Origin of the sequence: Aquimonas voraii (genome assembly GCF_900101825.1) — a bacterium.
GTDB classification, from domain to species: Bacteria; Pseudomonadota; Gammaproteobacteria; order Xanthomonadales; family Xanthomonadaceae; genus Aquimonas; species Aquimonas voraii.
Genome location: NZ_FNAG01000002.1, coordinates 568,914 through 626,114, shown reverse-complemented (window position 1 = coordinate 626,114; position 57,201 = coordinate 568,914). Strand labels below are relative to the sequence as shown.

General features: G+C 68.2%; 45 protein-coding genes, 1 tRNA gene and 3 pseudogenes (1 of these 49 cut by a window edge). 11 read left to right on the top strand and 38 right to left on the bottom strand.

The features are described from left to right. A protein-coding gene (locus BLP83_RS07245; RefSeq protein WP_091240650.1) for an esterase/lipase family protein crosses the window boundary here: on the bottom strand, positions 1–861 show its 5' portion. Its footprint begins 294 nt before the window's first position; only the first 861 of its 1,155 coding nucleotides appear in the window; its start codon is at positions 859–861; its stop codon lies beyond the left edge, outside the window. A 149-nt stretch (positions 862–1,010) separates the two neighbouring features. Continuing rightward, positions 1,011–1,409 carry a glutaredoxin gene (locus BLP83_RS07240; protein ID WP_091240648.1) on the bottom strand — a complete coding sequence of 133 codons (399 nt, stop codon included), beginning with the start codon at positions 1,407–1,409 and terminating at the stop codon, positions 1,011–1,013. A 120-nt stretch (positions 1,410–1,529) separates the two neighbouring features. Here BLP83_RS07240 and greB point away from each other — a divergent pair, with 120 nt between their 5' ends. Continuing rightward, positions 1,530–2,039: a transcription elongation factor GreB gene (greB, locus tag BLP83_RS07235; protein WP_091240645.1), complete on the top strand. Its 510-nt coding sequence runs from the start codon at positions 1,530–1,532 to the stop codon at positions 2,037–2,039. 98 nt (positions 2,040–2,137) lie between these two features. On the opposite strand, the pseudogene BLP83_RS19375 reads toward greB, so the two are convergent. The 3 pseudogenes from BLP83_RS19375 to BLP83_RS19365 all read right to left on the bottom strand — a co-directional run. Continuing rightward, positions 2,138–3,583: pseudogene (locus tag BLP83_RS19375) on the bottom strand (putative Ig domain-containing protein); the annotation flags it as partial. 36 nt (positions 3,584–3,619) lie between these two features. Next, positions 3,620–5,737: pseudogene (locus BLP83_RS19370) on the bottom strand (Calx-beta domain-containing protein); the annotation flags it as partial. Between the two features lie 33 nt (positions 5,738–5,770). After that, a pseudogene (locus BLP83_RS19365) lies at positions 5,771–6,619 on the bottom strand (Ig domain-containing protein); the annotation flags it as partial. A gap of 353 nt (positions 6,620–6,972) precedes the next feature. On the opposite strand from BLP83_RS19365, the gene BLP83_RS07225 reads away from it, so the two are divergent. The 4 genes from BLP83_RS07225 to BLP83_RS07210 all read left to right on the top strand — a co-directional run bounded on the left by BLP83_RS07225 (position 6,973) and on the right by BLP83_RS07210 (position 9,309). Continuing rightward, complete coding sequence (locus BLP83_RS07225; RefSeq protein ID WP_091240642.1) at positions 6,973–7,521, top strand: phage tail protein; 549 nt, start codon at positions 6,973–6,975, stop codon at positions 7,519–7,521. A gap of 72 nt (positions 7,522–7,593) precedes the next feature. Beyond that, the gene (locus tag BLP83_RS07220; RefSeq protein WP_091240639.1) at positions 7,594–8,130 is read left to right on the top strand and encodes a phage tail protein; all 537 of its coding nucleotides are present in this window, start codon (positions 7,594–7,596) and stop codon (positions 8,128–8,130) included. Positions 8,131–8,218: 88 nt separating this feature from the next. Beyond that, complete coding sequence (locus tag BLP83_RS07215; RefSeq protein ID WP_091240638.1) at positions 8,219–8,761, top strand: phage tail protein; 543 nt, start codon at positions 8,219–8,221, stop codon at positions 8,759–8,761. 50 nt (positions 8,762–8,811) lie between these two features. Then, entirely contained in the window at positions 8,812–9,309 is a 498-nt protein-coding gene (locus tag BLP83_RS07210) for a GNAT family N-acetyltransferase (RefSeq protein ID WP_091240635.1), read from the top strand. 78 nt (positions 9,310–9,387) lie between these two features. Here BLP83_RS07210 and BLP83_RS07205 read toward each other — a convergent pair whose 3' ends face one another. From BLP83_RS07205 to serC, 19 genes are all read right to left on the bottom strand, one after another. Beyond that, positions 9,388–9,678 (bottom strand): DUF6916 family protein, encoded by a 291-nt coding sequence (locus BLP83_RS07205; protein ID WP_091240633.1) that lies wholly within the window; start codon positions 9,676–9,678, stop codon positions 9,388–9,390. Between the two features lie 22 nt (positions 9,679–9,700). After that, positions 9,701–10,312, bottom strand: a complete 612-nt coding sequence (locus BLP83_RS07200; RefSeq protein ID WP_143006583.1) for a hypothetical protein — start codon at positions 10,310–10,312, stop codon at positions 9,701–9,703. Between the two features lie 127 nt (positions 10,313–10,439). Continuing rightward, positions 10,440–12,689 carry a DUF5916 domain-containing protein gene (locus BLP83_RS07195; protein ID WP_143006582.1) on the bottom strand — a complete coding sequence of 750 codons (2,250 nt, stop codon included), beginning with the start codon at positions 12,687–12,689 and terminating at the stop codon, positions 10,440–10,442. Positions 12,690–12,773: 84 nt separating this feature from the next. Beyond that, the gene (locus tag BLP83_RS07190) at positions 12,774–15,005 is read right to left on the bottom strand and encodes a M12 family metallo-peptidase (RefSeq protein WP_091240626.1); all 2,232 of its coding nucleotides are present in this window, start codon (positions 15,003–15,005) and stop codon (positions 12,774–12,776) included. A gap of 346 nt (positions 15,006–15,351) precedes the next feature. Beyond that, positions 15,352–15,816: a hypothetical protein gene (locus BLP83_RS07185; protein WP_091240623.1), complete on the bottom strand. Its 465-nt coding sequence runs from the start codon at positions 15,814–15,816 to the stop codon at positions 15,352–15,354. A 114-nt stretch (positions 15,817–15,930) separates the two neighbouring features. Next, positions 15,931–16,773, bottom strand: a complete 843-nt coding sequence (locus tag BLP83_RS07180; protein WP_091240621.1) for a DUF3025 domain-containing protein — start codon at positions 16,771–16,773, stop codon at positions 15,931–15,933. A 4-nt stretch (positions 16,774–16,777) separates the two neighbouring features. Further along, positions 16,778–18,124 carry a 30S ribosomal protein S12 methylthiotransferase RimO gene (gene rimO / locus BLP83_RS07175; RefSeq protein ID WP_091240619.1) on the bottom strand — a complete coding sequence of 449 codons (1,347 nt, stop codon included), beginning with the start codon at positions 18,122–18,124 and terminating at the stop codon, positions 16,778–16,780. A 75-nt stretch (positions 18,125–18,199) separates the two neighbouring features. Then, positions 18,200–19,108, bottom strand: coding sequence for a UTP--glucose-1-phosphate uridylyltransferase GalU (galU, locus tag BLP83_RS07170; RefSeq protein WP_091240616.1), 909 nt, complete (start codon positions 19,106–19,108; stop codon positions 18,200–18,202). 26 nt (positions 19,109–19,134) lie between these two features. After that, positions 19,135–21,021, bottom strand: a complete 1,887-nt coding sequence (locus BLP83_RS07165; protein ID WP_091240934.1) for a polysaccharide biosynthesis protein — start codon at positions 21,019–21,021, stop codon at positions 19,135–19,137. Next, the gene (locus BLP83_RS07160; protein WP_091240613.1) at positions 21,021–22,034 is read right to left on the bottom strand and encodes an MraY family glycosyltransferase; all 1,014 of its coding nucleotides are present in this window, start codon (positions 22,032–22,034) and stop codon (positions 21,021–21,023) included. The genes BLP83_RS07165 and BLP83_RS07160 overlap by 1 nt, the downstream gene beginning before the upstream one ends. Continuing rightward, complete coding sequence (lapB, locus tag BLP83_RS07155; protein WP_091240611.1) at positions 22,034–23,206, bottom strand: lipopolysaccharide assembly protein LapB; 1,173 nt, start codon at positions 23,204–23,206, stop codon at positions 22,034–22,036. The genes BLP83_RS07160 and lapB overlap by 1 nt, the downstream gene beginning before the upstream one ends. Continuing rightward, positions 23,203–23,478 (bottom strand): lipopolysaccharide assembly protein LapA domain-containing protein, encoded by a 276-nt coding sequence (locus tag BLP83_RS07150; RefSeq protein WP_091240609.1) that lies wholly within the window; start codon positions 23,476–23,478, stop codon positions 23,203–23,205. The genes lapB and BLP83_RS07150 overlap by 4 nt, the downstream gene beginning before the upstream one ends. Before the next feature lie 137 nt (positions 23,479–23,615). Beyond that, a complete protein-coding gene (locus tag BLP83_RS07145) occupies positions 23,616–23,909 on the bottom strand; it encodes an integration host factor subunit beta (protein WP_091240607.1) in 294 nt (97 codons plus the stop codon). Between the two features lie 196 nt (positions 23,910–24,105). Then, a complete protein-coding gene (gene rpsA, locus BLP83_RS07140) occupies positions 24,106–25,779 on the bottom strand; it encodes a 30S ribosomal protein S1 (protein WP_091240604.1) in 1,674 nt (557 codons plus the stop codon). Between the two features lie 213 nt (positions 25,780–25,992). Further along, entirely contained in the window at positions 25,993–26,658 is a 666-nt protein-coding gene (cmk, locus tag BLP83_RS07135; protein ID WP_425388973.1) for a (d)CMP kinase, read from the bottom strand. A 57-nt stretch (positions 26,659–26,715) separates the two neighbouring features. Further along, entirely contained in the window at positions 26,716–28,020 is a 1,305-nt protein-coding gene (aroA, locus tag BLP83_RS07130; protein WP_091240599.1) for a 3-phosphoshikimate 1-carboxyvinyltransferase, read from the bottom strand. Positions 28,021–28,034: 14 nt separating this feature from the next. Further along, on the bottom strand, positions 28,035–29,237 hold the full coding sequence (gene pheA, locus BLP83_RS07125) for a prephenate dehydratase (protein ID WP_091240597.1): 1,203 nt from the start codon (positions 29,235–29,237) through the stop codon (positions 28,035–28,037). Further along, complete coding sequence (locus BLP83_RS07120) at positions 29,237–30,397, bottom strand: phosphoglycerate dehydrogenase (RefSeq protein WP_091240594.1); 1,161 nt, start codon at positions 30,395–30,397, stop codon at positions 29,237–29,239. Before BLP83_RS07120 ends, pheA begins: the two co-directional genes overlap by 1 nt. A gap of 182 nt (positions 30,398–30,579) precedes the next feature. Continuing rightward, positions 30,580–31,665, bottom strand: a complete 1,086-nt coding sequence (gene serC, locus BLP83_RS07115; protein WP_091240592.1) for a 3-phosphoserine/phosphohydroxythreonine transaminase — start codon at positions 31,663–31,665, stop codon at positions 30,580–30,582. Between the two features lie 241 nt (positions 31,666–31,906). Here serC and BLP83_RS07110 point away from each other — a divergent pair, with 241 nt between their 5' ends. Continuing rightward, the gene (locus BLP83_RS07110) at positions 31,907–32,803 is read left to right on the top strand and encodes a diguanylate cyclase (RefSeq protein WP_176764049.1); all 897 of its coding nucleotides are present in this window, start codon (positions 31,907–31,909) and stop codon (positions 32,801–32,803) included. A 154-nt stretch (positions 32,804–32,957) separates the two neighbouring features. On the opposite strand, the gene ispG is transcribed toward BLP83_RS07110, so the two are convergent. Further along, the gene (gene ispG, locus BLP83_RS07105; protein ID WP_091240587.1) at positions 32,958–34,181 is read right to left on the bottom strand and encodes a flavodoxin-dependent (E)-4-hydroxy-3-methylbut-2-enyl-diphosphate synthase; all 1,224 of its coding nucleotides are present in this window, start codon (positions 34,179–34,181) and stop codon (positions 32,958–32,960) included. Then, the gene (locus BLP83_RS07100) at positions 34,182–35,867 is read right to left on the bottom strand and encodes a hypothetical protein (protein WP_091240584.1); all 1,686 of its coding nucleotides are present in this window, start codon (positions 35,865–35,867) and stop codon (positions 34,182–34,184) included. It lies immediately after the preceding gene. Positions 35,868–36,218: 351 nt separating this feature from the next. Here BLP83_RS07100 and xseA point away from each other — a divergent pair, with 351 nt between their 5' ends. The 4 genes from xseA to BLP83_RS07080 are packed head-to-tail and all read left to right on the top strand — an operon-like array spanning position 36,219 to position 39,713. After that, positions 36,219–37,586: an exodeoxyribonuclease VII large subunit gene (gene xseA, locus BLP83_RS07095; RefSeq protein ID WP_091240581.1), complete on the top strand. Its 1,368-nt coding sequence runs from the start codon at positions 36,219–36,221 to the stop codon at positions 37,584–37,586. After that, positions 37,586–38,194 (top strand): RNA polymerase sigma factor, encoded by a 609-nt coding sequence (locus BLP83_RS07090; RefSeq protein ID WP_091240579.1) that lies wholly within the window; start codon positions 37,586–37,588, stop codon positions 38,192–38,194. The genes xseA and BLP83_RS07090 overlap by 1 nt, the downstream gene beginning before the upstream one ends. 38 nt (positions 38,195–38,232) lie before the next feature. Next, on the top strand, positions 38,233–39,114 hold the full coding sequence (locus tag BLP83_RS07085; protein ID WP_143006581.1) for a hypothetical protein: 882 nt from the start codon (positions 38,233–38,235) through the stop codon (positions 39,112–39,114). After that, on the top strand, positions 39,111–39,713 hold the full coding sequence (locus BLP83_RS07080; RefSeq protein ID WP_245679974.1) for an IMPACT family protein: 603 nt from the start codon (positions 39,111–39,113) through the stop codon (positions 39,711–39,713). Before BLP83_RS07085 ends, BLP83_RS07080 begins: the two co-directional genes overlap by 4 nt. Before the next feature lie 55 nt (positions 39,714–39,768). On the opposite strand, the gene truB is transcribed toward BLP83_RS07080, so the two are convergent. From truB to BLP83_RS07040, 8 genes are all read right to left on the bottom strand, one after another. Then, positions 39,769–40,689, bottom strand: a complete 921-nt coding sequence (truB, locus tag BLP83_RS07075) for a tRNA pseudouridine(55) synthase TruB (protein ID WP_091240575.1) — start codon at positions 40,687–40,689, stop codon at positions 39,769–39,771. 6 nt (positions 40,690–40,695) lie between these two features. Next, complete coding sequence (gene rbfA / locus BLP83_RS07070; RefSeq protein WP_091240572.1) at positions 40,696–41,037, bottom strand: 30S ribosome-binding factor RbfA; 342 nt, start codon at positions 41,035–41,037, stop codon at positions 40,696–40,698. Positions 41,038–41,191: 154 nt separating this feature from the next. Next, on the bottom strand, positions 41,192–43,945 hold the full coding sequence (gene infB / locus BLP83_RS07065) for a translation initiation factor IF-2 (protein WP_091240569.1): 2,754 nt from the start codon (positions 43,943–43,945) through the stop codon (positions 41,192–41,194). A 110-nt stretch (positions 43,946–44,055) separates the two neighbouring features. Next, entirely contained in the window at positions 44,056–45,543 is a 1,488-nt protein-coding gene (gene nusA, locus BLP83_RS07060) for a transcription termination factor NusA (protein ID WP_091240567.1), read from the bottom strand. Between the two features lie 71 nt (positions 45,544–45,614). Further along, positions 45,615–46,184: a ribosome maturation factor RimP gene (gene rimP, locus BLP83_RS07055; RefSeq protein WP_091240564.1), complete on the bottom strand. Its 570-nt coding sequence runs from the start codon at positions 46,182–46,184 to the stop codon at positions 45,615–45,617. Between the two features lie 186 nt (positions 46,185–46,370). Continuing rightward, a tRNA-Met gene (locus tag BLP83_RS07050) sits at positions 46,371–46,447 on the bottom strand. A 401-nt stretch (positions 46,448–46,848) separates the two neighbouring features. Next, complete coding sequence (locus BLP83_RS07045) at positions 46,849–47,259, bottom strand: DUF2784 domain-containing protein (RefSeq protein WP_091240561.1); 411 nt, start codon at positions 47,257–47,259, stop codon at positions 46,849–46,851. A gap of 5 nt (positions 47,260–47,264) precedes the next feature. Further along, the gene (locus tag BLP83_RS07040; protein ID WP_091240930.1) at positions 47,265–48,650 is read right to left on the bottom strand and encodes a formimidoylglutamate deiminase; all 1,386 of its coding nucleotides are present in this window, start codon (positions 48,648–48,650) and stop codon (positions 47,265–47,267) included. Between the two features lie 411 nt (positions 48,651–49,061). Between BLP83_RS07040 and BLP83_RS07035 the strand changes: the two genes are divergently transcribed. Beyond that, entirely contained in the window at positions 49,062–50,504 is a 1,443-nt protein-coding gene (locus BLP83_RS07035; protein WP_245679973.1) for a vWA domain-containing protein, read from the top strand. Positions 50,505–50,579: 75 nt separating this feature from the next. Here BLP83_RS07035 and BLP83_RS07030 read toward each other — a convergent pair whose 3' ends face one another. The 4 genes from BLP83_RS07030 to BLP83_RS07015 form a co-directional block, all read right to left on the bottom strand. Continuing rightward, entirely contained in the window at positions 50,580–51,503 is a 924-nt protein-coding gene (locus BLP83_RS07030; protein WP_091240556.1) for a M14 family metallopeptidase, read from the bottom strand. Positions 51,504–51,597: 94 nt separating this feature from the next. Further along, positions 51,598–52,737: a phospholipase A gene (locus BLP83_RS07025; protein ID WP_091240553.1), complete on the bottom strand. Its 1,140-nt coding sequence runs from the start codon at positions 52,735–52,737 to the stop codon at positions 51,598–51,600. Positions 52,738–53,080: 343 nt separating this feature from the next. Then, the gene (gene katG, locus BLP83_RS07020; RefSeq protein ID WP_091240551.1) at positions 53,081–55,273 is read right to left on the bottom strand and encodes a catalase/peroxidase HPI; all 2,193 of its coding nucleotides are present in this window, start codon (positions 55,271–55,273) and stop codon (positions 53,081–53,083) included. A 335-nt stretch (positions 55,274–55,608) separates the two neighbouring features. Continuing rightward, positions 55,609–57,045 carry a right-handed parallel beta-helix repeat-containing protein gene (locus BLP83_RS07015; protein ID WP_143006580.1) on the bottom strand — a complete coding sequence of 479 codons (1,437 nt, stop codon included), beginning with the start codon at positions 57,043–57,045 and terminating at the stop codon, positions 55,609–55,611. Positions 57,046–57,201 lie beyond the last annotated feature (156 nt).

Here is a 57,201-nt window from a genome sequence, read left to right as displayed (position 1 = left end):
GCCCACTCGACGGAAGTGCTGCGCGTAGGGAATCCGCGCGAGCGTGCTCTGGAAGGCGCGCCCCATGCGCTCAAGCGGCGCCCCCTCGTTGGGCGTTCCCAGCAGCACGAGATCGCGCAGCGCGCGGCGCCACGGCAGGTCGGATTGGCGGGCCTGCAGTTCGGCGCTGCGCGCCACCAGCCCGCCCATGCTGTGACCGATCAGGCTGATACGCACCGGCGGCTGCGGCAGCGTGCGCAGCAGACCCTCCAGCGCCTCCGACAGCAGGCCGCCATTGCGCTCGATCGCAAGACCGCTGTTGTAACGGAAGTAGACCGGCAGCGCGCCCAGGGCCTCGGCCAGCACGGCGCCGTGACCGGCATCGCCGCGCCCGCTCCACTGCAGGTCGTTCATGCACAGGCCATGGACCAGCACCAGCAGATGCGATGGGGCCTGGGCGACCTCCGCTGGCGCCGAACCGATCCGCAGGCTTGGCCGGATCGCCAGCGGGCTCTCCATGAGCTCCAGCTGGTCTCCGCAAACGCCATTCAATGCTGCCAGCCAAGCCAGGCGCCGCGGGTCCGCGGCCTGCATCGCCGCACTCGGATGCGGTCCGCGCTCCGGATAGCGCGCGATCAGCTCCAGACCGCGCCCCAACAGGCCGTGGCCGTGCCTCACGGCCGCATAGACCCGACCGCTCAGACCGCCGCAGCGATCGGGGCTGGCGCCGGCGGACAGGCCCAGGGTTCGCCGCACCGACTGGTGCAGACCCTCGGTGATGTCGATCACCCCTCCGCTGCCACGGTGCAGCAGCAGAGCCAGTGCGCGCAGGTCGGCGGCGGTCCAGAGGGGGCGGGTCGGCTCGTGCTCGCGTTGGGTCATGCATGCTCCTGCCTGTGCGCGAAAGCCGCGGCGAATCACCGCGCGGATACTCGCCAGAGGCTGCGCCCTCGCGCTGGAGCAAAGACTCGGCCCCTGCTCCACCCGCACGCGGATGGCGGTCGCAGCGAGGGGTGTGGGCGCTGCGCTCGTTACACCCGTGGCGCACCCGCGTCCGCCGCCGGCGCGGCCAGCAGACTTGCGAGCTCGCCGTTGGCGATCAGGGCTTCAAGGTCGGTAGCGCCGCCGACGAGCTGGCCGCGCACGAACACCATGGGAAAGGTCGGCCAGCCCGTCCACATCTTCAGGGCATTGCGGCGGCGCCACTGCGAGAGGTAGCCGCCATAGCCCAGATAACGGTGTTCCACCCCGGCGCGTCCGAGCGCGCGGCGCGCGCGCCCGACGAAGGGGTTGCCGGCCATGCCGATGACCAGCACGGGCGAATGCGCCGCTGCCGCCCTGACTTCGTCCAGCAGATCGGCGTGCAGGCGGGCGACGCGTTCGCGGATCGCGGGGTGCAGTTGGGATTCATCGAGAATCGGACGCGGCATGGGGCAGTCACTCGGCGAGGCACATCGCCCGAGTGTGCAGCAGATCGCCGGCCTTCGGAACGCTGACAGCAGCGGCAGACCCCGCGAAAATGGCGGGCCCAGACACCCTCGACCGAGCCCATGTCCCGCTGGCGCCCCCCTGCCCCCGGCTCCACGCCGATCATCACCCGCGAGGGCTTCGAAGCCCTGCGCGCGGAGTTGAACCATCTCTGGCGCGAGAAGCGCCCCGAGGTGGTCAAGGCGCTGGCCGCCGCCGCCGCCGAGGGCGATCGCAGCGAGAACGCCGAATACACCTACCGCAAGAAGCAGCTCGGGGAGATCGACCGGCGTGTCCGCTACCTGAGCAAGCGACTGGAAGCCCTGAAGGTGGCCGAAGGTCGGCCGGCCGATCCGGAAGCGATCTTCTTCGGCGCATGGATCGAGCTTGAACGCGTCGAGGACGGCGAGGTCCTGCGCTACCGAATCGTCGGCCCGGATGAAACCGATGCGGCGCGCGGCTGGATCAGCATCGACTCACCGCTGGCGCGGGCCGCGTTGAAGAAGCGCATCGACGACGAGTTCGAGGCCCCGCTGCCCGGCGGACGCGTGCGCTTCGTCGTGCTGGACGTGCGCTACCAGGCCCCTGACTGAACCCGCACCCCGAGCCGCGTCCACGCACTCGACTCGCGCGCAGCTCGCCCCCCGATGGCAGGGGCGCCGGCCCGCGAAGGCCGGCGCCCGGGATTGCCTCAGTCGCTGCGGCCCGCGCTGCGCAGCGCCAGGGCGCCCATGCCGAGCATCAGCAGGATCAGACCGATCAGGCCACCGAAGCTGTTGGCGGGCACCGTGACGGCCGGGCGGAAGACCCCCACCTGGATCTGTTGCGTGCCGTTGAAGCCATTGGCGTCCGTCACCGACACCGTGAACGTGTAGTTGCCGGCGATGTTCGGAATGCCCGAGAGCAGGCCCGAGGGACTGAGGGTGACGCCCGCCGGCAAGGCCCCGGAGGCCACAGCAAAGGTGTAGGGGAAAGCACCGCCGCTGCCCTGCAGCTGGAGGCTGAAGGGACGGTTGAGGGTCCAGATCGTCGGCACGGTGGTCGAGATGCCGATCGTCGGCACCAGCACTTCCACCGTGTAGGCACGGGTCACCGTGCCCGGCGTGCCACTCGTGCTGTCAGTCACCGAAGCGGTGAAGTTGAAGGTGCCCGCCGCCGTCGGTGTGCCGCTGATCGCGCCGTCCGTCGCCAGCGTCACACCCGGCGGCAGAGCACCTGCCGACAGCGAGAAACTGTAGGGCGCGTTGCCGCCGGTGGCGGTGAGCTGCGCGCTGTAGGGCGCGCTGCCGGTTCCATTGGGCAGAGTCGAGGGCTGCAGGGTGAGCGTGGGCGCACCCACGACGAGCGTGTAGGCCTGGCTGCCCGTCTGGGCGTTGGCGTCGCTGGCGGTCACGGTGAAGTTGAACGTACCCGCCGCCGTCGGCGTGCCGGACAGGACGCCTGCCGACGTCAGGCTGAGGCCCGCGGGCAGCGCCCCGGCCGAGACGGAGAACGTGTACGGCGCGATCGCACCGCTCGCACTCAGGCTCTGGCTGTAGCTGCTGGCCGCAGAGGCTGCCGGCAGGGTGGCCGGATTCAGCGTGATCGTCGGTGCCGCCACGTCCAGGGTATAGGCGCGATTGACCGTGAACGGACTGCCCGTCCCTGTGCTGCCGGTATCGGTAGCGGTCACGGTGAAGTTGAAGCTGCCGGACGCCGTGGGCGTTCCGGAAACCGTCGCTCCCGAAAGGCTGAGGCCCGCCGGCAGCGCACCGGCCGTGATCGCATAGGTGTAGGGGCCGACACCGCCCGCGGCCGCGAACACCTGCGTGAACGCGGTGTTGTAGGCACCGCTGAGGTTGGCACCCACCGGGTCCAGCGTCAGCGTCGGGGTGCCGACGGTGAGCGTGAAGGCCTGACCCACCGAGAACGGCCCGTTGCCGGTGCTGCTGTCGGTCGCGGACACATTGAGGTTGAAGCTGCCCGCCTGGGTCGGCGTGCCGGAGATCGTCACGCTGTTGGCGGTCGTGGCGGTGATCGACAGGCCCGTTGGCAGGTTTGCCACCTGATAGGCCGTCCACGGCTGGGCACCGCCATTGAAGGTGAAGGTCTGGGTGTAGGCCGCGGCGACCGCGGCGGCGAAACCGCCACTCGGCGTGATCGTCACCACCGGATCCTGGACCGTGATGCTCACCGTCGCTGGCGCGGACGTGCCGCCGCTGTTGGTGGCGGTGTAGGTGAAGCTGTCCGCACCGGCATAGCCCGCGGTGGGCTGGTAGGTGATCGTGGTTCCGCTCACGACAGCGGTACCGCGCGTCGGCAGCGTGCCGAGGGCGAGGGACGTTGCCGACCCGCCGCTCAGGGTGAGCGGCACATTCGTCGCAGGCGCGTTGTAGGCCACGGTCAAGGCGGAGTTACCCGCAACCGGCGGCACATCGATCACGCTGATGGAGTAGGCCTGGGTCGCAGTGTACGGACCGGTGCCGGAGCTGCTGTCGGTCGCCGTGACGCTGAAGTTGAACGTGCCCAGTGCGCTCGGTGTTCCGGTGATGGCGCCCGTGCCGGGGTTCAGCGTCAAACCGCCCGGCAATGCGCCTGCCGTGACCGCATACGTATAGGGCGCGGTGCCACCTGAGGCCGCGGTGATCGAGGCCGAGTACGGGGCGCCCAGCGTACCGCCCGCCAGTGTGGCCGCCGGCAGCACGATGGTCGGCGGCGCGATGGTCAGCGTGTAGGCCTGGCTGCCAGCGAAGGGACCCGGGAAGGGGCTGGTGTCGGTGGCGGTGATGGTGAAGCTGAAAGTTCCGCCCGCGGTCGGGGTGCCGCTCAGCACACCACCCGGCGACAGGGTGAGACCGGCAGGCGGCGAACCCGCCGTGACCGCGAAGCTGTAGGGTGCGACGCCGCCGCTGGCCGTGACGGTCTGGCTGTAGGCCGCTGCCACCGTGCCGTTGGGCAGCGTGGCCGGGCTGATCGTCACCGGCACATCGTCGTTGGTGATCGTGCCAACGCCCTGGTTGTCCGCGATGGTGGCGTTCGTCGCGCCGCTGAGGTTCACGAAGAAGGTTTCGTTCGCCTCGGGCACGGTCTCGCCGATCACCGCGACGATCAGAGGCTGCGTGGTCGTGCCCGGGGCGAAGGTCAGTGTGCCGAAGGTATTGACGTAATCCGCGGGTTGGGTCGCGGTGCCGTCGGCGGTGGCGTAGTTGACGGTGACCGCCTGGCCGCTGGCGGCGCTCAGGCTCACGGAGAACAACGCGTTGGTCTGGCCGCCGTCGCCTTCGACCACGGTCACATCGTCGATCGACAAGCTGGGCTGCGGATCGTCGTTGTTGATCGTGCCGAGGCCCTGGCTGACAGCCGCAACCGCATTGACCACATTGGTGACGTTGACGAAGAAGGTTTCGTCAAGCTCGTTGAGCGTGTCGCCGTTGGCCTGCACGACGAAGAGGTAGGTGCTGCTCCCGGCCGGAATGGTCTGGCTGGTCAGGCTTTGCGCAACGTAGTCGACGCCGGCGGTGGCCGTGCCGTCGGCGGTGGCGATGTCGAAGATGACGCCGCCCGGGCCGGCGGGTGCACTCAGGGCTACCGTGAAGGTGAAAGCCGTGAGCCCGGAGTTTCCTTCGCTGAGAGTGACATCGTTGACCGTCAGGCTCGGCAGATCGTCATTGAGGATGGTGCCGGTGGCGGCGTTGGGCACGCCGACGGTATAGCCGGTGCCGGCGGCGAGGGTCAGGGTGACGGTCTCGTCGGCTTCGATGGTGGCATCTGCGGTGGGATTGACCTCCATCGTGATGGCGATGACGCCGGCAGGGATAACCATCGGCGAGGCGATCGTCGCATAGTCGGTGCCATTGGTGGCGGTGCCGCCGATGGTGTAGTTGACGCTGGTCGACGAGAACGCCGACTGGTCCAGGGCGAACCTGTAGACGAGGTTGGACGCGCCATCTTCCGCGACAGCGGCAGGGGACACCGTAATCGTGACGCTGGGCACGTCGTCGTTGAGGATCGTGGCGGTGGCGCTTGACGGTGAGCCCACCGTGTAGCCAGAACCGGCGGCAACCGAGAAGGTGACCGTCTCATCGGGCTCGACCGTGCCATCGACCGTCGGGTCGATGGTGAAGGTGGCCGTCGTGGCGCCTGCCGGAATAGTGACCGTGGCCGGCGCACCGGTGTAGTCCGCCCCCGAGGTCGCAGTCCCGGAGCCGCTGATGTTTACCACCGTCGGCGAGGACAGATTCAAACTGCGGGTCAGGGTGAAGGTCAGGTTGGTCACACCGTCTTCACTGACCGAGGCTGGCGACACCGAGATGCTCACGCTTGGCGGCGGGCTGACGGTGAGGGTGTAGCTCTCGACTTCAAAATAGGGATTCGGCGGACTGGCGGTACTGGCGTCAGTCACCCGCAGGGTGACGGGATAGTTGCCCGGCGCTGCCGCCGTGGTGCCGCTGATCACGCACGCGCTCGACACACTGATGCCGGCCGGGAAGCTGCCGGTTTCCAGTTGGCAGGTGTGCGGCGAGACGCCGCCGGTGATCGCGAGCGTCTGCGAGAACGGTGCGCTCTGGATGGCGGTTCCGCTCGCCGGGCTGATCGCCAGCGTCGGGTTCTGCACCGTGCCGGTGTAGCTGCGATCCACGAACTGCGCAGTCGGCGAGGTCGAGTCGGTGGAGCGCACCGTGAACGCATAACCGCCGCGCTGAGTGGGCGTACCGCTGATCACGCCCCCGCTGGTCAGCGTCAGGCCCACCGGCAAGGCGCCGCTCTGGAGGCTGTAGGTATACGGGGCGAGACCGCCTGAAGAGGTAAGGGTCTGCGAGAAGGGCGTGCCGGCCGTCAGGGTTGGCAGGGCGGCCGGTGAGACCGTGATCGGAGACGTCGGCGGCGAGATGGTGATGTTGACCCGGACGGTCTGGTTGTTTTCATCCTCGAACCAGATCGTATCGCTGCCTCCGCCCGGGGGCGTGCTGCCGTTGTGCGCATAGGTGATGAACTGGACACCGCCACTGTTCGGTCCAACCGTCACGCTGCCGTGAACCGGCAGCGGAGCGAAAGGGCCACTCACGCCCGCGTCGAAAGGACCATCGCAGGCACTGACGTTGACCGAGACCGACGCCCCCCAGGCCACCGTGGCCGTCAACGGCGTAGGGCAGAACGTGGATGTCTGCGCTGAGGCCAGCGTTGACCAGACCATCGCGAACGCAAGCACAAGTACGGCGAGTGCGCCATTGAGGCGGCGACCCGAGTGGCGGTTCGAGGACGTACGCATGATCCAGTTCCCCTGAGAAGCGCCCGTCGAATACGGGCAACCGGGCCGCCGTGGCGTTTGGCCCTGCTAGAACGCGACCGAGGGGCGAGAGACACACACGACAGCCCCCAAAGCGCGGCTCGCGCATTTGAACAGGCTTGCGGGCAGAGCGGAAGCCCCGACGAGGATTGCAACCCGGAATTGCCCGCCGAAGGGCTTGTGGGCCAGTCGGCCGCAGTCCACAGTACAGCGGCGCGACGCTACCGGGCGCCGGGCTCACCACTCACGGGGAGGGTTACATGAGCGAATTCTTCATCGGTCAGATCATGATGGCCGGATTCGGTTTTGCGCCGAAATTCTGGGCTCAGTGCAACGGCCAGCTGCTGCCGATCAATCAGAATCAGGCGCTGTTTTCTCTGCTCGGCACGCAGTACGGTGGAAACGGCACCACCAATTTCGCGCTCCCGGACCTGCGCAGCCGCACTCCGATCGGCTACGCCTCGTCGGTTGACCCGAGCTGGCAGCCGCCGTCCGTGCAGATCGGCGAGAGTTCCGGCGCCGAGAACGTGACCTTGCTCGGCAGCAACCTGCCGGCCCATACGCATTCGGTCAACGCATCGACAACCAATGGCGACAGCCGCCCCCCGTCGAATCGCGTTTTCGCTACCAGCAACAACGCCAACGGGGCGGCAATCCCCATCTACTCCGCCTCCAACGGTCCTTTGGTGGCGCTCAATCCAGCCAGCGTTGCATCTTCGGGCGGCAGCCAGCCGCATCCCAACCTGCAGCCCTACAGCGTCATCAACTTCTGCATCGCCCTGAACGGCATTTTCCCGTCGCGCAACTGACGGCAGCCAGTCAAGGACAACGGACCCGCGCGTCGTGTCGCGCGATCCCTACAAACTCCGGAGCGCATCCACATGTCACAGCCCTATATCGGCGAGATCCGAATGCTCGCCTTCGGCACGCGCGGCGCCCCCACTGGCTGGCAGGCCTGCGACGGCAGCCTGCTGCCGATCGTCCAGTATGACGCCCTGTTCGCCCTGATCGGCACGACCTACGGCGGCGACGGCCAAACCACCTTCGCGGTACCTGACCTGCGCGGCCGCGTGCCGATCCACCAGGGTCAGGGGGGCGGACAGAGCATTTACGTCATCGGCCAGCGCGCTGGCGCCGAGACAGTGACCCTGCTGCCGAGCCAAATGCCGGCGCACACCCACACCCTTGTGGCCACAACGGGCGCTTCCACCGCGGTCACGCCCGGAGCGGACCTGCTGCCAGGCACGGTCGCGGGCGACACCTTCTACGTCAACACCATCACGGGCAATAACGCCGCAGCGATGTCTCCGCAGATGCTGACCGCGGCCGGGAGCAGCCAGCCGCACGAGAACTGCATGCCCACGCTGACCGTGCAGTTCTGCATTTCACTCTTCGGCATCTTCCCGTCGCAGGGATGAGCGCCATCCCGGCACGCATCGACATTCCACAGCGCCACGCAGGCGCGGCCGCCGCCATGGCGCCGCACCTCATCGGAGGAACTCGCTCATGACCACCCCCTTCATCGGTGAAATCCAGCTGTTCGGCTTCAACTTCAACCCCCGAGGCTGGGCGTTCGCCAACGGCGCCACCCTGCCGATTTCGCAGAACACCGCACTGTTCTCGCTGATCGGCACCATCTACGGCGGCAACGGCCAGACCACCTTCCAGCTTCCCAACTTCGCCGGCCGCGCCGGCTGCCAGCAGGGCAACGGCCCAGGCCTGTCGCCACGCTCGCTGGGGCAGGCTTTCGGCGCCAATACCGTCACCCTGACCAGCAATCAGATCCCACAGCACAACCACGGCGTTGTCGCCTTCTCCCAGACGGCCGCTGGCAGCGGTTCGCATCAGCCCGTCGCCAACGGTGGCCTGTCCTTCCTTGCAAACAGCAGCACTTCGAGGACGTACATCGCAACGCCGCTGAACACCCAACTGGCCCCCAACATGGTCAGTCCCAGCCAGGGTGGCGGCCTCGCACACCAGAATCAGCAGCCCTATCTGGGCGTGAACTTCTGCATTGCGCTTCAAGGCCTCTATCCGTCCTTCCCCTAAGTGGATGCTGAAAGCCGGGCCTCTGACGCCTCGGACATCCGGAGGATGACGTGTCCGCAGGACCGCAAGTACGCCCTCAAGTCGCCGAGGACCTCCCGTGGTTGCGCGAACTCTACGCCTCCACACGGGCCCTGGAACTCGAGGGCGTAGCTTGGCCCGAAGCCGCCAAACGCGCGTTTCTGGACCAACAGTTCGAGCTGCAGCGAACCCATTTCGAGTCGTTCTATGCAGCGGCGCGCTTTCTGGCCGTATTGAGCCCCGAAGGCGAGGCGATCGGGCGCTACATCGTTCTCGAGAAGGCGCCAGAGCACTTGATCGTCGACATTGCACTGTTCCCGCAGTGGCGCGGTCGTGGCTTGGGAAGCGCGCTTATACGCCAGAGCCTGGACTTGGCCGACCGCCAGGGCGCGGAAATCGGCCTGCATGTCCTCAAGCACAACTCGGGCGCTCTTCGCCTCTATCTGCGTCTGGGCTTCAAGATCGTTGGCGACGAGGGCGCCCACTGGCGAATGCGTTGCTCGACGGACGCTCCCGAGTCGTCGAAGTGAAGACACGAGCAGCCCCGACAGTGACCCGCTGTCGCCGCGCCCGGTGGCCGGCGCAGGGCGACACCACGCCGCATCGTGTCAGTTGAAGACAGCCTGGTAGACAAATCCGTCGCGGTTCTGAGCGATCGGGGTCATGAAAATGCCCACCTGCCCCACGCGGGGATGCGTCATCTGGTAGATCTGCTGCGGGAACAGCACCGGGGACGTGTTGAGGAACAGGAGCGAGAACGGTTCTCTTGGTGAACCCGGTCGACTTTGGGGCAGCGGCGAGGCTTCGACCAGAACAAACTCAAGGCAGACGTCGCCAAGGCTGGCCTTGAAGGTCTCGTTCACAGCACCCGCGAAGTGCTGCAGGCTCAGTAGATCCACGCGTTTCTCCGGTCAGAGCACATCAGGCCGTCAGGTCAATGCGGAAGGAGAGGACATCGACTGGCACAGGCGATGCCAAGGGCTGCATCGTATCGCCACTGTGAACCCAGCCCGAAGTACGCGCGAGGACGCCGTCCGCCTGCGGTCCGACCAAGAGGTAATGCCCCGGCACCAGCAGGCCGCTTTCCGAACCGGTCAGCGAAAGAGTCTCCTCGTGCACCGCGTCGCCCAGTTGGTAGTCCAACTCAAAGCGTCGCAGGGTGGCACGACCCGCGACAAATCGAGACCCGGCCGATTCGCTGCGCAAGGCTCCGTCTCCGCCCATGCGCCACGCGGTGAAGCGCGCGCTTTGTCCATCTCGAAGCTCGAAGACGGCATGCAATCCGAAACTACGGATCAGACCGCCGCCGGATGCGGGGTGCAGCCGATCCAGCGTGATCTGCAGGGCTTCCTGATCACAGGCCTCCGTGCAGGCCTGCGCCACGGGACGCCACTTCTGGCCAGGCACAGCCTCGGGCACCCAAAGAATCTGCCAGCTTGCCATCGGCGTCTTGGCAATGCCGGAGGCCGACACCGGAAGCATTGATACTCCCGCCAGCAAGCCGGCAGAACTGAGAAAGCGGCGACGCTCCATGCTGGACCCCTGTAATGAATACGCAACCCGCATGCTTGCAGGCCAGTCGGATGGGACTCCACCCGCCCCGGCGGAGCATAGCCTGAGAAGCCGGCGAAGGTGCAGCAGGGCCGCGTCGCTCGGCCCCTCAAAAGCCCCAGCGCAGCTTGGCGAGTAACTGGTTGGCGGTTTCGTTGGCGCGGCTGCGATCGAACAGCCGGCTCATTCCGAACGCCTCCTCATCCTCACCGAAGTACTCCCCGCCGCGACTCAACACAAGATAGAACTCGCGCTGCGGGGCGAACTCGTAGCGGTAGCGGATCTGTGCCGCCAGCGTGCCGAGGCTGAAGTCCGAAGGCGCGGCGGCGTCGGACAGCGCGCCCGCCTGCACCGCATAGCCCGCCAGCGCCTGCGCGCGCAGGCCGACGTACTGGGCGCGCAGGCGGACTTCGTGGCCCGCCGCAGGAAACCACTCCAGCGTCCAGTCGAACTCGGCCTGGCGGCGCGCATAGCGCCCCAGACGATTGCCACTGTCCCAGATCAGCCAGTCGCTGCTGTCGCCGAGGTACACGCCCAAGGCCGTACTGAAGCGCTCGCCAAGGAACCAGGTCGGCGTGAACTCAAGGAAGCGCGCCCAGCCCGAGAGCCCCTCCTGCTCGACGCCGAGATCGGTCTCGAAGCGCCACGCGCACATCCGCGGGCTCGCAAAATAAAGACCCGCGAGATGCTGCGCCGGCAAGCGCACGTCGCCATTGCCGCGCAGTACGCGGTCATCGGTGTAGGACGTGCGGAGCAGTGTGTAGGCCGTCAGCTCGGCGGCATTGCGGAAGGCCCAGCTGTGCCCCAGCTCCCAGCCGCCGTAGATGCGCTCGCCGGCGCCGTTGCGCTGCCACAGCAGCTCGGTCTCCCAGGACGAGTCGCGCACGCGGGAGTCGGCAGCCCAGGCGCGCCGGTACCAGGTGTACTCGGCGCGCAGCAGGCTCATGTCCGCGCGCTGCAGGAAGCCGAGATCATTCACCTGAAGGTCGCGACCATAGCGGGCCAGCTCGTATTCCTGGCGGAAGCTCGGACTCACCGCATGATCCATGCGCAGCCACAGCAGTCGGCCGTCGGGATCGCCCTGCCCTGCGTCGTCGATCCGGCTCTCGCCGACGGCGCCGCGCAGCTGCAGGCCTTCAAGCGGGCGCCATAGCGCATCGACCACGGCGACGCGCGCCTCGCGGTCCAGCGTGGGCCTGAGGGTCTCGGTGACGGTGGCGCCGTATTCGCCGCTGGCGGTACGCCAGCGGCCGCGCAGCACGCGGAAATCGCGGCCGCGCGCATCGACCGGATCGGCCTCGGTGGCCAGCAGGGTGCCGATGTCGAAGGCGCCGAAGGCACCGGTGTATTTGATCGCGCCGTCGACGTCGCTGATGCCGTCTGGGCCGGCATCCGGGCGACCGCCGATGCGGCGGGTGTTGACCAGCAGGGCGTTGTTGCCCAAGGGCACGTCGAACAGCGCCTGATTCTCGGTGAAGAAGGGCCGCTTCTCGCTGAAGAAAACCTCCAGCGCGCTGAAGTCGACCACCAGCGCGTCGCTCTCGACCTGGCCGAAGTCAGGCGCCAGCGTGGCGTTCAGGCGATGCGCGCCACGTGCGAGGTAGACGTCGGCACCGGCGCGGGTGTCGGTGCTGCGCAGCAGGCGGTCGTTCGCCACCGCGACGTAGGGCACCACGTCGAGGCGCAGGTCGCTGCGCGCTGCGATCTCGAACTTCGCCATGTCGGCGACGAAGGTGGGGTTCTCGAAATCGTAGTGCGGATGCGAGAAGCGCAGGCCGCGCTGCTCGACGACCCGCGAGAGGTAGACGCCGATGGTGGTGCGGCCGTCCTCGACGCGGCCGAGCGGGGCGATGCCCCAGGGCAGGCGCACCTCCACGCTCCAGCCGTCGGCGTCTTCGGCGACGGCCTGCTCCCAGACGCCGTCCCAGTCGTACTTGTAGCCATTCTGGCCGGTGATGATGGCGTCCTGGATGCCGCCGCTGATGCTGACGGTGAACTCGTAGGCGGTACTGCCCTCGCCTTCAAAGTCGATCATCAGATTGACGCGGTCGGCGCGCGCCTGCGCGTCGCGACGCGTCGGATGGCGGGTGCGCGCGAACTCCGGCGGCTGCTCGGCGTGGATGCCGAAGTACAGCCCATCCTCGCGCGAGAGCACGCGGACCTCGGTGCGCACCGGCGGCTGCTCGCGGGTCAGCGGCTGGACGGTGCGGAAGTCATCGATGCGCAGGGCCTGCGCCCACTCGGGCTCGTCCAGACGCCCGTCGAGCTGGATGCCTTCCGCTGCGTTGGCGGCCAGCGCCGGCAGCGCAACACCCAAGCCCAACAGAACAGCGAGAGAAGCAGAAGGAACGAAGCGCATACGACCGGCCGCCAGAGGGCGCGCAAGCATAGGTGAAGGGCGGGTCGTGACGATCCGCCGAAGGTCACCCAGCTGCGTCAGCGTTCAGGGTTCGAAGCCGTTGGCGAACAGCTCACCCTCGCGCCCGCTCACCGACACGTTGATGGAGCGTGTTGCGCTGAGCGCGCCGCCCGAGCCGGTGTTGCCAAGGTCATTGATGCCCAGGCTCAGACTGACCGAGGCCGGCCCGGTGGGCGAGGCGGTGAAGCGCACCGGCGTCGCCGCCACGAAGCTGTTGATGGCGGACAGGGTGCCCGACAGGGTGAGACTGCCGCTGCCCGAGCCGCTGACAATGACACCACCACCACTGCTGGCAGTGAAACTGCCGGAGCCCGCGCTGTAGCTCGCCTGCACGGCGATGCCGCCGCCGGGCGAGTCGACATCGGCATAGCTCACACCGCTGATGGCCGAGGACACGCCGGCCTGTACGGACAGCGAGGCTAGGGCGTTGAGGGTGGGCGCGTCGTTGACCGCAGCCATGGCCAGCGTCACCGAACGCGTGGCCGGCGCTGCGACAGCGTCAGTCACAGAAAGGCCCAGCGTCAGGTTGCCGTTGGCATTCGCGACCGGCGCATAGCTTAGGCGGCCGTCGGCCAAGAATGTGTTCAGCGCGGAAGGGCTGCCCGTCAGCACGCGCGCGCTGGCGGTACCGCTCACGCTGACCCCAGCGACCGCGGTCGCATTCAGCGCGCCCGAAGGCACCGAGAAGGTGGCGGCCAGGCTGGCGCTGTCGGGGTCGGCAAGGCTGATGCCGGTCAGGGTCAGGCTCGTGTCCTCGACGCCGTTGATGCTGGCAGGCGCATTGATCGTCGGCGCCTGGTTGCTGCCGATGGGAACCACGCAGGCCGCAGGCTGGCTGGCCAGGCGCCCATTGAGCTGGGTGACGTGGGTCGGATGCAGCTCGGTCGACACGCCGCAGTTCAAGCCATTGAGATGGCAGTAGGACATCAACGTGCCCTGCGGCGCCAGCGGCGACTCCGCGCCGGTCGGACAGGACTGCGGGCCGGCGTAGCAGCCGCCGCCGGATTCACCGTTGAAGCAGCGGTCGATGGTGCCGGTCGCGGCCTGGGCGCCGGTCGTGGCGTTGGCACAGTGGGTGTGGCGGGCGCCCAGGTTATGGCCGAGCTCGTGGGCCACCACATACGCATCGTCCGCCGCATCGAACATCGGGCTGTTGAACACCCGCGTCAGACTGTAGTGCCCGAACACATTGCCTCCCGCGACGCCCTTCGCATCGCAGTAACTGCCGCTGGACACCAGCCAGGCAATGCCGGAAGAACTGAAGCCGCTGCTGGCCTTGCCCGAAAGCTTGAGTGCGAAGGCACGCGGCACACTGGCCTGGTTGTCGCGCCACCAGGCGCTGAATTCGTTGAGCGCCGCTCCGGTGGCCGAGCTGTCGGTGTTGGCGTAGGGATCCGGCGCGCTGGAGGGGCGCAGGATCACCGTGCCCTGCAGCAGGCGCAGCTGCAGGCCGTATTGGGCCGGGTCGTCCTCGTAGATCGCGTTCATCGCCGCGACCAGGGCTGCCACGTAGGCCGTGGCGTTGCTGGTGTTGTTGCTGAACTTCCTCTCCAGCAGCTCGTTGTCGGTATCGATGGCCAAGGTCACCTGGCGCGTCGCCACCTTGGGCGCAAACGAGGTCTGCGCGAGGCTGCGCGCGGCGGGCCCCGCCGCGACGCCGAACAGCGAGGAGGCTTCGCGGGCGTGCAGCGGCTGCGGGTCTGGCGCCCGGCTCTTGCCGACGGCAGCACCCGGCGCGCTCAGGTCGCCCATGCAGGCGGCCTCCCGCAGCGAGCCGTCCGGCAGGGGTTGCTCCATGTCGCTGGCCTCCAGCGCGAGGCCCTCCCCGTCCTGCTTGCCCTTCAGCGCATACATGCGCCCCTCCAGCAGCAGCAGGCCTTCGGCCTGTGCGCTCTTGGGGTCGAGGCTAAGCGACATGCGCCGACCGGCGCTCGGCTCGGCGATGAAGTGCAGGCGCGGATCGCGCGGCAGCTCGCGGTAGCCATCGGCGGTCGCCTCCAGCACCCGCGCATCGGGCGCATAGACCTCGATGCGGCGGAGGCGCAGCTCCAAGGCTTTGGGCGCGTCGCCCGCGCGCAGTGCCGCGGACGATCGCCACTGCAGCAGCACTCGACGCTCCTCGCCCAGCTTGGCTTCGGTGAGGGCCTCGAATTCGGCGGCACCCAGCTGGGCTTGGCCGGGCTCCGCCGCCTGCGCGCAGTTCAGGACACTCGATGCGAGCAGAAGACCCAGCAGGCTGAGAGCGCGGAAAGCCATGGCACACGTCCGATCGAAGAGCCGCAGGCGCGGCGGAGCTTCGAAAAGTCTAGCCGCCCTTCGTCCCGCAACCTGTGACCGCCGGCAGGTGATGCTGCAACCGTGCTGAACCGGTTCAGTCGAAGCGCGGCTCGCGTCACTGCGGGGGCGATTGGTGGAACGCGGTCTCAGAGCGTGTGCAAAAACCCAGACGCCGTAGCGAGGGCGCCTCCGGGTGTTCGTGGTAAAGCGCGGTGCGCGACTTCAAGGGCGTTTGGCGGGTCAAATGACCGCGGAATTCGCGCAGCGCGCTGCCGCCACGGGCGTCCAGAGGCGGCCGCATTAGGCGGATGGTTCTCACATGCTCTCAGGCCACCGAATCGCTGCGCGGCGGCAGGAAGGCGGGATCGATGCGCAGGCCGGGCCGCTCGTCGTCCCAGAGCATGTTGGCCACCCGCCAGCGCTGGCCGTCGTTGTAGAGCTGGATGCTGTTGATCCCGCGCTTGATGAAGTCGGTGTGCTCGGCATCACGCCAGGCTTCGTAGGTGCTGAACACCTGGGCGATGTTGCCGAAACGTTGCACCACGCGGTGGATCTCGACCTCGAAGAAGGGCGCATCGCCGATCTTCTGCTCGAAGTTGGCCGGATAGTCGGCGACGTCCATCACCAGGGCCCAGGGCGTGCCGGCCTCATCCACACCCGTGCGTACCATGCGCGCGAAGGGCATGAACAGCTCGGCCTGCTGCGACCAGTCGCGGCGATGCCCGGCCGGCCCCGAAACCTGGTGATACAGGGCCTGCATCAGTGCGCCAATGGCGGCTTCGTGGTCCATGCTCAGGGCTCTGCGCCAGTCAGGTCTAACCAGTATGGGTCTGGACCGGGGCAGCTCCGCATGCGTCGAAGGTATCGAGGCTGCCGCGACGTCGCATCTTTCGACGGCAAACGCCTAAGCTGCAGGATCAAGTTCCAGCGCCGGCGGATACACCCTGCCCTCGCGCAGCGGCCGGAAGCACTCGCCCTCGCGCAGGAATTCGGCTTCGCCGCTGCGCGGATGCCAGCCGGGCAGCAGCGCCGTGGGCAAGGGACGCAGCTCCTGCGGATCGGTCAGGAGTTCGCCTGACGCAATGCCCTCGGCGACGCTGCGCACGAGCGTGCTGGTCGAGACTTCGGGCGGCGCCAGCACGGCGATGGCCTTGCCGACCAGCAGCGGCTGCGGGTACAGCGCGTGCTCCAGCAGCGCATGGCCGAACACGTGAGCCTCGAGTGCCTCGGGGTCGAGCTGGACGCGGGCACCGAGCGCGCCCCAGTCGTGGGCATCCCACAGCGTCAGCGTGTGCGCATCCGACACCCGCACCAGCACGCCGGCCTCGTCGAAGTGGGTCAGCGCACACTGGCCGCGGGTGCGCTCGCTGGCACCGACCAGGGCGACATCGGCAGCCTGGCGCGCATTGAGCGCCGACTTCAGCTGAGGAAAGCGCATCCAGACCAGCGCATTTAGCAGGTCATGCCAGTTGTCGGCGCGGGTGGGGATCTCGCCGCGCTCGTAGATGCGGGTCTCGTAGTGAAGTCCTTCGGCCAACAGCTCAGGCGTCTGCTCGACGAAGCGCAGGCCGCGCATCGTGGACGCGTGCTTCAAGCCGCAGGCGCGCGCATTGAGCGTCCCCATGTCGGGCCAGTGCTCGACGGTGAGCAGGTCCAGCTCGAAGCGATAGGGCGCGAAGGCCGGATGCTCGAAGACCGAGCGGTCGACGGCTTCGCGCGCGGGCGCCTCGAAGCGACGCTTGGCCATGGCGTCAGTCGTCGAACTCGTCCTCGCCCGGGCCGATCAGGCCGAACAGGTCGTGCTCGTCGCTGCCGAGGATGCGCACGTTGACGATGTCGCCGGGCTTGACCCCCATGGCCTCGCCGTCCTGGATCTGCACCAGTCCATCGATTTCCGGCGCATCGAAACGCGAGCGGCCGATCGCAAGCTCGCCTTCGAGGTGGTCGATGATCACCGGCTGCAGCGTGCCGACCTTGGCCGCCAGCTTGGCCTCGCTGATCTCGGCCTGCAGCTCCATGAAGCGCTGCAGGCGCTCCTGCTTCACTTCCTCCGGCACCGCGCCCGGCAGGTCGTTGGCAGCCGCACCCTCGACCGGCGAATAGGCGAAGGCGCCGACGCGATCGAGCTGGGCCTCTTCGAGGAAGTCCAGGAGCTCCTCGAAATCGTCCTCGGTCTCGCCAGGGAAGCCGACGATGAAGGTGCTGCGGATGGCCAGCTCGGGGCAGGTCTCGCGCCAGCGCTGGATGCGCTCAAGCGTCTTGTCGACCGCACCCGGACGGCGCATGGCCTTCAGAATCTTCGGGCTGGCGTGCTGGAAGGGGATGTCCAGATACGGCAGCAACTTGCCCTCGGCCATCAGCGGAATCACGTCGTCGACGTGCGGGTAGGGATACACATAGTGCAGGCGCGTCCAGATGCCGAGCTCGGACAGGCCTTCGCAGAGCGCCTTCATCCGGGTCTGGTAGGTCTTGCCGCGCCATTCGCGCTCGGCGTATTTCAGATCGACGCCGTAGGCCGAGGTGTCCTGCGAGATCACCAGCAGCTCGCGAACGCCACCTCTTGCCAGCTTTTCGGCCTCGCGCAGCACGTCATCGACCGGGCGACTGACCAGGTCGCCGCGCATGCTGGGGATGATGCAGAAGCTGCAGCGGTGGTTGCAGCCTTCGGAAATCTTGAGATACGCGAAGTGCTTGGGCGTGAGCTTCAGCCCGTAGTCCGGCAGCAGGTCGATGTAGGGGTTGTGCTGCGGAGCGACAACTTCGTGCACCGCGTTCATCACGCTGGCGTAGTCCTGCGGGCCGCTGATCGCCAGCACTTCAGGGTGCGCCTCGCGGATGGTCTCGGGGCGCTTGCCCAGGCAGCCGGTGACAATCACCCGTCCGTTCTGGCTGATCGCCTCGCCGATCGCGTCGAGCGACTCGTCGACCGCCGAGTCGATGAAGCCGCAGGTGTTGACCACCACCACATCGGCCTCGTCATAGGTCGGCACGATCTCGTAGCCCTCGACCTTGAGCTGGGTGAGGATGCGCTCTGAGTCGACCAGCGCCTTGGGGCAGCCGAGGCTGACGAAACCGACTTTGGGGGCGGAGCTGGACATGGCGGCTGCGGGTCTGGCGAGCGAGGGGCGCGGATTATACGCCCCGGCTCTGAACGCCTGCCCGCGGGCGTCGCCTTACTCGAGCGGCGCCTCGCTGTGCGAAAGCTCTTCGAGGGTCTGCCTCATGAAGCTCTGCGCGGCTGAGCTCAGCTTCTCGTGGTCGAGTGCGAAACGGATCGTGGCCTGGATGAGGCCGATATGGCTGCCGCAGTCGAAGCGCGTACCCTCGAAGTGGTAGGCCAATGTCTTGTGCTGGGCGACGCGCGCGGCGATGGCATCGGTCAGCTGGATCTCTCCACCGGCGCCGGGGCGGGTGGCGCGCAGGGCATCGAAGATACCGGGCCCCAGGATGTAGCGCCCGACCACCCCCAAGGTACTGGGTGCAGCCTCGGGCTTGGGCTTCTCGATCATGGCGTGAATGCGGCCCGACCGGCCCTCGAACCCTTCCGTCGCGACGATGCCATAGCTCGAAGTCTGCGCGCGCGGCACGTCCTGTACTGCGATCACGCTGGCCTGTTCGCGCTCGGCCAGGTCGGCCATCTGCTTCAGCGCACCGGGTCCGCTGGCGTTCCAGATCAGGTCGTCGGGCAGGAGCACGGCGAAGGGCTCGTTGCCAATCACCGGTTCGGCGCACAGCACCGCGTGGCCAAGGCCCAGCGCCTCCGCTTGAGTCACGAAGATGGCGCGCACGTGCGGCGGCAACACGCCACGCACGACATCCAGCAGCTCCTGCTTGCCGGCGCGCTCGAGCTTCTGTTCCAGCTCGTAGGCCTTGTCGAAGTAGTCGGCGACCGCGTGCTTGTAGCGGTTGGTGATGAAGACCAAGGTGTCGCAGCCGGCTTCAATGGCCTCGTCGACCGCGTACTGGATCAGCGGTTTGTCGACGATCGGCAGCATTTCCTTGGGCACTGTCTTGGTGGCGGGCAGGAAGCGGGTGCCGAGTCCGGCGACCGGGAATACAGCCTTGCGGATGCGTTGGGACATGGTCTTCCGTGAGTGGATGTTGAGCGTCAGGACACGCGGTGCAGCGACACCACGGCAGGCGCGTCCTCGCTGCGACGGAACTCGGGCACCAGCTGCTGCAGGATCTCCAGCATCTGCGCCGAGTCGTACTGCTGGCTGGCCTGGCGCAGGCGCAGCAGCTGCTGTTGAATCGACTGCGCGGCCAGCTCGCGCGGCTGCGCCAACATGATCTTCGGATGCCGCGTGGGCTGGTAGTCCTCCTGCGGGTGGAACAGCTCTTCGAAGAGCTTCTCACCTGCGCGCAGGCCGGTGAACTCGATGCGGATGTCCTCGCCCGGGCGCTTGCCGGCGAGCCGGATCATCTGTTCGGCGAGGTACTGGATCTTCACCGGCTGGCCCATGTCCAGCGCGAAGATTTCGCCGCCCTCGCCCAGCGTGGCCGCCTGCAGGATCAACTGGCAGGCCTCGGGAATGGTCATGAAGTAGCGGGTGATTTCCGGGTGGGTGACAGTCACCGGCCCGCCGCGGCGGATCTGCTCGCGGAACAGCGGCACCACGCTGCCGGCGGAATCCAGCACGTTGCCAAAGCGCACGGTGACGAAGCGGGTGCCGCCCTGACCCTGCAAGGTCTGGCACAGCAGTTCGGCCAGCCGCTTGCTCGCGCCCATCACATTGGCTGGATTCACTGCCTTGTCCGAACTGATCAGCACGAAGCTGCCAACGCCGTGGCGCAGCGCGGCCTGGGCGAGCACCTGGGTCGACAGCACGTTGTTGCGCACAGCCTCGCGCACCATGCCCTCGAGCAGGGGCACATGCTTGTAGGCGGCGGCGTGGAAGACCAACTGCGGCCGGTTCTCGGACAGGGCGAACTCGGCCACCGCCGGATCGCCGCAGTCACCCAACACGGGCACCACCAGCAGTTCGGGGAATTCGGCGCGCAGCTCCTGCTCGATGCGGTAGAGGTTGTACTCCGACTGTTCCAGCACGATCAGCGATGACACCCCGAGCCGCGCGACCTGACGGCACAGCTCCGAGCCGATCGAGCCACCGCCACCGCTGACCAGCACGCGCCGTCCCGAGAGCCCGGTGCGGATCGCGGTCCAGTCGAGCGCCACCGGATCGCGGCCGAGCAGGTCCTCGATCGCGACCTCCTTCAGCTGGTTGAAGCTGGAGCGCCCCTCGATGACATCCTGCAGGCGCGGCACGGTTCGGAACGGCAGGCCGCTGTCCTCACAGCGCTCGACGGCCCGCTGCATCTGCTGGTTGCTCGCCGAGGGCATGGCGATCAACAGCATTTCGGCGGCGACCTCGCGGGCGATCTGGGCGAGCTGGTCGAGGTCACCCAGCACCGGCACGCCGTGCACCTTGGCTCCGCGCAGGGCGCGGTTGTCGTCGATCAGGCCGACCGGGCGGAAACGCCCTTCGCGGCGCAGATCGCGCACCAGCGCCTCACCCGCGCTGCCGGCACCGATCACGAGCACGCGCAGCGGCTGCAGACGCGGTGCGCCGCCGTAGCGGCTGTCCTTCCAGAAGCGGTAGAGCCAGCGCGGCGCACCGAGGCAGACCAGCAGGGTCAGTGGATACAGCGCCAGCACCGTGCGCGGCACGTTCTCCAAGCGGGTGAGCAGGAACAGGGCGCTGAACACGGCGAGCGCGCCGAACAGGCAGGCGCGGGCAATGTTCCACAGATCAGGCAGGCTGGCGAATCGCCACAGCCCGCGGTAGAGGCCGGTCCACCAGAGCACGGCGCCTTGCGCCAACAGGACCACCGGCAGTTCGGGCGGAAACAGCGTGAACGGGGGAGCGTTCGGGGCAAGGCTGAAGCGCAAGGCATTCGAGATCAGCCAGGCCGCCCAGACCATCAGCAGGTCATGCAGCACAACCGCGAGCCGCGGATGCACCCGACCGATCAAACCCGCCACCCGGCTGACCATCAGCGCCGCCTCCGACGCAGACGCGCCCTGCCCCACAGCCACAGCGCCGCCGCCAGGGCATAAGTGCCGATCAGGATCGGCAAACGCAGCGCTGGTCGTTCAAGGGCAAGGATCATGGCGGGCAGGATGACCAGGAGACTGAAGGCCGCATAGGCCAGGCTGACGCGCACGTGACTGGCGCCGCGTCGGACCCACCACTGGTAGAGATGTTCCCGGTGCGCAGCATACCAGCGGCGTCCGAGCAGGATCCGCTTGACCAGGGTGAGCCCGGCATCCACCAGTACCGGTGCCACCGGCAACAGCAGCAGCCAAGGCGCGCGCACGCTGGGCAGCAGCATCAGTGCAAAGGCCCCCAGCGCGAACCCCAGCGCGCCGCTGCCGACATCGCCCATGAACATCCGCGCCCGCGGCAGGTTGTAGGGCAGAAAGCCCAACAACGCCGCAGACAGCGTGAGCATGAGCAGTGCAGCCCCCGACAGGCCGGCCGCCTGCCCCAGGCCCGCATAGAGCCCGGCGGCGATCAGCGCCTGCAGCGAGGCGAGGCCGTTGATTCCGTCGATGAAGTTCCAGAAGTTCACCAACATGACCAGCCAGAACAGGCTGAGCCCGAACTGCAGCAGCGTGGCGATGTCGGTCGGCGGCCCCTGCAGCAGCCACAGGAACTGCGCGGACGCCAGCACATGCACGAGCAGCCGAAGCCGCGCTGACAGTGGCCGATGGTCATCCCACCAGCCGATCGCACCGATCGCCAGCAGGCCCAGGCTGAAAGACAGCGCCATGCGCAAGTCGGGCAGCAGCATGGGCGCCAGCAGCGCCACCACCAGCACGAAGCTGATGCCGCCGCCGCGCGGCGTGACCTGCTGGTGCGATCGACGCCGCCCGGGCGCATCCAACAGACCGCGGCGCTGCGCATAGGCCAGGGCCAGGCGGCAGAGCCCGGCCGCGGCCAGAGCCACCGCCAGCATCAGCGCCGCCATCGCCGGCGATCCGAAGGCGAAGAACTGGACCAGCATCAGTCGCCGGTGGGGCCGTGGATCGGACGCACGCTGCTCCAGTTCTTGCAGCTCGGGCACTGCCAGTGGTGCTGGCGCGCACCGAAGCCGCAGCGGTTGCAGCGATAGGTGAGAACACTTGATGCCAAATGCCCGGTGGTCTGCTCCAGCACGCGCAGGATCGGCATCGCTTCTTCCGGCGGGCGCGCGGTGCCGAGTTCGATCAGGGCCACCTGCCCCTTCACCGAAGGCCGCTGGCGCAGGGCCTCGCTGAGGTATTCGACCGCCGCGCAATCGCCTTCGTCCTCGCGGATGAGACGCGCCAGCGCGAGCACGGGCGCTACGCCGGCATAGCGCTCGCTCATCTCGGCGAGGAAGGCTCGGGCCCGCGCGCGTTCGCCCTGACGTTCGTACACGCCGAGCAGCGGTTTCAGCACTTCCGGCAGCACATCGGGATCGTGGCGGGCGACGCGCTCGAACGCGCGCAGGGCGAGCGCATCGCGGCCTTCGGCCAGTTCGATCTGGCCTTCGATAAGACCTGCACGGACGAAGTTGGCCTCGGCCGCATGGGCCTCGGCGAGATGGGCGCGTGCCTCCGCGATTCGCCCCTGCCGGCGGGCGCGGTCGGCCAGCTCGCAGTGGAAATGCGCGACCAGCCGGCCAGTGGGCTCGCCGGTGGCAGCCTCCAGGCGCTGGGCATGCTCGATCGCCTTCTCCCAGTCGCGCTCGGCCTGGTAGATCACCAGCAGGTGGCGCAATGCCTGCGGCGCCTGCTCGCCGGGCCGGACCAGATCGGCGAACAGCGTCTCCGCCCGATCGAGCAGACCGGCTCGCATGTAGTCCTCACCCAGCTCCAGAACGGCCTGCACGCGCTGCTCGTCGGTCAGTGTGGTCCGCTCAATCAGGTTCTGGTGGATGCGGATGGCGCGGTCAACCTCGCCGCGACGGCGGAACAGGTTGCCCAGGGCGAAATGCGTCTCCACCGTATCGCTGTCGACTTCGGCGATCTGCAGGAAGACCTCGATCGCCTTGTCGGGCTGCTCGTTGAGCAGGTAGTTGAGGCCACGGAAGTAGCGCGTCGACAGCCGGCTGACGCGGTTTCCACCGGCGCGCTCGGCGGCACGACGTCCGGCGAACCAGCCCCAGGCCATGGCCACCGGAAGCAGCAGGAACAGCAGCAGGAACTCGCTCACGCGCCGGCAGCTCGCGGGCTGGATTCGGCGGCCGCGCGCGCTTCGCCCTCTGCACGTTTCAAACGTCGCTTGAGCGGCAGGATCACCAGCGCGGTCAGCACGCTACCGGCGGCAAAGGCGCCGCAGAACGCGGCCAGCAGCAGAGCCGACCCGAGACGCAGGTTCAGCTCAATGCCATAGAGGTCAATGGCGACCGCTGCCGGATTGAGGGCACCGAATGCGAATCCAAGGCCGAGCAGGCCCAGGGCGAGCAGGATGAGCAGGATGCGCATGCGGCCTCCGGAGAATGCGATTCACGCGGGCGCAGTCGCCACGCGGCCGGAGATTGTAGACGAGGCGCAAGCAGTGCCAGGGCAGATCCGCGAGCGCATCGGCGGATAATGCGGCATCAAGCGCGCAGACGCCCGCCTCAGAGATTGGCGTTGCCGTCGTTCACCCGCTCGCGCAGCTCCTTGCCAGGCTTGAAGTGCGGGACGTACTTGCCGGGCAGAGACACAGAGTCGCCGGTCTTCGGGTTGCGGCCCACGCGCGGCGGGCGGAAGTGCAGGCTGAAGCTGCCGAACCCGCGGATCTCGATGCGCTCGCCGGTCGCCAGCGCGGTGCTCATCTGTTCCAGCAGCGTCTTGACCGCGAGGTCGACGTCGTCGGCCTTCAGGTGCGACTGCTTGCGAGCGAGGGCTTCGATGAGTTCGGACTTGGTCATGGAACCGCTCAGGTCGGGAAGGCCGCAGTGACAGCGGCTATCCGAAGGTGGCGACAGCGCCACGAGGACAAGGCCAAGCGGCCACAGGTCGCGGCCGCCGGGCGGAAATCGGAAGGAGGAGACCGTCGGGACGGACGCGCCCTTCGACAACGCGCCCCGGCCACGCTTGCGCATGGCCGGGGCGCGCGATCAGGCGTCAGTCGCCCTTGTTGCCCAGCTGCTCGCGCAGCAGCGCGCCCAGCTTGGTGGTGCCGCCAGCAGCATTCTGGTACTCGTCCAGCACGTCCTGCAGGTCAGCCTCTTCCTTGGCGCGGATCGACAGCTGCAGCGTACGGCCCTTGCGGTCCATGCCGATGAACTTGGCTTCGACCTTGTCGCCGACGCGCAGGTGCTGGGTGGCGTCCTCGATGCGCTCCTTGGCGATGTCCGAGGCGCGCAGGTAGCCCTCGATGCCGTCGGCCAGCTCGATGGTCGCGCCGCGCGCGTCCACTTCCTTGACCGTGCCGGTCAGGATGCTGCCCTTCGGGTTCGCGGCCATGAACTGGCCGAACGGATCCTGCTCCAGCTGCTTGATGCCCAGCGAGATGCGCTCCCGCTCCGGATCGACCGCCAGCACCACGGCCTCGACGTTCTCGCCCTTCTTGAAGTTGCGGACGATGTCTTCGCCAGTGGCGTTCCAGCTGATGTCGGACAGGTGCACCAGGCCGTCGATGCCGCCGTCAAGCCCGATGAAGATGCCGAAATCGGTGATCGACTTGATCTGACCCTCGACCTTGTCGCCTTTCTTGTGCATCGCCGCGAAGGCTTCCCACGGGTTCGAGGTGCACTGCTTGATGCCGAGCGAGATGCGGCGACGCTCTTCATCGACGTCCAGCACCATGACTTCGGTCTCGTCACCGACCTGCACCACCTTGGACGGATTGACGTTCTTGTTGGTCCAGTCCATCTCGGAGACGTGCACCAGGCCTTCGACGCCCGGCTCGATCTCGACGAAGCAGCCGTAGTCGGTGACGTTGCTGACCTTGCCGAAGATGCGCGAGCCGTTCGGGTAACGGCGGGCGATGTTCTCCCACGGATCTTCGCCCAGCTGCTTCAGGCCAAGGCTGACGCGGTTGCGCTCGCGGTCGAACTTCAGCACGCGGACGTCCAGCTCGTCGCCAACGTTGACGACTTCGGACGGGTGACGCACGCGCTTCCACGCCATGTCGGTGATGTGCAGCAGGCCGTCGATGCCGCCGAGGTCCACGAACGCGCCGTAGTCGGTGAGGTTCTTGACCACACCCTTGACCACCGCGTTCTCCTGCAGACGCTCCAGCAGCTGCTCACGCTCGGCGCTGTACTCGCTCTCGACCACCGCGCGGCGGGAGACGACGACGTTGTTGCGCTTGCGGTCGAGCTTGATGATCTTGAACTCGATGTCCTTGCCTTCCAGGTACACCGGGTCGCGCACGGGGCGCACGTCGACCAGCGAGCCCGGCAGGAACGCGCGGACGTCCTTGATGTCGACGGTGAAACCGCCCTTGACCTTGCCGCTGATCCGGCCGGTGATGGTGGCGTTGGCTTCGAGGGCTTCCTCGAGCTCGTCCCACACCAGGGAGCGCTTGGCCTTCTCGCGGGAGAGGACGGTCTCGCCGAAGCCGTTCTCGAGCGAATCGAGTGCGACTTTGACTTCGTCGCCGACGGCAACTTCGAGCTCGCCCTGCTCGTTCTTGAACTGCTCGATCGGGACGATGCCTTCGGACTTCAGGCCTGCGTTGACGACGACCACGTCGGAGCGGATCTCGACGATGGTGCCGACGACGATGGCGCCCGGCTTGAGCTTGGAGAGCTTCTCGCTCTGCTCGAACAGTTCAGCAAAACTTTCGGTCATGGGGGTGAATTTCCAGGTTGGACACACGGCCTGACGCGCCAAAACTTGCGCCGGCCACCGGCTGTGCGACGACCTCGGGGTCGGCCCGACGTGTCGGGGCGGCCTTCGGACATCTGTGGGTTGACCCGTGCCTTCATGGCTCGGGGGTTCGGGTTTCCGCCGTGGGGAAGGTCGAGCGTTCGGGCGCGAAGCAAGCCCGCGATGCGGCGCCAATCAGCGCAGCACGGCGAGCACGCGTTCGATCACGGTGTCGACGGGAACGCCGGTGGAATCGATGAGGACCGCATCGGCTGCGGGCTTCAGGGGCGCCACGGTGCGTTCGGCGTCACGCGCGTCGCGCGCGACAATCTCCTCCAGCAGACCGTCGAGTGTAACCGCGAGCCCCTTATCCTTCAACTGCTTATAGCGACGGCCGGCGCGCTCGGCGGCGCTGGCGGTCAGAAAGACCTTGTAGGGGGCATCGGGAAAGATCACCGTGCCCATGTCGCGGCCATCGGCCACCAGGCCCGGCGACTGGCGGAATGCACGCTGCTTGTCGAACAGGGCCGCGCGCACCGGAGGCAGTGCCGCGATCGCCGATGCTGCGGCACCGGCAGTCTCGGTGCGCAGCTCGTCGGTGGCATCGACGCCATCGACGAAGACCCGCGGCTCGCCGCCGTCGCGCTCCTCGAAGCGCACCTGGGTCTCGCGCGCCAGCCGCTCCAGCGCATCGGCATCGCTGAGATCGAGGTCGTGCCAACCGGCCGCAAGACCGACAGCTCGGTACAACGCGCCGGAATCCAGGAAATGCCAACCCAGCTGCTTTGCCACCGCCCTGGCGACTGTTCCCTTGCCGGAGCCCGAAGGGCCATCAATGGTCAGGACGGGCGGCAGGAGCATGGGGTTCGTGGTCATCCGCACAGTTTAGCGGGTGGGGCGTTGCCGGCCTAGCTGCAATCAGCGCGCCGCTTCGACCAACTCGAAGCCACAGCCTCGCGCCAAGTCCACGAAGCCCGGGAACGAGGTCGCGACGTTGGCGCAGTCCTCGATGCGCACTTCGCCCGTACTGAGCTGCCCGGCGATGGCGAAGCTCATGGCGATGCGATGGTCGCCGCGGGCGTGGACCGTGCCGCCCAGCAGTTCGCCGCCTTCGATGATCGCGCCGTCCGGACGCTCCTCGATGCGCGCGCCCAGCGCCAGCAGGCCCTCGGCCATGCTGCGGATGCGGTCGGATTCCTTGACCCGCAACTCGGCCGCACCGCTGACCGTGGTCACGCCTTCCGCGCAGGCGGCGGCGATGAACAGGGCCGGAAACTCGTCGATCATGTCAGGCACGATGTGTTCGGGAATCACCGCACCCTGCAGACGGGCATGGCGCACGCGCAAGTCGGCCACCGGCTCGCCGCCGTGCTCGCTTCGGGTCTCCAGCGTGATGTCAGCCCCCATCAGGCGCAGCGCCTCCAGCAGGCCTGTGCGACGCGGATTGATGCCGACCTGCTCGATCAGGAGATCCGAGCCGGGGATCAGGCTGGCCGCAACCAGAAAGAACGCCGCAGAGGAGAAGTCAGCCGGCACCTGCACCTCGGCCGCGCGCAAGCGCTGGCCGCCGCCAAGGCGGGCGCGTCCCGGCTCGAAGGCGATGTCGATGCCAAAAGCGCTCAGCATGCGCTCGGTGTAGTCGCGGGTCGGATGCGGCTCGATGGTCTCGGTCTCGCCATGCGCATAAAGGCCGGCCAGCAGCAAAGCCGACTTCACCTGTGCGCTGGCCACCGGCAGCTCGTAGCGGATGCCCTGCAGTGGCTTGCCGCCGTGGATGCGAAGCGGCGGGCGACCCTCCGCAGCGGTGTCGATCACCGCCCCCATCTGCCGCAGCGGCAGCACCACGCGGTTCATCGGCCGCCGGCTCAGGGATTCGTCGCCGACCAGTTCGCTGTCGAAGCCCTGGCCCGCCAGCAGACCGGCGAGCAGGCGCATGCCGGTGCCGGCATTGCCGCAGTCGATGGCGGCAGCCGGGGCGGACAGCCCGTGCAAGCCCACGCCATGCACAATGCGCACGCTCGCTTCAGGCGACTCGATGCGCACACCCATCTGCGCGAAAGCGCGGGCGGTGGCACGGGTGTCCTCTCCTTCCAGAAAGCCGCTGACCTGGCTGACGCCTTCCGCCAGTGAAGCCAGCATCACCGCGCGATGGCTGACCGACTTGTCGCCGGGCACGCGGATGCGTCCAATCAGCCCGCGTGGCGCACGCGACGCACGGTACACACCCCCTGCCCCACTCACAGCACGGCCACCGGGTAGCTGCCGAGGATGCGCACCTGCGAGGCGAACTCGCCCAGTTCCGACAGCGCGGCTCGCACGGGTTCGTCGTCGACGTGACCCGCGATGTCGATGAAGAAGGCGTACTGCCATTTGCCCTCGTGCGAGGGCCGCGACTCGATGCGGTTCATGCTGACGCCGTGCTCGGCCAGCGGCCGCAGCACGTTGTAGAGCGCACCGGGCTGGTCGCGCACGAACACCAGCAGCGAGGTGCGATCGTGACCCGAGGGCGGGAACAGCTCGCGGCCGATGACCAGGAAGCGCGTGGTGTTGTCGGGCCGATCCTCGATGGGGCCGGCGACGACCTTCAGCCCATACACATGCGCCGCCGATTCGCCCGCAATCGCCGCCGCGTCATCGGCGGTACGCGCGCGCCGTGCGGCTTCGGCATTGCTGACGACCGGCAACTTCTCGACCTTGGGCAGGTACTGGCGAAGCCAGGTCTTGCACTGGCCCAGCGACTGCGGATGCGAATAGATGCGTTCGATATCCTCGATTCGTCCCGAACGGTTCAGCAGGTACTGGTGCACCCGCAGCTCCACCTCGCCGCAGATCTTGAGCTTGGAGGTCAGGAACATGTCCAGCGTCGACTGGATGGTGCCCTGGCCGGAGTTCTCGACGGGCACCACGCCGAAATCGGCGTTCTTGGCCTCGACCTCCTGAAACACCTCTTCGATGCTGGAGAGCGGCATACCGTGGGCCGAGTGGCCGAAATGCTTGTGCACGGCCTGCTGGCTGAAGGTGCCCTCAGGGCCGAGGAAGCCGATCCGCAGCGGCTCCTGCTGGGCGAGGCAGGCCGACATGATCTCGCGGAACAGGCGCACCAGGGTTTCGTCATGCAGCGGCCCGTCGTTGCGGTCGACCACCTTGCGCAGCACCTGCGCCTCACGCTCGGGCCGGTAGTAGTCAACCGCGGCCTTCAGCGGGCCCTTGGCGCGGCCGACCTGCTGCGCCCACTGCGCGCGCTCGGCGATCAGGTTCTGGATGCTCTGGTCGATGCTGTCGATGCGCTCGCGTGCCTGCGCCAGCGCGGGCGGCAGTGCGGTCGACTCGGGGAGTTCGACCTTGGCCGCACGCATTGTGGCCGGCTTCGGCGCAGCCTTGGGCTTCTTCGGCGCGGCAGGCGGCTTGCCTCCCTGCCCCGCCTGCCTGCGCGTGGCCATCAGACCACCCGCACCGACAGGATGCCGTCGACTTGGGCGATCTTCGCCACCACCGAGGCATCCACCGGCGAATCGACGTCGAGCAGGGTGTAGGCCAGCTCGCCGCGCGAGGCGTTGTGCATCTGCGCGATGTTGAAGCCCGCCTCGCCCAGCAGGTGCGAGAGCTGGCCGATCATGTTCGGCCGGTTGCGATTGGCGATGCACAGTCGCGCCTTGCCCTCGCGCGCCATGCGCGTGTTGGGGAAGTTGACGGAGTTCTGCACATTGCCGTTTTCGAGATAGTCGCGGATCTGGTCGGCGACCATCACTGCGCAGTTCTCCTCCGCCTCGGCGGTCGAGGCCCCCAGATGCGGCAGCGCGATCACCCGCGCGTTGCCGACCAGGTCGACGCTGGGGAAATCGCTGACGTAACGGCCGATCACGCCGCTCTCCAGGCCCTGACGCAGGGCCTGCGGATCGACGATGCCCTCGCGGGCGAAATTCAGCAGCACCACGCCGCGGCGGGCGGATTCCAGCGCCGAAGCGCCGAAGATGCCGCGGGTCGCGTCATTCAGCGGCACGTGGAAGCTGATGAAATCCGAGGCCGCGAACAGCTCGTTCAGGCTGCCGGCCTTGACCACATCGGAGGACAGCTGCCAGGCGCCATCGATGGTCATGTGCGGGTCGAAACCGACCACGCGCATGCCGAGCGCGCGCGCGGCGTTCGCCACCTTCACGCCAATCGCGCCGAGGCCGATCACCCCCAGGGTCTTGCCGGCCAGCTCGAAGCCGGCGAAGCGCTTCTTCTCGGCCTCGATGGCATGGTGCGGGTCGGCGTGCTCGCGCAGCTTGGCGACGAAGCCCAGCGCTTCGCTGAGGTTGCGCGCGGCCAGCAGCATGCCGGCGATGACCAGCTCTTTCACCGCATTGGCATTGGCGCCCGGGGCGTTGAACACCGGCACGCCGCGCTCGCTCATGGCGGCGACGGGGATGTTGTTGGTGCCGGCGCCGGCACGGCCAATGGCCTTGACCGAGGCCGGGATCTCGAGCTTGTGCATGTCGGCCGAGCGCACCAGCACCGCGTCGGGCTGGGCCATGTCGGTGGCGACTTCGTAGCGGTCGGCCGGCAGACGGTCGAGGCCGATACGGCTGATGTTGTTGAGGGTCTGGATCTTGAACATGGGCGGGGACGGCCTGGCAGGAGAAAGACGGGGAGTCTCGACCCGCGCAGCGTGGTCCACGCTGCGCGCGGCCGGCAAAGGAGAATTCGGAACGAGGCGCCGCGCGGCAGTCATCAAGGACCAGCGCGCGGCCTCGGGTTCCAGCGTCCGCGCGGTCATACCCGCGCGCCGCTTCGACGACCTCAGCCGTGGCGCTTGGCGAAGTCGGCCATGAAGTCGACCAGGGCCTGTACGCCCTCGATCGGCATCGCGTTGTAGATCGAGGCGCGCATGCCGCCGACCGCGCGATGGCCCTTCAGCGCCAGCAGGCCAGCCGCCTCGGACTCCTTCAGGAAGGGCTTGTCGAGGGCCTCGTCGTGCAGGGTGAAAGGCACGTTCATCCACGAGCGCGCAGACACTTCGACCGGATTGCGGTAGTAGCCATTCGAGCCGTCGATGGCGCGATAGAGCAGCTCGGCCTTGGCGCGGTTGCGCTCGGCCATGGCGGAGAGGCCGCCCTGCTGTTTCAGCCACTTGAAGACGAGGCCAGCGAGATACCAGGAGAAGGTCGGCGGGGTGTTGAGCATGCTGCCGTCCTTGGCCTGGGCGGCATAGCTCAGTACCTTGGCGATGTTCGAAGGCGGCGACGGAATCAGGTCCTCGCGCACGATCAGCACGACCAGGCCCGAGGGTCCGATGTTCTTCTGCGCACCGGCATAGACGATGCCGTGGCGGGCAATGTCGATCGGCCGCGACAGAATGGTCGAGCTGAAGTCGCCCACCAGCGGCACGCCGCCGGTGTCCGGCGTCTCGTGGAACTCGACGCCATGGATGGTCTCGTTCGGGGTGTAGTGCACGTAGGCCGCGTCGTCGCCGAGCTGCCATTCGCTGCGCGCCGGGATCGATGTGAAGTTGCCGGCTTCGGAGCTCACCGCCACGCGCGTCTTGACGTAGGGCTTGCCCTCGGACACCGCCTTCTGGCCCCAGGCGCCGGTGACGATGTAGTCGGCCGCGCGCTCGGGCGAGGCGATGTTCATCGGGATCTGGGCGAAGTGCTGGGTGGCGCCGCCCTGCAGGAACAGCACTTTGTAGCTGGCCGGCACCGCCAGCAGCTCGCGCAGGTCGCGCTCAGCCTCTTCCGCCGCCGCCACGAAGGCCGCGCCGCGGTGGCTGACCTCCATGACCGAGGCGCGCTCGCCGCCCCACTCCAGCAGTTCCTGCTGCGCCTGGCGCAGCACGGGTTCGGGCAGCGCGGCGGGGCCGGCGCTGAAGTTGTAGGTACGCGACATGCTCGGGGGCTCCGCTAGGTGGGAAGAAACCGTGAATTCGCCCGAGGCTAGCATGCTGCCCTGCAGCAAGAAAGAGCGTGGCGAGGCGATGTGCGAACTCGTCAGGGCGCGGCGCTGCAATGCCCGGAATGCCCTGGAGCGACGCCCTGCGAAACAGCACCTGCGAAGCCCACGAGCGACATTCTCGATACGGTCTGCCAGTGCTACGCTGCAGCGGATTTTCGTCCGCGACGAGCCGCCCATGGCAGCGTCCTTCGACAACCCGACCACCCAACGCACGGTGCTGAGCCCGGGGCCGGCCGCGCCCTCGCAGCCGCGCGCCGCCTGCCTTGTGGTGATCCACGGCGAGGGGCTCGGCAAACGGATCGACGTCGAATTGGATCCGGTCCTGGTGGGACGCGCGCCCGAGGCACGCCTGCATATTCCGCACCCCAGCGTTTCGCGCCGCCACTGCGAAGTCTGGCGCGAGGGCGACAGCTATCGCCTGCGAGACCTCGGCGCAACCAACCAGACCCGCGTCAACGACCAGCCCTGCACGGAGGCGCTGCTGGCCGATGGCGACCACATCACGGTCGGCGAGATCCTGCTCAAGTTCATCAGCCACGCCAGCTTGGAGGCCCGCTACCACGAAGAGGTCTACCAGCTGGCCACGCATGATCCGCTCACCGATCTCTACAACCGCAGGCACTTCGCCGAACAGGTCGACATCGAAATCGCCCGCGCTCTGCGCCACGGCCGACCCTTGACCCTGTGCATCATCGACGTCGACCTGTTCAAGCCGGTCAACGACCGCTACGGCCACATCGCCGGCGATGGCGTGCTGAAGCAGATGGCCTCGATCCTGCGCAACCAGGTGCGGCGCGAAGACATGGCGGCGCGGATCGGCGGCGAAGAGTTCGCCGTGCTGCTGCCGGAAACCGCCGTGGCGGGTGCCGAGGAGTTCGCCGAGGAATTCCGCGGCGCCGTCGCCGGCACCGTGTTCCATCCCGGCGGCGAAGCCCAACACATCACGGTGAGCATCGGCATCGCCGAGCTTCGCCCGGACCGCGGCGACCGCTCGCGCCTGATGCGCGCGGCCGACGCCGCGCTCTATCGAGCGAAGGATGAAGGGCGCAACCGGGTGTGTGTGGAGCCCTGACGGGCGGGGATTCGGGATTCGGGATTCGTCAGAGCCGGCAAGGCTCAGCCCAACGCAAGACCCATCCTCGACAAGACCGGGGCAAGGTGCCGCCTGAAGCGCACCGAATGCGCTTGTTCGAATCCCCAATCTCGAATCCCCAATCCCCGCGACGCTACTTGTAGCGTCGCTCCACGTAGTCCTCGATGATCCCGATGAACTCGGCGACGATGTTGTCGCCTCTGAGCGTGGTCGCCTTCTCGCCGTCGATGAACACCGGGGCCACCGGGGCTTCGCCGGTGCCGGGCAGGGAGATGCCGATATTGGCGTGCCTGCTCTCGCCGGGGCCGTTGACCACGCAGCCCATCACCGCCAGCGTGAGGTTCTCGACACCGGGGTGCCTGAGCTTCCATTCGGGCATGCGCCCGCGCACGTGCTCCTGCACGTCCCTGGCAAGTTCCTGGAAGAACTCGCTGGTGGTGCGACCGCAGCCCGGGCAGGCCGTGACCAACGGAGTGAAGGCACGCAGGCCGAGCGTCTGCAGCATCTCCTGCGCGACCACGACCTCGGTGGTGCGCGACTGCCCCGGCTCCGGCGTCAGCGACACGCGGATGGTGTCGCCGATGCCTTCCTGCATCAGGATGGCGAGCGCCGCGGTGGAGGCGACGATGCCCTTCGAGCCCATGCCGGCCTCGGTCAGGCCGAGATGCAGCGGGAACCGCGAACGACGAGCCAGGTCGCGGTACACCGCGATCAGGTCCTGCACGCCAGAGACCTTGCAGGACAGAATGATCTTCTCGGGCGCAAGACCGATCTCGACCGCACGATCGGCCGAATCCAGCGCCGAGCGGATGAGCGCCTCGCGCAGCACGCGCGCGGCGTCCCAGGGCTCGGCGCGCTCGGCGTTCTCGTCCATCAGCCGGGCGGCGAGGTCCTGGTCGAGCGAGCCCCAGTTGGCACCGATCCGCACCGGCTTGCCGTAGCGGATCGCGAACTCGATGAGCTGGGCGAACTGGGTATCGCGCTTGCGGCCGAAGCCGACGTTGCCCGGGTTGATCCGGTACTTGGCCAGGGCCTCGGCGCAGGCCGGCTCATCGGCAAGCAGCTTGTGGCCGTTGTAGTGGAAGTCGCCGATCAGGGGCACCTCGATGCCCATCATCGCCAGCTTGTCCCGGATGCGCGGCACCGCGGCCGCGGCTTCCGGCGTATTGACAGTAATCCGCACCAGCTCCGAACCGGCCCGCCACAGTTCACCGACCTGCTTCACCGTCGCCGCCACGTCGGCGGTATCGGTATTGGTCATCGACTGCACCACGATCGGCGCGCCGCCGCCCACATCGACACCGCCGACGCGGGCACGGAGCGTCTGGCGACGCTCGATCACTTGCAGTTCCGACATTCAGATCACCGGGCTTTCAGGGGCGGAAGTACGCTCGGCGCGGAGCAGGACGTAGTCACCCGCCTTTTCCACCGCCGCAAGCCCGTGAAAGGATACCGCCTCGGTGCCCGGGGTTGACTCCAGGCCGTCCTGATCCAGTGGCAGGCCGGCCACTTCGATGCGACCGGCGTGGGCATCGATCAGGGCCGGCGCCAGCAGATGCTGGCATTCGCTGTCCGGCTCGCGCAGCCAGCGCACGGCGATGCCGCGCTGCGGCGGCTTGGGCGTGCCGAGCAGGTCGAGGGTTCGCAGCCCGACCGCAAAGGCGCGCCGGGCCAGCAGTTCGACGCCTGCATCCACCGAACCGTCGCCGTGGTAGCGCATCCAGCGCACCACGCCGACCATCCACAGCGGATCGTCCTCCTCGTGGGCGATGGTCAGGCCCAGCAGCTCGCCGACGCGGATGCGGATGCCGGCTTCACGCGCCCACATGAGGCGATAGCCGCCGAGGCTCTGGTCCAGCACCTGCGCACGTACCCGACTGGCCTTGACCGTCTCCTGGGTGGCGTGCGCCCAGCTCGCGTGCGGCGCCGCGCCGACCCGATGGCCGGTGACCTGGTGCATGAAGGCGTCGAAGTCCTGCTCGCCGGCGAGGAAATAGTGCAGGCCGGACAGGCCAATGACCGTGTCCAGCGCGTGGGTGGCGCCGAGCCGGCGCGCACGCCGTGCGGCCGCCGTGCCCCAGCCGGCACGCAGACGCCGCAGCAGCTCGGCTGGCGCATCCAGCGTGCGGCGCTGGCGCTTCAGCTTGAGCTGCACCTGTTCAACGCCCCCTCTCTGCAGCGGGGCTTCGAGCAGACTGCGCAGCGGCGTGAGGTCAAGCCACAGCACCTGCGCCGCACCGGCCTCGCGCTCCTCGGGGATGTAACCCGGGCCGCGGTCAGTGGCGATCGGCAGGGCGAAATCGCCCTCGCCGCTCTGGGTCTCCTTCAGCTCCAGCTCGCCGACCAACTCCCGGCAGATCGGCCACAGTTCGGCCTGCTCGCGCTGGCTGAAGCGGAAGGGATTGGACAGCGCCAGCAGCACCGACTGCAGGTAGACCTGCTCGACGCTGCAGGCACCTGCCTCGGAGGCCTCGGCCACCGCCTTGCCGGCGAGGCCCGCCGCGCGCGCGAATCGATACACCGAGTGCAGGCCGAACCAAGCGCCCGGCAGCGGCATGCGGTAGAGGAAGTAGCACAGCGACAGCAGCCGCGCATGGTGCACGGCGGCACGCAGCAGGATCTGCGACACCGCACCGCGCCGCAGGAAGGACACTGCACCCGCCGGCGCCAGCGCCTCCTGTGCCGCGGCGCGGTAGCCATTGGCCAACTCCCGATGCAGATTCAGGCAGGCCTCGGCCACCTGCGAAGCCTGGGGCGACAGGGGAAAGGAACTGGTCTGCAGCTGGCGGTCGAGGAACTCGAGGGCTTCCAGCACCGCCGGCCGCAGGAGATCCAGGATCGAAGCGCGCTGGTTGCCCTGCAAGGCACGTTGGCGCAGCTGGGCAAAAGCGTCCGCCAGCCGTGCCAAGGTGACCTGCGGGTTGGCGCGCGGCAGCTCTTCCACCCAGCGCGCGACGGCTTTGGGGTCCGACGGGAAGCTGCCGCCCGCGGCGCTCGAACGCTCGGGTAGCTGCTCGCCCAACTGCTGGTACGGCTCTGACATGCGTGCACGGATCCTGGTGTGCCGTTTGGGTGTCCACAAGCGCCACGGCCTTGTCTCCGGACCTCGGTCCGTAGCCGCCGTCGAGCACGGGGGCGCAGTCTAGCAGCGCGTCCGAAGGCCAAGGCCGCGGCCTCCGACCAAGGCCGAACAAGCCCGCGACCGACAACGACGCCCGCGATCCCCGCGCACGGCCCGACAGCGAAGCGGCGCGCTTGTCGCGTCCTTTATGCAAGGTCGGGGCCGCCGCCGAACGGCCGGGGCGTCGAAACGCCGACGCTCGACCAAGCGGCTCCGGACGGGGCAAGGGCATGCGGTGAGCGCGCGCTGCGGTTAGCATGCGGGGCCCTGCGAATGGGCTCGCCGCGCTTGAACCTCAACCCGTCCCTCGCCGCCTCACCGCCCTGCCTCACGCCCAGCAGTCTGAATGCGCTTGCGCGCGATCTGCTCGAAGGCGCGTTCCCGTTGGTCTGGGTCGAAGGCGAGCTTTCCGGCGTTTCTCGGCCGGCCTCGGGGCACGTCTACTTCACACTCAAGGACGCCCGCGCCCAGGTGCGAGGCGCGCTGTTCAAGCAGCGCAGTCTGCGGCTCGCCTTCACCCCGCAGGATGGCCAGCAGGTGCTGGTGCGCGGCCGGCTGTCGCTGTACGAACCGCGCGGCGACTACCAGCTGATCGCCGAGCACATCGAGCCCGCTGGCGAGGGCGCCCTGCGCCGGGCCTTCGAGGCCCTGCGCGCGCGGCTCGAGGCCGAGGGTCTGTTCGCGGACGCGCGCAAGCGCCCACTTCCGCTGCCGCCGCGACGCCTGGGCGTGGTGACCTCGCCCAGCGGTGCGGCGATACGCGATGTGCTGAGCGTGCTGGCGCGGCGCTTTCCACTGATCGAGGTCGAGGTGCTGCCAGTGCCGGTGCAGGGCAAGGAGGCACCGGCGCAGATCCGCGCCATGCTCCTGCGCGCGGATGCCAGCCAGCGCTACGACGCCCTGCTGCTGACCCGCGGCGGCGGCTCGCTGGAAGACCTGTTCGCCTTCAACGACGAGGCGCTGGGCCGTTGCATCGCCTCGCTGCGCACGCCGCTGGTGTCGGCGGTGGGGCATGAGATCGACTTCAGCATCAGCGACTTCGTGGCCGACCTGCGGGCACCCACGCCCTCGGCCGCCGCCGAACTGCTGGTGCCCGACCAGGCCGAACTGCGCGCCCGCCTCGCCCAGCTGCGCCGCCGGGTGCAGCTCAGCCAGGCCCAGCACGCGCGGCGCTTCGGGCAGCGCCTCGACCAGCTTGAACTTCGCCTGCGCGCGCAGGCGCCGGCCCTGCGCCTGCAGCGCCTGCGCGAACGCCTGCTCGCCGCCTCCGCGCGGCTGCCAGACTCGGAAGCGCGCGCCCGGGCGCGGCTCGGCCTCAGCCTGCAGCGCCTCGGCCAGCGCCTTGAACGGCAGAACCCCGCCCTGCGCCTGCGTCGCGAGCGCGAGCGCGCGCGCGCGCTGCTGTCGCGCCTGCGAGGCGCGCTCGACCGTCGGCTGCAGGCCCAGCATCTGCGGGCCGGCCTGCTTGCGCGCACCCTGTCGGCGGTGAGCCCGCTGGCAACCCTGGGCCGCGGCTACGCGATCCTGCAGGACGCCGACAGCGGCCGGGTGATCGCGCGCCGCGCCGATGCCCTGCCCGGCCAGGCCGTGATCGCCCGGCTCGCCGACGGCGAGTTGCGTCTGCGCTGCGATCCGGCCTGATGCGGTTCCTGGACCCCGAAACCGCCGCTGGCTTCGAGGCCCGCTCTGCCTGCGAGCCCGACGATGGCGTGCTCATGCAGCGCTTCACAGGCGGTGACATGGCCGCCTTCGAGCAGCTGTACGCGCGCCACCGCGGCGGGCTGATGCGCTTTCTGCAGCGTGGCCTGGGCCGACGCGAAACCGCCGAGGAGTGCTTCCAAGAGGTCTGGAGCCGGGTGATCGCGGCGCGCGATCGATTCCAGCCAGAGGCACGCTTCGCCACCTGGCTTTACCAGATCGCCCACAACCTGCTGATCGACCAGTACCGCCGGCAGCGTCCTGAGGTGAATGTCGAGGTGCTGCCCGAAGAGTCCGAGGCCCGCGACAACCCCTTTGGCGACTCCGGCGCGTTGACGCCGGAGGAGCAGCTCAGTGCCTTCGAGCAGACGCGCCGGCTGCAGTTGGCCTTGGCCGAGCTTCCCGACGAGCAGCGCATTGCCCTGCAGCTGCGTCTGGAGCAGGAGTTGAGCCTCGAAGAGATCGGCGCCATCACCGGCGCCGGCCGCGAAACCGTGAAGTCCCGGCTGCGCTATGCGCTGGACAAACTGAAGGACCGGCTGCGCCGATGAGCACGCCCCTCCCACCCTCCAGGCCGCCCACCCACGGGATGTCCACTGACACCCCTCAGAGCGCCGCGCCCGTGCACACGCCGCTCGACGCCGAAGAAGCGGCAGCCGCGACCGCGCTGGGGGCCCTGCCCGCGCACGCGCCCTCGCCCGCGCTGGACGCCCGGGTGCTGGCGATGGCGCGGGCAGCGCTGGCCGAGGCGGCACCACGACCGAGCCCGCAGATCCCCGCACGGGCACGCCGCCGTCCGCGCGCGCTGTGGTGGCTGGGCACTGCCGCCGGCGCCGTGATGGCGGCGGGCATCGGCTGGCAGCTCGGCGGCTTCTCCGATCGCGCCGCTCCCGTGCGCGGGAATACGGCGGAACCGGCCGGGCGTGCGCCGGGCTCGGCACCGGCGGACACAACGTCGGAATTCGAAGTGCTGATGATTCCGCGCCGTGGCGCCACTGGCGAGCAAGGCGACCCGGAAACGACAGCGCGCAGGCAGCGCTCCGAGCCGGTCGCCGCGGATCGCTTGCGGCCTGCCATCTCTCAGCCCTCCTCGCGTGTCACGGTGGATGAGACCGCGCCGCCCGCCGCCGCCCCTGCCGAGCCGCCCAGCGAGGCGGTGCGCGCCGCCCCGGCGCCAGCGCCGCAGGCGCCCGCAGCCGAAGCCGCAGCGCCGGATTTCTCCCTGAAGCACCCGCCGCAGGAATCACTGGACCAGATCAGCGTCACCGGCACGCGGATCGAGGGTGTGGACTTCCCGCCGGTAGTCCAGGATTTCCGGCTTCCGCCGGACGCCTGGATCGAGCGCATCCGCGCCCGCCGCGACAGCGGCGACGTCGATTCGGCGCGGCGCAGCCTGATCGAGTTCGTGCGCGCCAATCCGCAGCGCGTGCTGCCGCGCGATCTGCGCAGCCTGATGAACGAGGCACCGTGAACCGCTGGACCCTGGCTGCACCCGCCAGGCTGGAGCAGGAGATCAAGCGCAGTCGTTTCCTGTGCCAGGCCGCGCCCATTGACAGCGCCGAGGCCGCCCTCGGATTCCTGCGCGCGGTGTCGGACCCTGCCGCAACCCACAACTGCTGGGCCTTCCGCCTCGGTGAGCTGTATCGATCCTCCGACGACGGCGAGCCGGCGGGAACTGCCGGACGCCCGATCCTTGCCGCCATCGACGGCCAGGGTCTCGACGGCGTGATCGCCGTGGTGACGCGCTGGTACGGCGGCATCAAGCTCGGTGCCGGCGGTCTGGTACGCGCCTATGGAGGCTGCGCGGCCGAGTGCCTGCGCATGGCCCCGCGCGTCGCGGTCGTCGAAAGGCAGGATCTGCGCCTGCGCTGCGGCTTCACCGACCTTGGCGATGTCCACGGTCTGCTGGGCCTGCATGGCGTGGAGAAGCTCGACGAGCAGTTCGATGCGGACGGCGTGGTCCTGGGCCTGCGCATCGCCAGTGACCGGGTCGAGGATTTCGCCCACGCATTGCGTGAAGCCAGCCGTGGCCGCCTGCAGCTCACGAGAGGCAAGGCGGACGAGAGCTGAGGTGCACCGCGCCAGGGTCGGCCGGTGACGGATTGCCCCGCGCGCGGGCTTTGGCTCAGTCGGGCTCGCGCGGCAGGAACACCCGCAGCGAGGCCAGCAGGCCGCCCTCGATACGCTCCACCAAGGCAACCGCCTGCCCGTCCGGGCCGTAGGCGGCATGCGCGCCGGCAGGCAGGGCCGCGAAGCCGGCCGGCCGCTGGCCGCGACGCACCTGCGCCGACTGCTCGGCGTCGAGATCCACCCGCGGGAAGTCGGCAAGCCCGGCCTCCAGCGGCAGCAGCCAAGCAGGCGCAGGCTGCATGGCCTCGGCCTCGATGCGTTCGAGGCTGACCATCTGCGGCCTTCGGAAGGGCTCGACCCAGAGGCGGCGCAACTCGGTGACGTGGGCACCGCAGCCGAGCGCCTCGCCGAGATCGCGCACCAGCGAGCGCACATAGGTCCCCGAGCCGCACTCGACATGCAGGCGCAGGCGCTGCCCTTCGATGGCGATCAGATCGAAGCGGTCGACCTGCACGGGCCGGGGTTCCAGCTCCAGCGACTCGCCGCGGCGCGCGCGCAGGTACATCGGCTCGCCGCCGCGCTTCAGCGCCGAGTAGATCGGTGGCACCTGCAGGATGGCGCCGCGCAGCGCGTGCAGCGCCGACTCGATGCGTTCGGCATCCAAGGTCGGCACTGCGCGTTCGCGCAGCGGCTGACCGTCGGCATCGTCGGTGTCGGTGGTGAGGCCGAGCGCAGCGACGGTCTCGTAGGCCTTGCGCGCCCCGAGCAACTGCCCGGCGATCTTGGTCGCCTCGCCAAAGCAGAGCGGCAAGAGGCCGGTGGCGAGTGGATCGAGCGCACCGGTGTGGCCGCCCTTGTCAGCGCGCAGCAGGTGACGCGCGCGCTGCAGGGCCTGGTTGGACGACATCCCTGCCGGCTTGTCGAGCAGGACAATGCCGTCCAGCCGACGCCAGACGGTGCGCGCCTGACGCGACATCGAGATCTACTCCGGCCCGCGCAGCAGGGCGTCGATGCGCTCGCCGCGATCGACCGAATCGTCGTAATGGAAGTGCAGCTCCGGCACGGAGCGCATGCGCACGCGCTTACCCAGCTCCATGCGCATGTCCTTGGCGAGCTCTTTCAGGGCCTTCAGCGCTTCCTTGGCCCGCTCGGGCTGGAGGGCGGTGAAGAAGACCTTGGCGTGCGCCATGTCGCGGGTGACTTCCACGTCGGACACGCTGACCGAGGGCAGGCCGTGCTCGCGCACGGCCTCATGCACCAGCTGGCCGATATCGCGGCGAAGCTGGGCGGAGACGCGGTCTGTGCGGTGGAAGCTGCGTTTCATTGAGAGCCGGGATTGGGGATTCGGGATTGGGGATTCGAAAGAGCGCAGCAGGACTGACACTCCAACCGACGCAAATCGTCAATGCGGAGCGGAGACGGCACACTCGCGATTGGGGCGGGAACGAATCCCGACTCCCCAATCGCGAATCCCGGCTTCAAAGCGTGCGCTGGACTTCAATGCGCTCGTAGCACTCGATCTGGTCGCCCGGCTTGACGTCGTTGTACTGCTTGACCGCGATGCCGCACTCGGTGCCCATGCGGACTTCGTCGACGATGTCCTTGAAGCGGCGCAGCGACTCCAGCTCGCCCTGGAAGATGACGGTCTGGTTGCGCAGTACGCGGATCGGCTTGTTGCGGCGGACCACACCCTCGATGACGATCGAACCGGCGACAGCACCGAACTTCGAGCTGCGGAAGACCTCGCGGACCTCGGCGACGCCGATGATCTCCTCACGGACTTCCTTGCCCAGGAGGCCCGAGGCCACCTGCTTCACCTGGTCGATCACGTCATAGATGATCGAGAAGTAGCGCAGGTCGAGGCCGTTGGCCTCGATCACGCGGCGGGCGGCGGCATCCGCACGCACGTTAAAGCCGATCACCACGGCCTTGGAGGCGGCCGCCAGGGTGGCGTCGGATTCGTTGATGCCGCCTACGCCGGAGGCGATCACGTTGATGCGGATCAGTTCGTTGGAGAGGCTGGTCAGCGAATCGCGCAGGGCCTCGACCGACCCCTGCACATCGGCCTTCACGACCAGGTTCAAGGTCTGCTGGCCTTCGCCCTGACCCATCTGGGCCATGATGTCTTCCATCCGGTTGCCGGCCTGCTTGACCAGACGCGACTCGCGCTTCTTGGCCTCGCGCTGCTGGGCCACGTCCTTGGCCAGGCGCTCGTCCTCGACCACCACGAAGTCGTCGCCGGCATCCGGTACGCCGGACAGGCCCAGCATGACCACCGGAATCGAAGGCGTGGCCGACTCGACCTGGCGTCCTGCTTCGTCGAACAGCGCGCGGACGCGGCCGTACTGGGTGCCACAGACCACGAAGTCGCCCTTCTTGAGCGTGCCGGTCTGCACCAGTACGGTCGCGACGGGACCACGCCCCTTGTCCAGCGCGGACTCGATCACCGAGCCCGTGGCGCGCCCGTCGACGACGGCGCGCAGCTCCATGACTTCGGCCTGGATCGAGATCGCGTCGAGCAATGCATCGATGCCCATGCCGGTCTTGGCCGACACCGGGACGAACTGGGTGTCGCCACCCCACTCTTCCGGGATGACCTCATGGTTGGCCAAGCCTTGCTTGACGTTGTCGGGGTTGGCGTCCGACTTGTCCATCTTGTTGATGGCGACAATGATCGGAACCCCAGCAGCCTTGGCGTGCTTGATTGCCTCGACGGTCTGCGGCATGACGCCGTCGTCGGCGGCGACCACCAGCACGACGATGTCGGTGAGCTTGGCGCCGCGCGCACGCATCTGCGTGAAGGCCGCATGGCCAGGAGTATCGAGGAAGCTGATCACGCCCTTGGGCGTTTCGACGTGGTAGGCGCCGATGTGCTGGGTGATGCCGCCTGCCTCGCCCGAAGCGACTCGGGTGCGACGGATGTGGTCCAGCAGCGAGGTCTTGCCGTGGTCGACGTGACCCATGATGGTAACCACCGGCGGGCGCGGCTCGCCCTCGCCGGTCTGCTCGGCATGGGCGATCAGCGCGTCCTCGACATCGTTCTCGTTGGCACGCACCGCGGTGTGGCCCAGCTCTTCGACCACCAGCACGGCGGTGTCGTGATCGATGGTCTGGTTGATGGTCGCCATCACACCCATCTTGAACAGCGCCTTGACCACCTCTGCACCCTTCAGCGCCAACTTCTGCGCCAGATCGGCGACAACGATGCTGTCACCGATCGCGACTTCGCGGGTCATCGGCGCCAGCGGGCGCGAGAAGCCGTGCGCACCGCCGCCAGAGCGCGAGGCTTCCTGGCGACGCTGGCCGGGCTTCTTGCGGGCGCCACGACGCGCCATGCCGGCATCGGAAAGATGCAGCTCGCCGCGCCCGAAGCGCGAACCGGCATCATCTTCACCGCCCGGACGCGCAGGTGCACCGCGCGCCGGACGCGCGCGCCGATCATCGCGGCCGCGGGCCGGACCCGGCGGCGGCGGCGGAGCAGAGCCTGGGCCGGACGGCCGCATGCCGGGGCGCGGGGGCGCCCCCGCCGGACGCGGCGCACCGGGGCCGGACGGAGCGCCTGAACGCATGGGAGGACGCGACGAAGGGCTGTCGCTGCGCGGCGCCGGACGCGAGGTCGGCGCGCTGGACGCCGGTGCGCGCACGGGCGGCTGCGGGGCGGTAGGCGCCGCCGACGGCGCCGCAGCAGCCGGCATCGGGGCCGCGGCCGGAGCAGGCTCGGGTGCGCTGGCTTCCGCGGGGGCAGGCGCTTCCTGCTGGCGACGTCGAGCCTCTTCTTCCTCGCGCTGGCGGGCCTCTTCGGCCGCCTTGCGCTGCTCGGCCTCGCGACGAGCCGCCTCTTCGGCTTCCTGGCGGGCCTGCGATTCGGCCAGCAGGCGCTGCGCCTCTTCGCGATCGGGATCGTCGGTGGCCGAGATCTCACTGCGCTTCACGTAAGTGCGCTTCTGCCGCACCTCGACGTTCACGGTCGTCTTCTGCTTGCCGGCAGCGACCGTGATCTCTTCGACCTTGCGGCGCTTGAGCGTGATCTGGCGCGGGGCCGCAGCCTCTTCAGGCGCATCGGTCTTGCCGTGCGTGCGGCGCAGGAAGCCGAGCAGCTTCATCTTCTCCGCGCTGGTCACCACCTGGTCGGGCCCGCTGAAGTTCATGCCGGCCTCGGCGAGCTGCTCAAGGAGCTTCTCGACCGGGGTGCCCGTCAACTTGGCGAGGGTGCGTACCGTAACTTCCGACATGTGGCTTCCTAAAGATTCATGGGCCCGGCCGCGCCGCACACGGGCGTCAAGCCGGCAATTCTACCGCGGAGAGGGCGCCCGCGCCCGAGGCGCGCGCGCGGCCTGCGCGCTCATTCGAACCAGTGCTTGCGTGCTTCCATGATCAGCTTGGCCGCACGCTCGGCGTCCAGGCCCTCGATATCGCTGATCTCATCGACCGCCATCTCAGCGAGGTCATCGCGCGTCGAGATGCCGCGCGCGGCCAGCGCGTAGGCGATCGCGTCGTCGATACCCTCAAGCGACAGCAGGTCCTCCGCCGGCTTGTGCTCCTCCAGCTGCTCCTCGGCAGCGAGCGCCTCGGTCAGCAGGGCGTCGCGGGCGCGGGCGCGCAGCTCCTCGACGATGTCCTCGTCGAAGCCTTCCACCGCCAGCAGCTCGGCGGCGGGAACGTAGGCGATTTCCTCGATCGTGCTGAAGCCCTCGCTGACCAGGATGCCGGCGATTTCCTCGTCGACCTCCATGCGGTCCATGAACAGCTTGCGTGCGCTGGCCTGCTCGGCCTCGCTCTTCGCTGCCACCTGGTCCTGGGTCATCACGTTGAGCTGCCAGCCGGTCAGCTTCGACGCAAGCCTCACGTTCTGGCCACCCTTGCCGATGGCCTGGGCCAGCTTGTCCTCGGCCACGGCGATGTCCATGGAGTGGCGCTCCTCGTCGACGATGATCGACTGCACCTCGGCCGGCGCCATCGCATTGATGACGAACTGGGCCGGATTCTCGCTCCACAGGACGATGTCGATGCGCTCACCGTTCAGCTCGTTGCTGACGGCCTGCACGCGCGAGCCGCGCATGCCGATGCAAGCGCCGATGGGATCAGTACGGGTGTCATGGGCGATCACGGCGATCTTGGCGCGATCGCCCGGGTCACGGGCGGCGCCCTTGATCTCGACCAGGCCCTGGCCGACTTCGGGCACTTCCAGCTTGAACAGCGACATCATGAACTCGGGCGCGGCGCGGCTGACGAACAGCTGCGGACCACGCGCCTCGGAGCGCACGTCGTACAGGTAGCCGCGCACGCGGTCGCCCGGGCGCAGGGTGTCGCGCGGGATCGACTTGTCCTTGGGGATGAAGGCTTCGGCGTTGCCGCCCAGGTCGATGTAAATGTTGCCGCGCTCGACGCGCTTGACGATGCCGGTGATGAGTTCGCCCACGCGATGCTTGAAGGCGTCCACGACCTGGGCACGCTCGGCCTCGCGCACCCGCTGCACGATCACCTGCTTCGCCGCCTGCGCGGAGATGCGGCCGAAATCGACGTTCTCGACCTGCTCCTCGATGAACTCGCCCACCTGAGCGTCGGGCTTGATGTCGACGGCATCCATAAGGCGGATCTGGTGGTGCGGGGATTCCATCACCACGTCATCGGCGACCACCTCCCACACGCGGAAGGTTTCGTAGCTGCCGTTGGCCCGGTTGATGGAAACGCGCATCTGCACGTCCTCCTCCGGGTACTGCTTCTTGGCGGCGGAGGCCAGCGCAGCTTCGAGTGCCTCGAAGATCACGCCGCGTTCGACGCCCTTCTCGTTGGCAACAGCTTCGGCAACCAGCAGCAGTTCTTTGCTCATCGTCGTGTCTCCGGCAGGCGGATCAGCGCCTGGGGGTCAGGAAAGCTTGGGGTCGGTAAACGTACAGCGGCTCAGCGTCCGCGGCCCGGTCGGCGCGGCGCCGGCTTGGCATCAGGATCTTCATAGATGGAGGCCTCGACCTGCTCGCCATCCACTTCAACGGGCTCGCCCTGGCCGAGCGCGGAGAAATCGGGAACGAGGCGGGCCTTGGCGATGTTGTCGTGGGCAAGCCGATAAGTCTTGCCGTCCTGCTCGACCAGCACCTCATCACCCTCCACGCCGCGGATGAAGGCGCTGAAGCGGCGGCGCCCCTCGTGGGGAAGATGCAGGGCGATCTTGGCCTGCTGGCCCAGAAATCGCTCGAAGTGGGCGGGCTTGAACAGCGGCCGGTCGAATCCGGGGGACGAGACTTCCAGGACATAGTTGCCCTGGATCGGATCGTTGACGTCGAGCAGGGCGCTCACCTCGCGACTGACCGCGGTGCAATCGTCCAAAGTGACGTGGCGGCCTTCGGCGTCGATGTAGATGCGCAGGACGCTGCGGTGGCTGCTGGGCGCGTACTCGATACCCAGCAGCTCCAGGCCGAGGTCAAGGACCACCGGCGAGCACAGCGCTTCGAGCTCTTGGATTTTCTGGGACATGGACCGACCTCCGGATCTCGCGCGCTCGCAGCCAGGCGGAGCGCAGCCAGGGCACAGGGCCCTGTCCAAGACACCGGAGCCTCGCCGGACAACCTCACCGACGCTGCGGGCCCGAAAATGAAAGAGCCTCACGGGGAGGCTCTTTGCAATGCCGCTGAAAGAATCGATCCTTCACGGCGTCACTGATGGTAGCGGGGGCAGGATTTGAACCTGCGACCTTCGGGTTATGAGCCCGACGAGCTGCCAGACTGCTCCACCCCGCATCAGTCAGACGCCCAGTATAAGGAGCGTTTGCGTGCAGCGCAACAGGCGAGACGCAAGGAAGTTCCAGATCGCTGATTTGACGAGCTTTTCTTCGAGAATCCTTACTCAAAACGCTGCGCATCCGGTCGACGACGCGCCCAACTCGCCACCAAACACGGGGCTGCCTTCCGCCCCTCGTACGAGCTCATGGCCCATCCATGGCCGAGGACCTTTCGACTACTGACCGTCGGGCTCTTCGTTGACGAGGGGAACCCACCCCCGGCGGGGGCCGAAGCGGCCGACTATCGGCAACCCAGTGAGATGGCAATGGCGGCCTGACTCACACCAACGAGTCTTCGGGATTTCCGGGGCGTTTCACTTCGAGGCATCCATCGGGCGACTCGAAGCCTTGCGGCAGCCCTCAGACGGAACGGCCGGCGGAAGCCCCGGGGCGTCGCGGCGGCCACTGCCCCCAGGCCGCCACCACGCAGAGCCCGAAGACGGTGTAGGCCAGCACGAAAGCCCAGGGTGGGGCTTCGACGTAGAGCAGCCGGCTGAGCCAGTACTCGATGAATCCACCGTTGTAGCTCGCCTCGCCGGCCCGTTCGCGCAGCCAGAGCTCCAGCGTGGTGAGTGGGCACAGCTTGCCCAGCCAGCTCTGCACCACCACCACGCCGATGGTGAGGAGATGGACGAGGCGGAACCACCAGGCATTGACGTAGCACCAGCCGCGCAGGTTACCGAGCACGATCAGGCCGAGGCCCAGCACCACGAAGGCCACCACACAGAGGTGCAGGAATAGCACCGCGTCGGCGGCCAGGGCCCAGGCCATCGGGATCAAGAGAGCAGCAAGGTCTTGAGCGTGGCCGCAAAGCGCGCCTCGATCGCCTCGCCCTGCAGATGGCGCCCGGCGGACACGCGCTGCAGCCCCCCCACCCAGACGCCGTCGATGGCCGGCCGGTTGCTGGCGAACAGCCAGCGATCGATGACATCCGCCGCCGTCGCCGCGTGCAGGGCGGGATGGCTGCCCTGCAGGGTGACGAGGTCGGCGTCGGCGCCGGTTGCAAATACGCCCCCGGGCACCGCGCTGCCCTGCCCTGCGGAGTCCGCCCCCGCGCGCAGCGCCGCAGCCAACAGGCTTTCACCAACCGAGCGGGTCCCAGCATCCACCGCCAGGGTGCGATGCCGGTGCAGCAGGCGCTGGCCGTACTCCAGCCAGCGCAGTTCTTCGACCAAGCTGACGCTCGCGTGCGAGTCACTGCCGACGCCGAAACGACCGCCCCCAGACATGAAGTCGAGCAGCGGGAACAAACCGTCACCGAGGTTGGCCTCGGTGGTGGTGCAAATCGCGACCGTCGCGCCGCTGTGCGCGATGGCGCGCGTCTCCTCGGCGCTGAGGTGGGTGGCGTGCACAAGCGTCCAGCGGGCATCGACCTCGGCGTTCGCGTACAGCCATTCGACCGGCCGCGCGCCGCGCAGGGCGACGCACTCCTCGACCTCGCCGGTCTGCTCGGCGATGTGGATGTGGATGCGACTGTCGCCCGGCAGTGCGGCCAGCACTTCGCGCATCGCATCCGGCGGAACGGCGCGCAGGCTGTGCAGGGCACATCCGATCCGCAGGCGCTCGTTTTCTTCCGCGCGCAGGGTGTCCAGCAGGCGCATGTAGGCATCGATCGAATGGCCGAAGCGACGCTGGCGCTCGCTGAGCGCACGACCATCGAAGCCGCCCGTCATGTACAGCACCGGCAGGAGGGTGAGCCCGATGCCGGTCTCACGCGCAGCCTCGATCAGGGCCCGCGACATCGCCGCCGGATCCGCGTAGGGGCGGCCGTCCGGCGCATGGTGCAGATAGTGGAACTCGCAGACCCGCGTGTAGCCCGCTTCGAGCATCTCGGCATAGAGCTGGGCGGCGACGTCGCGAAGGCTGTCCGGGTCAAAGCGCGCAGCCAGCTGGTACATGGTCTCGCGCCAGGTCCAGAAGCTGTCCTGCGGGTTCAAGCGCCGCTCGGCGAGGCCGGCCATCGCGCGCTGGAAGGCATGCGAATGCAGGTTGGCCACGCCAGGCACGGCCCAGGGCAGGCTGGAGTCCTCGACGGACGGCTGCAGACGGGCGATCCGTCCCCGCGCATCCGTCACCACGGACAGGGCGGACACCTGCGGACCGGCGGGAGCGGGCAGCCAGAGACGGCAGGGAGGTAGTGAAGCAGGGCTTGGGCTGGACATCTGCGGATTGTGGCGGAAGCCGCGCGTTCCGCGCAGGCTGGGGCGCTCCCGCGGCCCGATCGGAGCGCCCAACCCCATTCGCGCCATCGCTGCGTACACGCTTGCGCACCCCAGCCGAGGCCACCTGCCATGCACACCCCCTCCAATCGCTCCACCCACGCCCTTCACCGCCGCCCCGCGTGGGCATTCGCGCTCGCCCTCGGCCTCATCCTGCTGGCCGCCTGCCAGGGGCCGGCACAGAAGGTGGCGCAGTCGCCCGAGCCAACGAAATCCGAGGCCGCGGATCCCAGCACTGCGGCGGCTCCCCGCGGAAGCTCCAACCTTGACCAGATCACGGTCACAGGGACGCGCGTCAGCCAGTTGGAAAGCCAAAGGCCGGTCGTCCTTTCAGCACCGCCGCCCCCCTCGCCGATGTCAGCCCCCGCAGCGAATCGGGAAAACTATGCCGAGATCGAGCGCAACGGCATTCTGCGCGTCGCCGAGCAGCCGGTCTCGACCTTCTCCATCGACGTCGACACCGGCGCCTACAGCAACCTCCGCCGCATGCTCCACGCCGGCCAACGGCCGCCCTCCGATGCCGTGCGCATCGAGGAACTCATCAACTACTTCAGCTACGACTACCCGGCGCCACGCCCTGGCGAGGCGCCCTTCGCCTTCGCCACCGAGCTCGCGCCCTCGCCCTTCCACGACAAACGCCTGCTGCTGCAGGTGGCGCTGCAGGCGCAGGCGGTCGATGCCCGCGCGCTGCCGCCGGCGAACCTGGTGTTCCTGATTGACACCTCGGGCTCGATGTACGACGACGCCAAGCTGCCCCTTCTGAAGCGCGGCTTCGCCCTGCTGGTGAACCAGCTGCGCGATGAGGATTCGGTCGCCATCGTGGCTTACGCCGGCAGCGCCGGCCTGGTGCTGCCGCCGACGTCGGGCGCGCGGCGCGGCGAGATCCTGGCCGCGCTGGAGCGGCTCGAAGCCGGTGGCTCGACCAATGGCGGCGCCGGCATCGCCCTGGCCTATGCCGTGGCGAAGCAAGCGCGCGTCGAGGGCGGCATCAACCGGGTGATCCTCGCCAGCGACGGCGACTTCAACGTCGGCACGGTCGACCACAACGCGCTGGAGACCCTCGTCGCGGACCAGCGGAAGTCCGGCGTGGCGCTCAGCGTGCTGGGCTTCGGCACCGGCAACTACAACGAGCAGACCGCCGAGCGCCTGGCCGATATCGGCAACGGCAACTACGCCTACATCGACAGCCTGCTGGAAGCCCGCAAGGTGCTGGTGGCGCAGATGGGCGGCACCCTGCACACGCTGGCGAGCGACGTGAAGATCCAGGTCGAGTTCAATCCCGCCGTGGTCGCCGAGTACCGCCTGCTGGGCTACGAGAACCGCCTGCTGGCGCGCGAGGACTTCGACAACGACCGCGTAGATGCAGGCGAGATCGGCGCCGGCCACAGCGTCACCGCCCTGTACGAGATCGCCCTGGTCGGCTCCGGCGGCGAGGCCAGCGCGCCGCTGCGCTACGCGCCCGCGAACGCCCTCGCTGACGCCCGCAGCGACGAGATCGCCCTGCTGCGTCTGCGCTACAAGCGCCCGGGCGAAGACGCCAGCCAGCTGATCGAACAGCCAATCGCCCGCGGTAACTTGCGCGAGCAGCCCAGCGCCAACCTCGGCTTCGCCGCCGCGGTCGCCGGCTATGGTGAACTGCTGCGCGGCGGTGAACACGCCGGCGCGATGAGCTGGGATCGCGTCGAGCAGCTGGCGGTGGCCTCGCGTGGCGAGGACCGTGACGGTCTGCGCGGTGAGTTCCTGCAGTTGATCGGGCTGGCGCGCAGCTTGACCTGCGCCGAAGTGCCCGCGCGCTGAGAGCAGGTGAAAGAACCATTCGCCTCCTGCGGCTCGGCCCAGTCCAGCCGAGCCGCAGGAGGCCAGTCGAACAAGCTATCCGCGCTGAGACAGCGCGAACTCGATCGCCGCGCACACGGCAGCCGCTTGCGCAGCATTGCACTGCTCGGGCGTCGCCCGCGGGCTGTCGGGATAGACCTCGGTGGTGGTCGTGAAGACCGCATCGGTCATGCCCGCGCACAGGCCGAGCGCCTTGAACGGATACAGGATCACGCCCGGCGCCACCACGTCCGAGCCGATGATCCGGCCGGCGGCATCGGCCGGCGCGATGTGGGTCACCCGCGCCACGGCCTCGATCACCGCCGATTGGAACGCAAGCTGCGGGTTCTGCGTATCGCCGACGAGGTAGAACCCATCGGGGATCTCGCCGGGCTCGAAGGGCTTGCCGTCGCGCGCCGCCAGCGCCGGGCGGAACTCGCTCTCGTCGGTGTCGGTCGTCTCATGCAGGTCGATGTGCAGGAGGATCTCACCCGGCAGTGCCTGCACGAGGCGCATCAGCGCGGACGCCTCTTCGGCGGCACCGTCTGCGCGAAAGCTGCGGTTGGGGTCGATCGCCTGCGCATTCCAGCGATGGATGCGCTCATAGGCCCAGGGGCTGACGCAGGGCGCCACCAGCAGGTTGATGCGCCCCCCATAGCGCTGCGCATCGCGCTCAAGGAAGCGCAGGGCGCCATGCACGCCGCTGGTCTCGTAGCCGTGCACGCCCCCGGTGACCAGCGCGACCGGAAGCGCGGGGTTCCAGTCGCGGCTGCGCAGGGCGTACAGCTGGAAGTGCTCGCCGCTGTAGTCGAGCGCACCGTACTCGATCACCTCGAAACGCTCGCGCAGGCTGTCGATGAGGCCGACCACGTCCTCGGCATAGCTGCGCTGGCGGCGCTGCCGCGCCAGCCATTCGGCGCGTTCGGCTGCTCCCCAGGGCTGTCCGGGCGTTCCGATCGGATAGAAGGCGTCCGTGCGCATGCTTCGGGTCTCGCTGCAGTGTGGGTGCCGGAATGCTAGCAACCGCCGAAGCCGAGGCTCTGTGCCACGAGCCATGGGCGGGGCGGCAGCGCGCTCAGAACCACTCGAACAGCGAGATACCCACCCCGACCTGGGTGCTGCGAACGTTGTAGTCGATCAGGCTCTCGCCATAGCCCTCGAACAGCTGCACGTGGCCGCGCAGGCTTCGCGACAGCGGGAAGCTCCAGTCGAACTGCAGGGCACCGCGCGAATCTTCGCCGGATTTGAAGGTGTGTCTTGCCAGCAGCGCGAACTCATGGTCGCCACGGCGATGCACGAGGTTGATGTCGCCGCGCCCGAGGAAGTCGCTGATGTCGGGGTTGTCGTCGGTTGCCGCGTCTTCGCTGATCCGCCACCACGGACGCAGGGTCAGCAGCCAGTTCTCACGCTCGAAGCCGAAGGCGGCCACCACCCGGTTCCAGCTGCGCGACAGCGGCAGGCTGCGGCCGTTCGACTGGTGGTTGATGCCGATGCTGGCCATGCGCAAGTCCCAGCCCAGCAGCTTGGCCTTGGGGGCGAACACCAGCAGAGCCTCGGGCTCGTAGACGGTCTCGCGGAAGGGTCGCGAGGTGCGGCTGTTGTAGAGCTGCCAGCGAGAGCTCTGGGTGTAGCCGAACCACAGATCGCCCTCGCCGAAGACCAGACCCTGCGCGACCTTGGTTTTCAGGCTCAGCTGGAAGCGCGCTTCAGTCGGCTGCAGGTCGAAGGGATCCTGCTGGCGATTGTCTGGATTCGGGCTCTGCGGCAGACGGTTGGGCCGATTGTTCCAGGCGAAGGGCAGCAGATACACCGGCTTGTAGGCACGCAGGTTGAAGCTGCCGAGCTTGGACTCGGGGCTGAGTTCCCAGCGCCGGTCCAGTGCGGACAGCTCGCGCGAAGCGATGCTCGCCGCCACCCGCTCTTCCGCCTGGTTGCGCACGCCGTCGGGATGCAAACGGGCATCCAGCGCGTCATAAGCGGCAGCGAGCTCGGCGTTCTGGCGCTCAGCCTTTGCCACCCTATGCGGGTCGCGGCCCACCGCGCGGTCGTAGCACTGCAGTCTCACGGGATCGGAGTCGATCGCGGCGCAGGCTTCGACGGTGGCGGGCGCGACCCCGGTGTTCTCCTGCGCCAGCGCGGCGTTCGCCGGAACGAGCGCAGACAGCAGGCCGAGACTGGCGGGAAGAGCGAAGCACAAAGCGAATTCCAAGCGCATGAGGGGCCATCGAGGCGAAACGAGCGGCCTAGCTTAGGCCAAGGTCCGGGGCCTGCGCCCCGCTTTCGGCGAGGCCCAGCAGGCTGTTGAAAAACAGGCTGCTGGGCCGGCCAGGGATGCCGGGACGACGAAGCAAGCGCGAAAGCGATTGATGTGTCGTCAGGCGGTACGGAACTGCGCCGGACCACCGACTTGAGAAACTCCTCGGAAGGGAGGTTTTCAACAAGCTGCTAACCGCTGGGCTGACAGTCGCGCAAAAACAAGCCCCGCATCACCCACGGTTCGGCGATGCGGGGCTGGTTATGGCGGGCCCGCCCGTCCGGCGGGGCCAGCACGCTCGGGCTTACTTCAGATCGAAGCGATCCGCCTCCATCACCTGGGTCCACGCCGCCACGAAGTCGTGCACGAACTTGTCCTTCGAATCGTCCTCGGCATAGACCTCGGCCTGCGCCCGCAGCTGCGAGTTCGAGCCGAACACCAGGTCGACCACAGTGCCCGTCCACTTCAGCGCACCGCTCTTGCGGCAGCGCCCCTCAAGCACGTTGGCATCGGCCTGCGAACGCGCCCACCGGGTGGACATGTCCAGCAGGTTGACGAAGAAGTCGCTGCTCAGCACGCCGGGGCGATCAGTGAAGACGCCATGCTTGGCATCTCCGTGATTGGCGCCCAGGGCACGCAGTCCACCCACCAGCACGGTCATCTGCGGCACGCTGAGCTGCAGCAGCGCAGCCTTGTCGACCAGAAGGGTGGCCTGCTTGTCTTCGAGGCCCGGGCCGACGTAGTTGCGGAAGCCATCGGCGCGCGGCTCCAGCGGCGCGAAACCTTCAACGTCGGTCATGTCCTGGCTGGCATCGGTGCGGCCCGGATTGAAGGGAACAGTGACGTTCACGCCGCCTTTCTTCGCGGCATCCTCGACCGCCGCATTGCCGGCGATGACGATCAGGTCGGCCAGCGAGACCTTCTTGCCGCCCGACGCCGAGGCGTTGAAATCCTTCTGGATGCCTTCCAGCACACCCAGCACCTTGGCCAGCTGCGCCGGCTCGTTGACCGCCCAGTCCTTCTGCGGCGCCAGACGGATACGCGCGCCATTGACGCCACCGCGCTTGTCGGTGCCGCGGAAGCTCGACGCCGCCGACCAGGCGGTGTAGACCAGCTCACGCGTCGACAGGCCTGAGCCCAGCACCTTGGCCTTGAGCGCCGCCACGTCATTGGCATCGACCAGCGGATGGTCCACGGCGGGCACCGGGTCCTGCCAGATCAGCTCTTCGCTCGGCACCAGCTTGCCGAGGTAGCGCGCGCGCGGCCCCATGTCGCGGTGGGTGAGCTTGAACCACGCGCGGGCAAACGCGTCGGCGAACTCCTTGGGGTTGGCGTGGAAGCGGCGCGAGATCTTTTCGTACGCGGGATCCATGCGCATCGCCATGTCCGCCGTGGTCATCATGACGGTGACCTTCTTCGACGGGTCATGCGCGGACGGCGCGTGGTGCTCGGGCTTCAGATCCTTCGGGTGCCACTGCCAGGCGCCCGCCGGACTCTTCACCAGCTCCCACTCGTAGCCGAACAGCACGTCGAAGTACCCGTTGTCCCACTGGATGGGGTTGGGCGTCCACGAGCCTTCGATGCCACTGGTGATGGTGTCGTTGCCCTTGCCGCTGCCGTGCGTGCTGATCCAGCCGAAACCCTGCTCGGCGATGTCGGCGGCTTCGGGCTCCGGGCCCACCTTGGCGGCGTCACCGGCGCCGTGCGCCTTGCCGAAGGTGTGACCGCCGGCCGTGAGGGCGACGGTCTCCTCGTCGTTCATCGCCATGCGCGCAAAGGTCTCGCGGATGTCGCGCGCCGAGGCCAGCGGGTCAGGCTTGCCGTTCGGGCCTTCGGGGTTCACGTAGATCAGACCCATCTGCACGGCGCCCAGCGGGTTCGCGAGTTCGCGATCACCGCTGTAGCGCTTGTCGCCCAGCCACTCGGTCTCAGGGCCCCAGTCGACGACCGGCGGCTCCCAGATGTCGGGGCGGCCGCCGCCGAAACCGAAGGTCTTGAAGCCCATAGACTCCATGGCGGCGTTGCCGGCGAGGATCAGCAGGTCGGCCCAGCTGAGCTTCTTGCCGTACTTCTTCTTGATCGGCCAGAGCAGGCGGCGGGCCTTGTCGAGGTTGCCGTTGTCGGGCCAGCTGTTGAGCGGGGCGAAGCGCTGGTCGCCGGTGCCGCCGCCGCCGCGACCGTCATAGATGCGGTAGGTACCGGCTGCATGCCAGGTCATGCGCACGAACAGGCCGCCGTAGTTGCCGTAGTCCGCCGGCCACCACTCCTGCGAGTCGGTCATCAGCGCCTTGAGGTCGGCCATCACCGCATCGAGGTCGAGCTTCTTGAACTCCTTGCGGTAGTCGAATTCCTTGCCAAGCGGATCGAGCTTCTCGGAGTGCGCAGTCAGCGGGCTGAGATCCAGCGCATCGGGCCACCAGTCGCGGTTGCGCGGGCCCTTGCCCATGCCGATGTGGCTGGCGCCGCCGTGGACGGGGCATTTCGCTTCGTTGGACATGTGTCTCTCCTCCGGTGGTGGTGGGGTCGAACGTGGGCCTAGCTTGGCCGAGGCACATCCATAGGTGAAATCGCTTGTGCCGATCACTTGCATAGCCCGGAAGAATGACGCAACGCGACATCTCCCGACCGAGTCTGGCGCGCTTCTTCGGGATACTGGCCGAGCTCGATCGGGCAGCGCCGCATGCGGCAGCGCACCAACCTGAAATGTTCACTCAGCGCGCAACCTGCGGCCAATTTCGAACATGCACAAGCGCGCCTTCACAAAGCGTGATGACGTGGCTGAATACGCCTCCCCACACCCCGCCCAGCCCGAACGGGCGGGCCCTGCCAGGTTCAGGGCTCGAAGCCGTTGGCGAACAGCACAGGTGCCACCTCGACACGCTCGACGGCGCCCAGATCGGGCGAAGCGCCGCGCGTGCGCCCCAGAAGATCATCGCCCGGCATCTGTGCGGGATCCGCCTGGTCGATGCCCCCCCCACCCGCCGCCGGCTGGCCATAGGTCAGGGCGTAGTAACCGAAGACGTCGGCGATGCGTTCGAAGCCGCCGTTGAACCGCGACTGCGCCTGCAGCCAGTGCGGCGTCACGATGCCGGCCTGCGTTGGCAGGCGCGGATCGCCGATGCGCGCCTCGCCGTCATTGCTGACGTTGACCGCGTCGCCCGCGTCCTGAGGAATGGTCGAGCCGCCGTTGAAGTAGCCATTGCGACGCAGCACGATGCCGCTCACGTCGGCGGACAGCACGTCGCTGAAGTCGGCCATGCTGCCGGTGGGGTCGGCCCACAGATTGTTGAAGAAGCGGATGTTCTGCACCGTCGGATTGCTGCCCTCGCGGTTCAAGCGCATCGCGAAGGCATTGCCCGGCAGGTCGCCGACCACGGTATTGGCGCGGAACACGATGTCGCGCGAACCCTTGACGCCGAAGGCCGCGCGGATGGCGTTGCCAGCATTGCCGATGAACAGGTTGTTCTCGGCCACGCAGTCGAAGGCCTCGTGATAGGGATGTCCATCCTCGCCGAACAGCAGGAAGTTCGAGCCCGAGGACCCCTGCCAGTTGAGGAAGATGTTCCTGCGCACGATCACGTTGCGGGCGCCCAGATACTCGTCATCGTTGCCGTTGCTGTCCTTGACGACGATGTAGGCGGCCGTGTCGTTGGCGTTGGTCCGGCCCGAGGCGGCGAAATCGTTGAAGAAGACATTGCCCTCGACCAGCACGTCGTCCACCGAGTTGATGTCGATGTGCTCGTCCGAGCCCTGCTGGTTGTAGAACAGATTGCCGATGACGCGGATCCCGCTGGCGCCGTTGTTGATCTTCAGGATGTCGTTGTTCCAGCTGTCGCGCAGGATGTTGTCGCGCAGGGTGATCCGACGGGTGTCCGTGCTGCCGCCGTCCTGGACATGCACAACCAGCGCCGACGCGCCCGCGCCGCTGTGGGCGATGTCGAAGCCCTCGATGGTGATGCCGGCGATGTCGGCCGCGTCGTTGTAGATCGTCAGCACCGCCTCACTGGCGCGCAGGCGCGCCTGGTAGGGCAGGCGCGAACGCACGGTCACGCCCTGGGCAAAATTGCCGCGGATACGCACGCGCCCGGTGTAGGTGCCCGGGTCGACCAGAATGAGGCTGCCATCCGGCACGCGGTCCAGTGCGTAGGTGATGGTGCGCCAAGGCTGCGCCTGGCTGCCGCCGCCCGGCTGATCGCTGCCGGTGGTGGCGACATGGAAGGTCTGCTGCGCCAGGGCCGTTCCCGCCCAGCAGCCCATGAGCACGAGCAAGCAAAACGGTAGCAGGCGCCGCAGACGTGCAGCGGACCGAAGACGACGGGAATGCAGGGGGGCGGACATGGGCGGCTCTCACGGCAGTACGGGAAGCCGTGCGCGCCCCCCGGCCGCGCACGACCCAGCAAGTATGCGCCGCCTCTTGTTCAGTGC

What these genes read in the sequence shown, in the direction of transcription:
- BLP83_RS07240 (WP_091240648.1), bottom strand. Translation starts at nt 1,409, where the DNA reads ATGCCGCGTCCGATTCTCGATGAATCCCAACTGCACCCCGCGATCCGC.
- greB (WP_091240645.1), top strand. Translation starts at nt 1,530, where the DNA reads ATGTCCCGCTGGCGCCCCCCTGCCCCCGGCTCCACGCCGATCATCACC.
- BLP83_RS07225 (WP_091240642.1), top strand. Translation starts at nt 6,973, where the DNA reads ATGAGCGAATTCTTCATCGGTCAGATCATGATGGCCGGATTCGGTTTT.
- BLP83_RS07220 (WP_091240639.1), top strand. Translation starts at nt 7,594, where the DNA reads ATGTCACAGCCCTATATCGGCGAGATCCGAATGCTCGCCTTCGGCACG.
- BLP83_RS07215 (WP_091240638.1), top strand. Translation starts at nt 8,219, where the DNA reads ATGACCACCCCCTTCATCGGTGAAATCCAGCTGTTCGGCTTCAACTTC.
- BLP83_RS07200 (WP_143006583.1), bottom strand. Translation starts at nt 10,312, where the DNA reads ATGGAGCGTCGCCGCTTTCTCAGTTCTGCCGGCTTGCTGGCGGGAGTA.
- BLP83_RS07195 (WP_143006582.1), bottom strand. Translation starts at nt 12,689, where the DNA reads ATGCGCTTCGTTCCTTCTGCTTCTCTCGCTGTTCTGTTGGGCTTGGGT.
- BLP83_RS07190 (WP_091240626.1), bottom strand. Translation starts at nt 15,005, where the DNA reads ATGGCTTTCCGCGCTCTCAGCCTGCTGGGTCTTCTGCTCGCATCGAGT.
- BLP83_RS07185 (WP_091240623.1), bottom strand. Translation starts at nt 15,816, where the DNA reads ATGGACCACGAAGCCGCCATTGGCGCACTGATGCAGGCCCTGTATCAC.
- BLP83_RS07180 (WP_091240621.1), bottom strand. Translation starts at nt 16,773, where the DNA reads ATGGCCAAGCGTCGCTTCGAGGCGCCCGCGCGCGAAGCCGTCGACCGC.
- rimO (WP_091240619.1), bottom strand. Translation starts at nt 18,124, where the DNA reads ATGTCCAGCTCCGCCCCCAAAGTCGGTTTCGTCAGCCTCGGCTGCCCC.
- galU (WP_091240616.1), bottom strand. Translation starts at nt 19,108, where the DNA reads ATGTCCCAACGCATCCGCAAGGCTGTATTCCCGGTCGCCGGACTCGGC.
- BLP83_RS07165 (WP_091240934.1), bottom strand. Translation starts at nt 21,021, where the DNA reads ATGGTCAGCCGGGTGGCGGGTTTGATCGGTCGGGTGCATCCGCGGCTC.
- BLP83_RS07160 (WP_091240613.1), bottom strand. Translation starts at nt 22,034, where the DNA reads ATGCTGGTCCAGTTCTTCGCCTTCGGATCGCCGGCGATGGCGGCGCTG.
- BLP83_RS07150 (WP_091240609.1), bottom strand. Translation starts at nt 23,478, where the DNA reads ATGCGCATCCTGCTCATCCTGCTCGCCCTGGGCCTGCTCGGCCTTGGA.
- BLP83_RS07145 (WP_091240607.1), bottom strand. Translation starts at nt 23,909, where the DNA reads ATGACCAAGTCCGAACTCATCGAAGCCCTCGCTCGCAAGCAGTCGCAC.
- rpsA (WP_091240604.1), bottom strand. Translation starts at nt 25,779, where the DNA reads ATGACCGAAAGTTTTGCTGAACTGTTCGAGCAGAGCGAGAAGCTCTCC.
- cmk (WP_425388973.1), bottom strand. Translation starts at nt 26,658, where the DNA reads ATGCTCCTGCCGCCCGTCCTGACCATTGATGGCCCTTCGGGCTCCGGC.
- pheA (WP_091240597.1), bottom strand. Translation starts at nt 29,237, where the DNA reads ATGGCCACGCGCAGGCAGGCGGGGCAGGGAGGCAAGCCGCCTGCCGCG.
- BLP83_RS07120 (WP_091240594.1), bottom strand. Translation starts at nt 30,397, where the DNA reads ATGTTCAAGATCCAGACCCTCAACAACATCAGCCGTATCGGCCTCGAC.
- serC (WP_091240592.1), bottom strand. Translation starts at nt 31,665, where the DNA reads ATGTCGCGTACCTACAACTTCAGCGCCGGCCCCGCCGCGCTGCCCGAA.
- BLP83_RS07110 (WP_176764049.1), top strand. Translation starts at nt 31,907, where the DNA reads ATGGCAGCGTCCTTCGACAACCCGACCACCCAACGCACGGTGCTGAGC.
- ispG (WP_091240587.1), bottom strand. Translation starts at nt 34,181, where the DNA reads ATGTCGGAACTGCAAGTGATCGAGCGTCGCCAGACGCTCCGTGCCCGC.
- BLP83_RS07100 (WP_091240584.1), bottom strand. Translation starts at nt 35,867, where the DNA reads ATGTCAGAGCCGTACCAGCAGTTGGGCGAGCAGCTACCCGAGCGTTCG.
- xseA (WP_091240581.1), top strand. Translation starts at nt 36,219, where the DNA reads ATGGGCTCGCCGCGCTTGAACCTCAACCCGTCCCTCGCCGCCTCACCG.
- BLP83_RS07090 (WP_091240579.1), top strand. Translation starts at nt 37,586, where the DNA reads ATGCGGTTCCTGGACCCCGAAACCGCCGCTGGCTTCGAGGCCCGCTCT.
- BLP83_RS07085 (WP_143006581.1), top strand. Translation starts at nt 38,233, where the DNA reads ATGTCCACTGACACCCCTCAGAGCGCCGCGCCCGTGCACACGCCGCTC.
- truB (WP_091240575.1), bottom strand. Translation starts at nt 40,689, where the DNA reads ATGTCGCGTCAGGCGCGCACCGTCTGGCGTCGGCTGGACGGCATTGTC.
- rbfA (WP_091240572.1), bottom strand. Translation starts at nt 41,037, where the DNA reads ATGAAACGCAGCTTCCACCGCACAGACCGCGTCTCCGCCCAGCTTCGC.
- infB (WP_091240569.1), bottom strand. Translation starts at nt 43,945, where the DNA reads ATGTCGGAAGTTACGGTACGCACCCTCGCCAAGTTGACGGGCACCCCG.
- nusA (WP_091240567.1), bottom strand. Translation starts at nt 45,543, where the DNA reads ATGAGCAAAGAACTGCTGCTGGTTGCCGAAGCTGTTGCCAACGAGAAG.
- rimP (WP_091240564.1), bottom strand. Translation starts at nt 46,184, where the DNA reads ATGTCCCAGAAAATCCAAGAGCTCGAAGCGCTGTGCTCGCCGGTGGTC.
- BLP83_RS07045 (WP_091240561.1), bottom strand. Translation starts at nt 47,259, where the DNA reads ATGGCCTGGGCCCTGGCCGCCGACGCGGTGCTATTCCTGCACCTCTGT.
- BLP83_RS07040 (WP_091240930.1), bottom strand. Translation starts at nt 48,650, where the DNA reads ATGTCCAGCCCAAGCCCTGCTTCACTACCTCCCTGCCGTCTCTGGCTG.
- BLP83_RS07035 (WP_245679973.1), top strand. Translation starts at nt 49,062, where the DNA reads ATGTCAGCCCCCGCAGCGAATCGGGAAAACTATGCCGAGATCGAGCGC.
- BLP83_RS07030 (WP_091240556.1), bottom strand. Translation starts at nt 51,503, where the DNA reads ATGCGCACGGACGCCTTCTATCCGATCGGAACGCCCGGACAGCCCTGG.
- BLP83_RS07025 (WP_091240553.1), bottom strand. Translation starts at nt 52,737, where the DNA reads ATGCGCTTGGAATTCGCTTTGTGCTTCGCTCTTCCCGCCAGTCTCGGC.
- katG (WP_091240551.1), bottom strand. Translation starts at nt 55,273, where the DNA reads ATGTCCAACGAAGCGAAATGCCCCGTCCACGGCGGCGCCAGCCACATC.